The 56,080-nt window shown below is 38.0% G+C and carries 51 protein-coding genes and 2 pseudogenes; 9 read left to right on the forward strand and 44 right to left on the reverse strand.

Translation table 11 applies throughout. The features are described from left to right. Positions 1–54 precede the first annotated feature (54 nt). The 12 genes and pseudogenes from JCM19043_RS10625 to JCM19043_RS10675 form a co-directional block, all read right to left on the reverse strand. Positions 55–570, reverse strand: coding sequence for a hypothetical protein (locus JCM19043_RS10625; protein WP_062322393.1), 516 nt, complete (start codon positions 568–570; stop codon positions 55–57). 287 nt (positions 571–857) lie between these two features. Continuing rightward, a protein-coding gene (gene prfB / locus JCM19043_RS10630; RefSeq protein WP_143103176.1) for a peptide chain release factor 2 occupies positions 858–1,959 on the reverse strand; the annotation gives its coding sequence in 2 pieces (ribosomal slippage) (positions 858–1,886 and positions 1,888–1,959; 1,101 coding nt in all). A gap of 68 nt (positions 1,960–2,027) precedes the next feature. After that, positions 2,028–3,449 (reverse strand): SEC-C metal-binding domain-containing protein, encoded by a 1,422-nt coding sequence (locus tag JCM19043_RS18890; protein ID WP_369813850.1) that lies wholly within the window; start codon positions 3,447–3,449, stop codon positions 2,028–2,030. Next, positions 3,450–4,565: pseudogene (locus JCM19043_RS18895) on the reverse strand (DEAD/DEAH box helicase); the annotation flags it as partial. A 112-nt stretch (positions 4,566–4,677) separates the two neighbouring features. Next, complete coding sequence (arcC, locus tag JCM19043_RS10640) at positions 4,678–5,637, reverse strand: carbamate kinase (RefSeq protein ID WP_062322398.1); 960 nt, start codon at positions 5,635–5,637, stop codon at positions 4,678–4,680. Further along, positions 5,634–7,061 (reverse strand): DUF1116 domain-containing protein, encoded by a 1,428-nt coding sequence (locus tag JCM19043_RS10645; RefSeq protein ID WP_062322400.1) that lies wholly within the window; start codon positions 7,059–7,061, stop codon positions 5,634–5,636. The genes arcC and JCM19043_RS10645 overlap by 4 nt, the downstream gene beginning before the upstream one ends. Next, a complete protein-coding gene (gene fdrA, locus JCM19043_RS10650) occupies positions 7,062–8,615 on the reverse strand; it encodes an acyl-CoA synthetase FdrA (protein ID WP_062322401.1) in 1,554 nt (517 codons plus the stop codon). After that, complete coding sequence (locus JCM19043_RS10655; protein ID WP_062322402.1) at positions 8,575–9,513, reverse strand: DUF2877 domain-containing protein; 939 nt, start codon at positions 9,511–9,513, stop codon at positions 8,575–8,577. The genes fdrA and JCM19043_RS10655 overlap by 41 nt, the downstream gene beginning before the upstream one ends. 30 nt (positions 9,514–9,543) lie before the next feature. Next, positions 9,544–11,067 (reverse strand): hypothetical protein, encoded by a 1,524-nt coding sequence (locus JCM19043_RS10660; RefSeq protein ID WP_062322403.1) that lies wholly within the window; start codon positions 11,065–11,067, stop codon positions 9,544–9,546. Positions 11,068–11,079: 12 nt separating this feature from the next. Further along, a complete protein-coding gene (locus JCM19043_RS10665; RefSeq protein WP_062322404.1) occupies positions 11,080–11,742 on the reverse strand; it encodes a cysteine hydrolase family protein in 663 nt (220 codons plus the stop codon). Positions 11,743–11,830: 88 nt separating this feature from the next. Then, positions 11,831–13,357 (reverse strand): hypothetical protein, encoded by a 1,527-nt coding sequence (locus tag JCM19043_RS10670; RefSeq protein ID WP_062322405.1) that lies wholly within the window; start codon positions 13,355–13,357, stop codon positions 11,831–11,833. Between the two features lie 369 nt (positions 13,358–13,726). Further along, positions 13,727–15,346 carry a PucR family transcriptional regulator gene (locus tag JCM19043_RS10675; RefSeq protein WP_062322406.1) on the reverse strand — a complete coding sequence of 540 codons (1,620 nt, stop codon included), beginning with the start codon at positions 15,344–15,346 and terminating at the stop codon, positions 13,727–13,729. Positions 15,347–15,457: 111 nt separating this feature from the next. Between JCM19043_RS10675 and upp the strand changes: the two genes are divergently transcribed. Beyond that, entirely contained in the window at positions 15,458–16,090 is a 633-nt protein-coding gene (gene upp, locus JCM19043_RS10680) for a uracil phosphoribosyltransferase (protein ID WP_062322408.1), read from the forward strand. A gap of 198 nt (positions 16,091–16,288) precedes the next feature. Here the strand turns inward: upp and JCM19043_RS10685 are convergent, their stop codons facing one another. The 11 genes from JCM19043_RS10685 to JCM19043_RS10735 form a co-directional block, all read right to left on the reverse strand. After that, the gene (locus JCM19043_RS10685) at positions 16,289–16,798 is read right to left on the reverse strand and encodes a hypothetical protein (protein ID WP_062322410.1); all 510 of its coding nucleotides are present in this window, start codon (positions 16,796–16,798) and stop codon (positions 16,289–16,291) included. Positions 16,799–16,868: 70 nt separating this feature from the next. Next, a complete protein-coding gene (yicI, locus tag JCM19043_RS10690) occupies positions 16,869–19,085 on the reverse strand; it encodes an alpha-xylosidase (RefSeq protein ID WP_062322412.1) in 2,217 nt (738 codons plus the stop codon). Positions 19,086–19,275: 190 nt separating this feature from the next. After that, the gene (locus JCM19043_RS10695) at positions 19,276–20,964 is read right to left on the reverse strand and encodes an ABC transporter substrate-binding protein (protein WP_062322414.1); all 1,689 of its coding nucleotides are present in this window, start codon (positions 20,962–20,964) and stop codon (positions 19,276–19,278) included. Between the two features lie 78 nt (positions 20,965–21,042). Continuing rightward, positions 21,043–21,927, reverse strand: coding sequence for a carbohydrate ABC transporter permease (locus JCM19043_RS10700; RefSeq protein WP_062322416.1), 885 nt, complete (start codon positions 21,925–21,927; stop codon positions 21,043–21,045). 31 nt (positions 21,928–21,958) lie between these two features. Beyond that, complete coding sequence (locus tag JCM19043_RS10705; RefSeq protein ID WP_062322418.1) at positions 21,959–22,945, reverse strand: sugar ABC transporter permease; 987 nt, start codon at positions 22,943–22,945, stop codon at positions 21,959–21,961. Positions 22,946–23,208: 263 nt separating this feature from the next. Then, on the reverse strand, positions 23,209–24,579 hold the full coding sequence (locus JCM19043_RS10710) for a DUF4340 domain-containing protein (RefSeq protein ID WP_062322421.1): 1,371 nt from the start codon (positions 24,577–24,579) through the stop codon (positions 23,209–23,211). 227 nt (positions 24,580–24,806) lie between these two features. Further along, positions 24,807–25,262: a DUF624 domain-containing protein gene (locus JCM19043_RS10715; protein WP_231631510.1), complete on the reverse strand. Its 456-nt coding sequence runs from the start codon at positions 25,260–25,262 to the stop codon at positions 24,807–24,809. Positions 25,263–25,266: 4 nt separating this feature from the next. Continuing rightward, positions 25,267–26,778: a response regulator transcription factor gene (locus tag JCM19043_RS10720; protein ID WP_062322423.1), complete on the reverse strand. Its 1,512-nt coding sequence runs from the start codon at positions 26,776–26,778 to the stop codon at positions 25,267–25,269. A 25-nt stretch (positions 26,779–26,803) separates the two neighbouring features. Next, a complete protein-coding gene (locus tag JCM19043_RS10725; RefSeq protein ID WP_062322425.1) occupies positions 26,804–28,579 on the reverse strand; it encodes a sensor histidine kinase in 1,776 nt (591 codons plus the stop codon). 18 nt (positions 28,580–28,597) lie between these two features. Then, positions 28,598–30,865, reverse strand: a complete 2,268-nt coding sequence (locus JCM19043_RS10730) for a glycoside hydrolase N-terminal domain-containing protein (protein ID WP_062322427.1) — start codon at positions 30,863–30,865, stop codon at positions 28,598–28,600. After that, positions 30,862–33,645, reverse strand: coding sequence for a glycoside hydrolase family 3 protein (locus JCM19043_RS10735; RefSeq protein WP_062322429.1), 2,784 nt, complete (start codon positions 33,643–33,645; stop codon positions 30,862–30,864). The genes JCM19043_RS10730 and JCM19043_RS10735 overlap by 4 nt, the downstream gene beginning before the upstream one ends. 205 nt (positions 33,646–33,850) lie before the next feature. Here JCM19043_RS10735 and JCM19043_RS18900 point away from each other — a divergent pair, with 205 nt between their 5' ends. Then, complete coding sequence (locus JCM19043_RS18900) at positions 33,851–34,333, forward strand: ROK family protein (protein ID WP_369813848.1); 483 nt, start codon at positions 33,851–33,853, stop codon at positions 34,331–34,333. A gap of 41 nt (positions 34,334–34,374) precedes the next feature. Beyond that, positions 34,375–35,031, forward strand: a complete 657-nt coding sequence (locus JCM19043_RS18905; RefSeq protein ID WP_369813849.1) for an ROK family protein — start codon at positions 34,375–34,377, stop codon at positions 35,029–35,031. A 118-nt stretch (positions 35,032–35,149) separates the two neighbouring features. Here the strand turns inward: JCM19043_RS18905 and hpf are convergent, their stop codons facing one another. The 13 genes and pseudogenes from hpf to JCM19043_RS10800 form a co-directional block, all read right to left on the reverse strand. Then, positions 35,150–35,710: a ribosome hibernation-promoting factor, HPF/YfiA family gene (gene hpf / locus JCM19043_RS10745; RefSeq protein WP_062322431.1), complete on the reverse strand. Its 561-nt coding sequence runs from the start codon at positions 35,708–35,710 to the stop codon at positions 35,150–35,152. A 217-nt stretch (positions 35,711–35,927) separates the two neighbouring features. Continuing rightward, positions 35,928–36,281, reverse strand: a complete 354-nt coding sequence (locus JCM19043_RS10750) for a flagellar protein FliT (protein ID WP_062322433.1) — start codon at positions 36,279–36,281, stop codon at positions 35,928–35,930. Continuing rightward, complete coding sequence (gene fliS / locus JCM19043_RS10755; RefSeq protein WP_307725279.1) at positions 36,281–36,673, reverse strand: flagellar export chaperone FliS; 393 nt, start codon at positions 36,671–36,673, stop codon at positions 36,281–36,283. The genes JCM19043_RS10750 and fliS overlap by 1 nt, the downstream gene beginning before the upstream one ends. Positions 36,674–36,712: 39 nt before the next feature. Next, positions 36,713–38,254, reverse strand: a complete 1,542-nt coding sequence (locus JCM19043_RS10760; protein WP_062322437.1) for a flagellar hook-associated protein 2 — start codon at positions 38,252–38,254, stop codon at positions 36,713–36,715. Between the two features lie 14 nt (positions 38,255–38,268). Next, positions 38,269–38,580 (reverse strand): annotated as a pseudogene (gene flaG, locus JCM19043_RS10765) (flagellar protein FlaG); the annotation flags it as partial. 256 nt (positions 38,581–38,836) lie between these two features. After that, complete coding sequence (locus tag JCM19043_RS10770; protein WP_062322441.1) at positions 38,837–39,517, reverse strand: ABC transporter ATP-binding protein; 681 nt, start codon at positions 39,515–39,517, stop codon at positions 38,837–38,839. Beyond that, complete coding sequence (locus JCM19043_RS10775) at positions 39,517–40,611, reverse strand: ABC transporter permease (RefSeq protein WP_062322443.1); 1,095 nt, start codon at positions 40,609–40,611, stop codon at positions 39,517–39,519. The genes JCM19043_RS10770 and JCM19043_RS10775 overlap by 1 nt, the downstream gene beginning before the upstream one ends. Positions 40,612–40,786: 175 nt before the next feature. Next, positions 40,787–41,701 (reverse strand): GGDEF domain-containing protein, encoded by a 915-nt coding sequence (locus JCM19043_RS10780; RefSeq protein WP_062322445.1) that lies wholly within the window; start codon positions 41,699–41,701, stop codon positions 40,787–40,789. 68 nt (positions 41,702–41,769) lie between these two features. Next, the gene (locus JCM19043_RS10785; protein ID WP_062322447.1) at positions 41,770–42,438 is read right to left on the reverse strand and encodes a B12-binding domain-containing protein; all 669 of its coding nucleotides are present in this window, start codon (positions 42,436–42,438) and stop codon (positions 41,770–41,772) included. A 247-nt stretch (positions 42,439–42,685) separates the two neighbouring features. After that, complete coding sequence (locus JCM19043_RS10790) at positions 42,686–43,351, reverse strand: zinc metallopeptidase (RefSeq protein ID WP_231631511.1); 666 nt, start codon at positions 43,349–43,351, stop codon at positions 42,686–42,688. 17 nt (positions 43,352–43,368) lie between these two features. Then, on the reverse strand, positions 43,369–43,521 hold the full coding sequence (locus tag JCM19043_RS16510) for a hypothetical protein (RefSeq protein WP_156321399.1): 153 nt from the start codon (positions 43,519–43,521) through the stop codon (positions 43,369–43,371). Positions 43,522–43,545: 24 nt separating this feature from the next. Continuing rightward, complete coding sequence (locus JCM19043_RS10795; RefSeq protein ID WP_062322451.1) at positions 43,546–44,910, reverse strand: cell wall metabolism sensor histidine kinase WalK; 1,365 nt, start codon at positions 44,908–44,910, stop codon at positions 43,546–43,548. Then, positions 44,907–45,581 carry a response regulator transcription factor gene (locus JCM19043_RS10800; protein WP_062322453.1) on the reverse strand — a complete coding sequence of 225 codons (675 nt, stop codon included), beginning with the start codon at positions 45,579–45,581 and terminating at the stop codon, positions 44,907–44,909. The genes JCM19043_RS10795 and JCM19043_RS10800 overlap by 4 nt, the downstream gene beginning before the upstream one ends. A 239-nt stretch (positions 45,582–45,820) precedes the next feature. Here JCM19043_RS10800 and JCM19043_RS10805 point away from each other — a divergent pair, with 239 nt between their 5' ends. Further along, entirely contained in the window at positions 45,821–46,063 is a 243-nt protein-coding gene (locus JCM19043_RS10805; protein ID WP_062322455.1) for a hypothetical protein, read from the forward strand. 103 nt (positions 46,064–46,166) lie between these two features. On the opposite strand, the gene JCM19043_RS10810 is transcribed toward JCM19043_RS10805, so the two are convergent. From JCM19043_RS10810 to JCM19043_RS10820, 3 genes are all read right to left on the reverse strand, one after another. Next, positions 46,167–46,817, reverse strand: a complete 651-nt coding sequence (locus tag JCM19043_RS10810; protein ID WP_062322457.1) for an SDR family oxidoreductase — start codon at positions 46,815–46,817, stop codon at positions 46,167–46,169. 82 nt (positions 46,818–46,899) lie between these two features. Continuing rightward, positions 46,900–47,730, reverse strand: coding sequence for an acyltransferase domain-containing protein (locus JCM19043_RS10815; protein ID WP_062322459.1), 831 nt, complete (start codon positions 47,728–47,730; stop codon positions 46,900–46,902). 242 nt (positions 47,731–47,972) lie between these two features. Next, complete coding sequence (locus tag JCM19043_RS10820; protein ID WP_062322461.1) at positions 47,973–48,848, reverse strand: radical SAM/SPASM domain-containing protein; 876 nt, start codon at positions 48,846–48,848, stop codon at positions 47,973–47,975. Positions 48,849–49,080: 232 nt separating this feature from the next. On the opposite strand from JCM19043_RS10820, the gene JCM19043_RS10825 reads away from it, so the two are divergent. After that, on the forward strand, positions 49,081–49,893 hold the full coding sequence (locus JCM19043_RS10825; RefSeq protein WP_062322463.1) for a Cof-type HAD-IIB family hydrolase: 813 nt from the start codon (positions 49,081–49,083) through the stop codon (positions 49,891–49,893). A 92-nt stretch (positions 49,894–49,985) separates the two neighbouring features. On the opposite strand, the gene JCM19043_RS17710 is transcribed toward JCM19043_RS10825, so the two are convergent. Beyond that, positions 49,986–50,342: an ECF transporter S component gene (locus JCM19043_RS17710; RefSeq protein WP_231631512.1), complete on the reverse strand. Its 357-nt coding sequence runs from the start codon at positions 50,340–50,342 to the stop codon at positions 49,986–49,988. Next, a complete protein-coding gene (locus tag JCM19043_RS17715; RefSeq protein WP_231631513.1) occupies positions 50,279–50,620 on the reverse strand; it encodes an ECF transporter S component in 342 nt (113 codons plus the stop codon). The genes JCM19043_RS17710 and JCM19043_RS17715 overlap by 64 nt, the downstream gene beginning before the upstream one ends. 225 nt (positions 50,621–50,845) lie before the next feature. On the opposite strand from JCM19043_RS17715, the gene JCM19043_RS10835 reads away from it, so the two are divergent. Next, entirely contained in the window at positions 50,846–51,031 is a 186-nt protein-coding gene (locus JCM19043_RS10835; protein ID WP_062322466.1) for a hypothetical protein, read from the forward strand. A 12-nt stretch (positions 51,032–51,043) separates the two neighbouring features. Then, positions 51,044–51,298: a spore coat protein gene (locus JCM19043_RS10840; protein ID WP_089854863.1), complete on the forward strand. Its 255-nt coding sequence runs from the start codon at positions 51,044–51,046 to the stop codon at positions 51,296–51,298. Between the two features lie 81 nt (positions 51,299–51,379). On the opposite strand, the gene JCM19043_RS10845 is transcribed toward JCM19043_RS10840, so the two are convergent. From JCM19043_RS10845 to JCM19043_RS10855, 3 genes are all read right to left on the reverse strand, one after another. Next, positions 51,380–52,057 carry a class I SAM-dependent methyltransferase gene (locus tag JCM19043_RS10845; RefSeq protein ID WP_143103174.1) on the reverse strand — a complete coding sequence of 226 codons (678 nt, stop codon included), beginning with the start codon at positions 52,055–52,057 and terminating at the stop codon, positions 51,380–51,382. Positions 52,058–52,267: 210 nt separating this feature from the next. Next, positions 52,268–52,858, reverse strand: coding sequence for a hypothetical protein (locus JCM19043_RS10850; RefSeq protein ID WP_062322467.1), 591 nt, complete (start codon positions 52,856–52,858; stop codon positions 52,268–52,270). A 48-nt stretch (positions 52,859–52,906) separates the two neighbouring features. Then, complete coding sequence (locus tag JCM19043_RS10855) at positions 52,907–53,956, reverse strand: tetratricopeptide repeat protein (RefSeq protein WP_231631514.1); 1,050 nt, start codon at positions 53,954–53,956, stop codon at positions 52,907–52,909. A 313-nt stretch (positions 53,957–54,269) separates the two neighbouring features. Between JCM19043_RS10855 and JCM19043_RS10860 the strand changes: the two genes are divergently transcribed. Together JCM19043_RS10860 and JCM19043_RS10865 are read left to right on the forward strand one after the other, a co-directional pair. Then, on the forward strand, positions 54,270–54,929 hold the full coding sequence (locus JCM19043_RS10860; RefSeq protein ID WP_062322471.1) for a cupin domain-containing protein: 660 nt from the start codon (positions 54,270–54,272) through the stop codon (positions 54,927–54,929). Between the two features lie 460 nt (positions 54,930–55,389). Beyond that, positions 55,390–56,079, forward strand: coding sequence for a restriction endonuclease (locus JCM19043_RS10865; protein ID WP_062322473.1), 690 nt, complete (start codon positions 55,390–55,392; stop codon positions 56,077–56,079). Position 56,080: the final 1 nt, after the last annotated feature.

The following is a 56,080-nucleotide window of genomic DNA, read 5'->3' on the forward strand; positions in this document are numbered from 1 at the left end:
GTGGCCTCGCATTTAACTGAACATCTCTGTTGTCTATTTTTTGGACTTTATTTTTTAATTAAAATACTTCCAAGCTTGATTTGTCGCTTCTTCTACAATGGTGTTAAATGCCTCTGGAGTAAGATTCGGGTCCTCTTGGTTATGTTCTTCTGAATACATGGCTTGTTTTACATCCGTTAACATCTCTTTTACCCGCCTAACATACGCTACTTCCCCGTAATCTTCTACACTTGTATAAGAGGCTATCGCAGCAAAATCACCATTTGGAAAGTTTGTATCATCAACAGCAAATTCAACAAAATCTAATAGTGTCGTCATATTATTTAAACTGACTTCTAAATTAATGAATAGGCGTTCAATATACTCATCATCCGCCGTATCATTTTCTATAATGAGTGAAGTGATATGTAGACTCTTATCTACTTCCACATAGAAACGATTTAATAAACTTCGAAATGCTTGTGTCTCTTGTTGTTTCTCTTGATACAACAACACACTTGTCCCGATCAGACACATAACCAACACAACAATAACCCAAATAACACCCTTATTCTTCATCTGTTTTCGCATAAGCCTCTCCTTTTTTATCAGTATGTACAGTGTTAATACAGATTCTCTATCTCTACCCTAACATATTTACAAAAAAGTATAAGGTCATTGTTATATTTCCGATAACTATCCAGCTAAGGCATCACTTCATATGTCTTTAAGGACATTTAATCGTCCACAACCCATGACAGGAGTAACGATAGTCTCAACGACTCCCTAAAAAACCCCCTTAAAGTGTATAAATCTTTCACTCTAAGGGGGTTACTTCTTCTAAGATATGACTGTGCTTCTTTCCTTTTTAAATCAAATTATCTCATTTGTTGACGCAAGTATCCATCAATAAATGGATCGATATCTCCATCCATCACACCTTGGACATTACCAACTTCAATGTTCGTCCGGTGATCTTTAATCATCGTGTACGGCTGGAAGATATAAGACCTGATTTGACTACCCCAACCGATTTCTTTTTGTTCTCCGCGAAGGGCATCGACTTCTGCTTGTTGCTTTTCAATTTCTAATTGATAGAGCTTAGCCTTTAACATTTTCATCGCTTGTTCACGATTTTTAATTTGCGACCGCTCTGATTGACACGTCACAATTGAATTTGTCGGTAAGTGCGTAATTCGGACCGCTGAATCCGTCGTATTGACGTGCTGCCCACCAGCACCTGAGGCACGGTACGTATCAATTTTTAAATCTTCAGTCTTAATATCAATATCGACATCATCTGATAGTTCAGGCATCACATCACAAGATACAAACGACGTGTGACGTCTGTTTTGTGAATCAAAGGGTGAGATTCTCACCAAACGGTGGACACCTTTCTCTGCTTTTAAATAACCGTACGCATTGTGTCCTTTAATCAGTAAGGTCACACTTTTAATGCCAGCCTCATCACCCGGTAAATAATCAAGCGTCTCGACTTTGAAGCCTTTTTTCTCGGCCCAACGGGTGTACATCCTAAGAAGCATACTGCCCCAGTCTTGTGATTCTGTTCCACCAGCACCCGGATGCAGTTCTAATATCGCATTATTTTTATCATATGGCTCACTTAACAACATCAGTAATTCAAAGGCATTTAAGTCCTCTTGTAGCTGAGCTAACTCTTCCTCGAGCTCACTCTGCAGATCTTCATCCGCCTCTTCTTTTACGAGTTCATAGCTAACGTCTAAGTTTTCTAACGTTTCTACGTGCGCATCAAAGCGATTGACAACATCTTTATAACTATTCACTTCATCGATCACTTTTTGCGCATTTTTTTGATCATCCCAAAAATCAGGTGCCGTCATTTCATGTTCTAACTCTGCAATTTTGGTCCGCTTTTCATCTAAGTCAAAGAGACCCCCTAAAATCCGCTAAGCGGTTTGTCATCTTTTCTAACTCTTGTTTAATTTCTACTAGTTCCATTACCTTTCACCTCATCTATTCTTTACAATCGAATGGACATCCCCTTAGTACAAGGATGTCCATTCCTTTTATTTACCATGACAATGTTTGTATTTCTTTCCGCTACCGCATGGACATGGGTCATTACGACCGATGCTATCAGATTTCACGAATGGTTGTTTTTTCTTCTGTTTTTTCCCGTCATCACCTGAGACAGCTGTGGCATTTTTCGCCACTTCTTGACGTTGTAAGTTCTCACGTACTTGTGCCTTCATCACATAGCGTGACACGTCTTCATTGATAGACTGAACCATGGCTTCAAACATATTAAAACCTTCCATCCGGTATTCATTCAGTGGATTGTTTTGTGCATAAGCACGTAAGTGAATCCCTTGACGAAGTTGATCCATTTGGTCAATGTGGTCCATCCATTTCGTATCGACAACACGTAAGAGAATAACTTTCTCAAACTCACGCATCCGTTCTTCACCCATGTCTTGTTCCTTCACCTCATACTTCTCTTTTACTTTATCCATAATCAGTGAGACAAGTGCTTCTGGGGACTTATCTGATAGATCCTGACGGGTGAGATACTCTGACTCCACTAGATTCGCATGAATATATTCGGTTAGTCCGTCAAGTTCCCATTTCGCATTATCTTCATCTTGGGTATGGAGTTCTACTTGATTTTGGACAACTGTGTCAATCATATTCAACACAATCTCTTTTAAGTTTTCTGAATCAATGACATCATAGCGTTGTTGATAAATAATTTCACGTTGTTCACGTAACACATCGTCATAACTTAAGACATTCTTACGCGCATCAAAGTTATTACCTTCCACGCGTTTTTGTGCCGATTCAACGGCTTTTGAGACCATTTTACTTTCAATTGGTTGGGCATCGTCCATCTTAAAACGATCCATCACAGCTTTCATATTATCAGAACCAAAACGACGCATTAAATCGTCTTCCATCGATAAATAAAACTGGGTCACACCTGGGTCACCTTGACGTCCAGAACGACCACGCAACTGATTATCAATCCGACGTGATTCGTGACGTTCGGTACCAATAACCGCTAAACCTCCAAGGTCTTTCACACCTTCACCAAGTTTGATATCAGTCCCACGTCCCGCCATGTTTGTCGCAATGGTGACGGCTTTTTGTTGTCCGGCATTTTCAATGATTTCAGCTTCTCGGTAGTGATTTTTCGCATTTAACACGTTATGTGGCACCCCGCGTTTTTTAAGTAACGCTGAAATCACTTCTGATGTTTCAACCGCAACTGTACCGACAAGGACTGGCTGTCCTTCTTCATGACGCGCTTTAATGTCGTCAATCACTGCCTTGAATTTCCCATCCATTGTTTTAAAGATAAGGTCTGGACGGTCATCACGAATGATTGGTTTGTTTGTCGGAATAGCCACAACATCCATATTATAAATGTTACGGAACTCTTCCTCTTCTGTTTTTGCGGTACCCGTCATCCCTGATAATTTATTATACATTCTAAAGAAGTTTTGGAACGTGATAGAAGCTAGCGTCATCGATTCATTCTGAATCTGCAAGCCTTCTTTTGCCTCAATCGCTTGGTGTAAACCATCACTGTAGCGACGTCCTTTCATGAGACGTCCTGTAAATTGGTCAACAATCACAACTTGTCCTTCTTCAATCACATAATCCGTATCACGATGCATCGACGCATGTGCTTTAAGTGCTTGATTAATATGATGCGTTAAAGTGACATGTTTTAAATCAAATAAGTTATCAATATTAAAGAAGCTTTCTGCCTTTGTGATTCCTTCTTCTGTTAACTGAACACCTTTTGTTTTTTCATCATAGCTAAAGTCGTGTTCCCTCTTTAACCCTCTGACAAAGCTATTCGCTTGTTGATAAAGTGACGCTGACTTACGGGCGCTTCCAGAAATGATTAATGCGTTCTCGCTCATCAATTAAAATGGAATCGACTCATCAATAATCGCAAAGTTTAATGGTCGTTGAACCATCTGTTCTTTATAAAGCACCATATTATCACGTAAATAGTCAAAACCAAATTCATTATTTGTACCATACGTAATATCCGCTTCATAAGCTTTTCGTTTTTCTTCTTTTGATAGCCCACTCACATTTAAGCCAACGGATAAGCCAAGGAATTCAAACAACTGCCCCATCTCTTTCGCATCACGATCAGCTAAGTATTCGTTTACGGTAATGATATGGACACCATCACCAGAAAGCGCGTTTAAATACGCCGGTAATGTTGAAGCCAGGGTTTTACCCTCACCTGTTTTCATTTCGGCAATATTACCGCCATGGAGGACAATCGCTCCCATTAACTGTACGGGGAATGGACGCATATTTAACACACGTTTCGAAGCTTCTCTTACAACCGCATAAGCTTCAACCATAACGTCGTCTAACGTTTCACCGTTTTCCACACGTTGTTTTAATTCCATTGTTTTATTTTTAAAATCACTATCTGATAAACTTTCAAAGTCTTTCTCTAACGCCTCAATTTGTTCCACTGTTGGTCGCAGTTCTTTTAATTGGCGTTCATTACCATCAAAAATCTTTTTTAGTATTCCACGCATAAATGTACGCTCCTCTAATAGATACTGACGCATTGTTTCGTAAACGTCTACATTTTATAATAACACTTGGGGTTTTTAATGACAAGAAACAACCTTATGAAACGATGAAAACACGATATATCCGAAGATACATCGTGTTGTCATTTTAGTTCGTTAACATACTTTCTCTGTCTTTATAAATAACTGTCCCCGTTTTACCTTCCACAGCTTCTTTTGCGCGTTCGAGCGATGAAATAATCGCTTTTCTTTCTTTTTTAGATTCGACAAATTTAATCGCCGCTTCTACCTTAGGTAGCATGCTTCCTTTAGGGAATTGACCTTGTTCAATATATTCTTTTGCTTCTTTCACTGACATCGAATCAAGAGCCGTCTGGTTTGGCTTACCAAAGTTGATCGCCACTTGATCAACACCTGTTAGGATAAAGAAGAAATCAACATCTAGAACTTCCGCTAAACATTCACTTGCTAAGTCTTTATCAATAACAGCTTCAACACCGGTGAGCTTATGTTTCCCCTCTTGAATAACAGGAATACCGCCACCACCTGCGCCGATCACAATATGACCGTTATCAATGAGATCTTTCATGATGTCTTTTTCAACGATATCAATGGGCGCAGGAGATGGAATCACTTTACGATAGCCACGACCAGAATCCTCGATGTAAGTGTCACCTGTTTCCTTCATCAATTGGTCCGCTTCTTCTTTTGAATAAAAAGGCCCAATCGGTTTGGTTGGTGATGTAAAGGCTGGATCATTTTTATCAACGAGTACTTGGCTCACAATGGAGGCAACAGAACGTTCAATGCCTCGTGTTGCTAGTTCTTCTCGGAGGGCGTTTTGTAAGTGGTATCCAATATACCCTTGACTCATCGCGCCCGATTCGGCGAACGGCATTAATTTATCTAACCCTTTTTCTTCAGCGTATTTACCAAAAGCTAAGTGAATCGCACCGACTTGAGGACCATTTCCATGTGAGAGAATCACCTGATGTCCTTGTTCAATCATATCGACGATGGGTTTGGCTGCTTGATGTGTCAGTTTTCGTTGTTCTTCTGGATTTTCCCCTAAAGCATTACCGCCAAGCGCAATTAAAATTTTGCTCATGATGCTCCCTCCTCGTATGTTTCTTTAAATCGTAGTAAGGCTTGTTCAAAACAAGCTTTTGGTGGATGCACAATACCTGCACCTACTTGACCAACACCGGCTTCTTTATGAGCCATACCTGTATTGATGACTGGTAAGATGTTTGTTTCAATCACTTTTCTAATATCAATACCATACGCACCACCTCTAAAGTTAAGCGTTGGAATGGAATAATTGGTGTTCTCACCAACGGTGATTTCATACATTTGTTCACTATACGCAATGGCATCTTCAACGTCACCACCAACAAATTGAACAATCGCTGGTGAACCACCCATCGCAAAACCGCCGATACCCATCGTTTCAGTGATGGTACTGTCGCCTAAATCTGGTGCCGCATCGTCTTCTGTGTAACCAGGGAAGAAGAGTCCTTTCACGAAGTTCGCTGGTGCCGTGAACCATTCTTTTTCTCCTAATCCACTTACCCGAATACCAAACTCTACACCATTACGTGCCATTGTCGTAACGACAGTCGAGTAAGGGATACCATGTGCCGCATCCAAGGCTGATTTACTTGCTGGCATCGACAAGTTCAAGAAATAATGTTCATTATTTTTAATGAATCCAACGACATCACGTAACTCAGCTTGAGTAAGGTCAGTCTGTAAGAAATAATCAATGATCTCACGATAGAAGAGACTTGTTGACGCTTTATTACGGTTGTGACACTCATCACCCATGTGCAACGCTTGTGAAGTAATTGATTTTAAATCAATACCATCTGATAAAGCGATGGCTTTTTTAAGCGCCGGTGCGAACGTTGTTTCAATCCACTTTAAGCGGTCAAGTACTTCTTTAGAGTTTGCTCCAAATCTGAGCACTTTACCTAAACCTTCGTTCACCGTACAATAAGCGCGGTTACCATGGGTACGGTTTTCAATGACGTGAACAGGCATTGATGGCGAAATAATACCCGCCATTGGACCAACGGCTTGATGTTCATTCGCTGGACCAAACTCAATCTCACCACGTTCGATGAGCGCTGTTGCTTCGGACTCATCTTTAGCTAATCCTTCATACATCAGCGCACCGATAATAGCACCTTTTACAGGTCCACACATCTTATCCCAAGTAATAGGCGGTCCAGAATGAAGAATCTTTTTCTCATGCATACCTGGAATGACATTTTTCGCTTGATCAATATCAATTAAGAACGGATGTGCATCTTTGATTCGCTTAATCGCTTCTTCGTTTGCTGCTTGTACTAAATCGCTATCGATGAACTGATCAAGCGCCTCAATCAATTGAATGTTTCCACCTGCTGGAGGTCGCCAATCATATTGAACAGCTTCCGTTTGTTGTAAATCTAAATCTTTTTTAAATGTCGATGTTCCAATGTTAATTACTTTTAATGGTTGTGAAAATAATCCTTGAATGTTACCCATTTATTTAACCTCCTTCTTCGTAATCATCGCCGCTAATTGACTCATTTCTTCGTTTGAAGATGCCACATACACACCGAGTGCGCTTAAGCGATCGACTTGATTGTCGTAACCTTGCTTATCATTCTTTGTCGCACACATGTAACTAATAACCGTGACGTGACGGCCTTCTTGCTTTAATTCAGTTAATGTTTCTTTTAATACGTCAATCGATTCACCCACTGGGTCTTCATGCGCGCCGTAACCTAGTTCAAAATCAAGGAGTAAGACAGCTGTCTCTTTATTTAATAATTCTTCTCTTATCCGTTCATTTCTTAATGACGGTTCAATCATTGGGTGTGGTTTACCCTTCGTGAAATCATCATCACCCATATCAAGTAGTGTATGACCCGCGCTCACATGAATATCTTCCAGTTTTTCTTCTGGTTTTTTCGCGACGTTACTTTTCACTTCTAAGCCTTCACTTCGAAGAATTGAGAGTGCTTCTGAAGTCAGTGTCCCGCCACAGAATAATCCGCGGATATATTGTTGAGATGAGCTAAGTTGAGCTTGCTCATTTTCTGTGAATAATGTTAAGGCATTACTCATTTCCTTATCGATCGTGACAGATGAATCAAGAGCTAATACAGCTTGTCTTGCCGTCTCAATTAACGTACTTGCAAACGCTGCACCTGAAGCTTCAACGGCATCCTTGTCACCATCTAAAAATCCAACAATAACCGGTTTGTTTACTTTTTTAACTTCAGCTAATATTTTATCTTGTACTTCTTTTGCTGGTGGTTTTGATATGAGGGCAATGACTTTCGTTTGTTCATCTTCATTTAAAGCACGCAAGCCCTCAAGCATCATAATCCCACCGATATCTTTGTGTAAGTCACGTCCACCTGTTCCAATCGCTTGACTCACGCCGTAACCAAGACGGTCAATTTGTACAGCTACTTCTTGTAATCCTGTACCAGAAGCCGCGACTAAACCAATGCTTCCTTCGCGAACGTTATTCGCAAAACATAAACCCGTTTGATTCAACATCGCTGTTCCACAGTCTGGCCCCATCACAAGTAAACCTTTGTCTCGACCGAGTTCTTTTAATGCGCGTTCATCTTCAATCGTGACATTATCACTAAACATCATGACATGAAGACCTTTATTTAAAGCTAATCGTGCCTCTCTGGCAGCATATTCACCCGGCACAGAAATAATCGCTAAATTGGCATCTGGTAAATGATCAAGTGCCTGAGACAGTGTTTCAGCTGTTTTTTCTTGACCGGATTTTTTACCCGCTTTTTTCTTATTCAATGCGTCATCAATAAATTGAATCGTATCCGTTAAAGCCTCTTCACTCTCTGCCTTAACAGCAATAATTAAATCATTCTCCGTTGCTTCTTTTGCTTCATCAGTTAACAACCCAATATTATCTAATAACTCTATATTCATTGCCGTTGCCATTGAGACAACCGCTTCGTTTACGCCTTCTTTACTTAAAACTTTTCCAGATAACGACATAAGCGTTACTGAATCATGATAAGCATTCTTCTCTATGATCACTTTCGATACCATCACTAATTCCTCCTTGAATATATTTTCTATGAATGTGCTCCAACCCAACAAGAACACCGACAAGCATGTCTGTCCCTGAGGTTGAACCAATGTGTAAAAATGTTTCTAAATCTTTTAACGTCATGTCAGGGCCTTTTTCAATCACTGTTTTTAATGCCTCGTTTGTCTGACCGTAAATCATTTGCTTTAACATGTGATAACTCACCGACGTTGTTCGTTCTTTGATGTACTGAAGTAAGTCATCTTTGTATTCTAAAACGAGTCGCCACTCGGAGGTATGATAGTAGTGAAAGACACTAAACAACCCAAGTAAAAAGTCGTCTCCTGACGGGGTAAGACCAATACCTAAACCAACAAATTGTTTCATCACTTCAAGAGTTGGCCACTGTTTAAACATCATTAACCGGTCTTTCAACGCATCTTGATGTAGTGATAAAGTATCGGATGGCTGATTGTTTATAGCTACTTGATAACTACCTAATATACCTTGATCGTGACCTTTTCGAATTAAAAACTTTTTCAATTGTTTGATCATTTGTTCTGTGACCTGGACACTGTCTGGATAACGAATAAAGCGACCGCTCCATAGTTCAGCGTGGTGAAAATCAATCACGACATCTTCAATCATCAACGTATTATAACCGATTAAATAGACATTTCCACTCGGATTGATGTGTTTAACGCATGCGTTAAACACATCATCCTCAGAGATTTTTATCATATCGGGCGTTTGCACAACCTGTGACTTCGCTATTGTGACTAAACGGTCGGCTTGTATTAATTGAATATTAATCACTTGTTGATACACACCAACAACTTGACCAATCACTTGGCCCATATTCTGTCCGAGCAAATAACGCTTAAGTCCCCAATCTATTTGTTTTCCGGTTAATTTCACAAAGCACCCCTTCTCTCAGTCATTGTGTTATTATTCGTGTTTTTCATCTGGATGTTTATAGTAATTTAAGAACAGTAAACCAGCGGCCATTGCAACATAACCTAGAGCGGCTTCACTACCCGTACCGAAACCAAAAGCACCTGCGTGAATAAATCCAAAGAATGATAAGACAGCTGTAATTAAACTATATATTGCGGCCACTTTGAATTTCTTTTCAATCAAGAAAATAACAATAGTAATCAACATCATGGAAACTAAGATATCTGAAGCACCGAGTGTTGACCAACCTTCATAATAAACACCATTATCTCTTAATACATCAAAACCAATCTCACTCGCGCTTAAACCGGCAGCTGTTAAGGTGTTATTAACTTGTAAGATCACGTAACTTGCAATGAAAGGCATTAAACCTAAAATCATGGCTGGTACGTGTTTAGGATCAGCTGTTGTATAAGCTTGTGTACCGATAGTCATGGCGATATACACTAAAATAGGTAAGAGAGCAACCAGTGGAATGATGGACATCACAAGTGGCATCAATCCTACAAATGCCATTAACATAATACCGACACCTGTTGCCATTGAGTAACCTACACGTGCACCGGCTTTCTTCCAACCAGGGTGCCCGATGTAAATAATCGTTGGATAAGGACTACCTAAAAACGAACCTAAAATAGATAATAAACCTGGTACAAGCAGTGACTGAGTGGTTGGGTATTTATCCCCTTCAACTTCTGCACTTTCAATATTATCTAAACTCTCTAAGAAGTCATAAATTGCCAGCGGAATAGCTGCTGCAAGGAATGGTGAAAGGTAAGCAAATCCTTCAATCAAGTTACCAATCGCGATTGATGGGAAGGCAATTCTAAAACCGCTTGCTGCTTCTTGTACAGCAGATAACTCCATGTAACCTGTTGCCCAAGCCAGTACCATCCCAATAATAATGGCTAGTAAACCAGCTGGAATATTACCAGGAAGTTTTTTATGGGCAATCCAACCACCAAGTACGATCACTAATGTGAGCAATCCAATGTAAGGTGTTGAGAAAATCTCTCCCATTGGGTTCATTGCAATAAACGTTAAGGCAATACCAGCAAGTGAACCAAGTAACGCAGAACGTGGGATATATTTTTGAATGAACGGTCCAACAAAGGCACCGAGTGTCATGATAATCCCTTGTACTAAGTTCCAAGCAATCCCTGTTGACCAAGCAATCACCCAATCATTTGTTGCCGCATAGACCGGTAAAATAACACCAAAGGCGACAATGAAATAATGGGGAACACTAAGACCATACGGCATCGCCGTCATATCTTCTTTTCCAGTCTCAAGCGATTTTCTTCTTGCTTGAATCGCAAAGATAATACCACCAAGACCAATCGCTACAGCTGTACCTGGTACGATTTTTCCGTAAAGGATATCACTTGGCATATTAATCGCCGCTAGTAAACCAATCGCCGCTAAAAAGTTTGTTAATACGTTACTAAATAAACCGAAAAATCCGTTTGTATCGCCTTTGACAAACCAAGGCGTTCCTTTTGTTTGTTTACTCATTTTTCTCCACTCCTATCCTAATACGCGTAAGACATTTTCAGTTGGTGCTGTCCAACCAAAAATACCACCTTGTTGATTGATCATACGAATAGAATCTTCATGATCTTTTGGATCAAAAGCGGCACACGCATCTTCTAACATTAAACACTCAAAGCCACGGTCATTTGCTTCACGAATCGTTGTTTGAACACAAACATGTGTTGTGACACCTGCGACAATAAGTGATTCAATCCCTTTATTCTTTAAAATACTATCTAAATCTGTTTGATAAAAGGCACCCTTACCTGGTTTGTCTAGCACGACTTCGCCTGACTTCGGTTGTAATTCATCCACAATATCATGACCATATTCGCCACGGACAAGGATGCGTCCCATTGGACCAACTTCACCAATGTTACCGCCACGTCGTTGTTTACTTGGTGGAACATCTGATAAATCTGGACGATGACCTTCGCGAGTATGAATGATAAACATGTCTTTTTCGCGCGCTTTTTCTAACATTTTTTGTACGGTAGGAATAATCACATTTGTTTTTGATACGTCGTTACCCAATTGCTCACCAAATCCACCTGGATAAAGGAAATCACGCTGCATATCAATGATTACGAGTGCTGTCTTGTCTGGATCAAAAGTAAATTCATACGGTTTTGCTTCTACTGCTAATTTGTTTGTCATAATAAAACCCTCCATTAAATATATTGTGTCATTTTTAGTGAGAACAGATGACTATCGTTTGTTCATTAATGCTTTTTTTCGTTGTTATTTAGTTATTTAAATTGCTAATGGATGACTTTTCGCTTCTAACTCCCATCACCAATAACAAGGCAGCAACAGCTAAATAACTGAGAAACATAGGGAAACCTACATGGATCCCAACTGTGTCATAGTGGATGACTCCGAAATAGGACAACACACCTGATAGAACGCTTACAACACTTGCCTTTTTAAACTGTTGGTCAATAATAAAGACGAGAATGGTTGACCAGACCATGCCAATAATAATGGCGCCACTTCCTAAAGTGACTAAGCCACTATAATGAAGTCCTGTTTGTTCAATGACTTCATAACCAATTTCTTCAGCACTTGTCCCAATACTTGCGAGTGTATCCCCAATTAAGTTTTTAGCCCAATCCGCTAACCACGGGATCAGTGCTAAAATAATCGCAGGGGCATATTTTCTATCCACTTGTTGAAAAGCTTGCGCACCGATAATTAAACCGATGTAAATAAGAATAGGTAAGATGGCTTCTAATGGGATAATAGTAAGTAATAATGAGATAAGTCCTAACCATGAAATAACTAAAATAGTGATACCAGTAGCAAGGGTGTAACCAATTCTTGCCCCAGCTTCTTTCCAACCCGGATGTCCAATGAACACCGCTGTTGGGAAAGGACTACCAAACAAACTTGCTAATATACTCGTGGACCCATCAGCAATCATCGTCGTCATTGTGTCATAACGGTCACCTGCTACCTCTGCACTTTCAATATTATCGATGGTTTCAAACATATTATAGATACCTAAAGGAATGGCAGCGACAATAAATGGTGCCGCTTCATTAAATCCACTAATAATACGACTGATTGAAAAAGTAGGTAAACCAATATCAATGGTGTTTAGCGCTTCAATAAAAGATGAAACATCCATGACACCTGTCATCCAACCGATAGCCGTTCCAATGACAATCGCCACAAGACCGACAGGCACATGTTTTGGAAAGGACACTTTACCAAACCATCCTAGTAGAATAATAGTGAATGAAACGAGACCAATGTATGGTAAATCAAAAGATTGCATGGCGGGCGACATCGCAATAAACGTAATGGAAGCACCGGCAAGTGAACCAAGCATCGCTGCACGAGGGACAGCTGCTTTAATTTTCGGACCAATTAATGATCCTACCAGTTCAATCGCTCCTTCAATAAATCCCCAACTCAATCCAGCAAACCAAGCAATATAAGGATCATTTGTTGTGCGGTAGACAGGACCCATAATCAGGAACACGATCAGGAACATATGAGGGACACTCGTACCTGATGGTAAAGCCGTCACCGTATTACGTTGTTCTTTTTTGGCTAAGCGATAAGCCATCACACTATAGATGACACTGCTCGCAAAAATAGATAACCCAACAGCTGGTAAGATTGCTCCAAAAATCATGGATGTTGGAAAACCGACACCGATCAGCAAACCTGCCATGACAAGCATATTCGTTAAGTTATTCGTAAATAAACCAAAAAAGCCATCGATGTCTGAGCGTTGCCATAACTTAACTTTTAACTCAGACATGTTCTTCCCCCCTTCTGTTATGTAGCACGAATTCGTCTTACAAATTGATTATAGCAACCACGTTTCAATAAAACATTGTAGAAAAACGCTAAATGTAATCGCTTTATTTCGTCACTCTTTGATAGTTTTATTCGTAAAACTCTTGGAATGGATTAAAATAAGCCATAAATAAACAACGTTCATTCTTATAAAAAATGAACGTTGTTTATCTGCAACTCTTATTAAATATTCCTGCCTACACTGCAGCTCTTGTCATCCAGTAATGAGAGAATATGGTACCACTATCTACCTTCCGCTTAACATCACCCAGGATAAAGTCGAAGAAGTCTTCACCTGTAAAACGATACAAAAACCATTAAAAACGTCTGATTATAGATGTAAATAACGATACATTTGACAAGCGACAGCCACTTCAATCATCTTATCCCCATCATTTAAATCTACCCCTAAGTCCTTTAACTTCTGGATTCGGTAGCGTAATGAATTATAATGAATAAACATCTCATCTGATGTTTTTTGTACGTTACCATTATTTTTAATTAAGGCAGACAACGTATGCATTAAATCCATATCCTTTTTATTATCATATTGAATGATATCACCAATATACTCTTCAATAAATGCTTGCATCTTCTCTTCATCTTTCATTAATGGGAATAATTTAAATAAGCCCAGTGATTGATAAAACTTGATATAGGGCGCTTTATTTTGATGTTTATAAATATCATGAACAAGACGTGCATGTTGATAACCCGACTTAATGTCTTGCAGTCGCTCGATCGGTTCAGAAATACTCACTGAAAAAGCCCCTAGAGGGGTTAAGTTTTTTACAATTAACTCCGCCAGCGTTCTTAGTTTTTCCTGTAACCGCGTCTCAAAAGCTAAACTAATAAACACAACCAGCTCCTCTTCAAAATAAGCAACCTTGCCATTCGACAAAGGAATATCAAACACATGACTGACCGCTTGTTCGATTTTTTCAGAGTCCAATACTTTCGTATACGACGAGATTCTCTTTTCCGTGTTCTGTTCCATTGAACGAATGACTAAAATAACATTAGGAAAATGCAAGTGCCATTTAAACACTTTAGCCTTATCAATAATCTCTGATTGAGATTGATAACGGGCATTTAAAATATCACGTAAGAAACTGTCTAGATAATTACGTTCTTTTTGTTGAATCGCGGCCTTTGTTTGCATCAAGTAGGCAAGCAGAATAATGGCTTGTTCCACAATAATGCTTAACGTCTCTTGGCTACTCGTCTCATTCTTTAACACCATTAAGTAACCAAACAGTTTTTTACCTGCCATAATCGGTTCAAATAACACATCATCTTTTGTATATGTTTGATTTAAACATTCCACGATGACCTGCTGTCTCATATCTTCTTCATTCATTAAATAATAAAGACCTTTTTCACTCATGACTACTGCCTCAAGCTCTATACTTGTGGCTTCGATTTGTAAGTGTGCGTCTAAAATAATAATCGGAGCTTCTGAGAGTTCGGATAACGCCTCAACAAACTGTGTCATATCGGAACCTTCTAATAAAAAGTGATGCAGACGGCTAGCGATCGTTTCGCGAAACTCTAATAAGGTTGTCTTTTTATCTAGTAGTTCAGTGAGAATATAATTCGTTAAGGTCGATAAATTAGCATCACTCGGTAAGATGAGAATCGGGAATTGATGTTTTTCTGCTTGTTCAATCATATAATCAGGCACTTCGGGTAAATAGCGCCCTAGCTTAATGGCCACGCCAGCCAGGTTTTGTTCACTCAACCGCACAATAAATTCATGCAACGCGTCTTCATCATCATAAATCGGAAATAATGTCGTAAAAAGCAATCCTTGCTCATCCACATAAGGATATATATCAGGCACTTCCATAACATTGACGCTTTTAATTTCATGAGACAAGCCCCCGCGTCCTGCGATGACCGTCACATCTTTAAATGGTGTCATCTCTAATAGTCGTTCAATTGATAACATATTTATCATCCTTTGCCTAATTTTTATTAAATTATTGTCTAGTTTTGACCTTGTTTTGCGAATAGACCTTCTGTAACATAAACACCCGAATACACAAGGAGGTTATTATTTATGGAAAAACATGTCCATGTCTTTCATCATCCACTTATTCAACATAAGCTCGGCATTATTCGTGAAGAAAGTACAGGTCCTAAAGAATTTAGAGAACTTGTTAATGAAATAGCTAAATTGATGGCTTACGAAATTACCCTTGATTTACCATTAACGGATGTCACCGTTCAAACGCCTGTCGCAAAGACAACTGTCAAGCGATTGAGCGGTAAAAAATTAGGTATTGTGCCTATTATGCGCGCCGGCTTAGGCATGGTTGATGGGATTTTATCATTAATTCCTGTCGCAAAAGTAGGACATATTGGTCTTTACCGTGACCCAGAGACATTAGAAGCCATCGAGTACTATGCCAAGCTTCCAGAAGATGCTGGCGAACGAGAACTGATTGTAGTAGATCCTATGCTAGCAACAGGTGGCTCTGCTTCTGCAGCCTTAACCGCTATTAAAAAACGCGGAGCTAAAAACATTAAATTCCTCTGTTTAATTTCTGTTAAAGAAGGCATCGATCGCATTCATCAAGACCATCCTGACGTTCCGATTTATACCGGTGCGATTGACCCAGGTCTAAATGAAAAGAGCTATATCGATCCTGGCTTTGGCGATGCAGGCGATCGACTATTCGGTACGAAGTAATTTTGTGATTCATTCAAATGTCCAACCATTATAACGCTTCCACAAAGAAATAACCAGAGAAAAAACACCTGTATACCATCAGTAAAATTGATGTTTTACAGGTGTTTTTCCTATATGATCCTTATTTTAGTAATTGTTCGATTTTCTTAACATGTCTTGCCGTCGCTGGGATAAAGACGTACAGCTGATCACTCTTCTCTAACGATTGAAGTCTGATAACGTACTGGCCCGGATGCCATACCAATCATTTTCTAGTATCAGTTGGTCTTGTTGATCTATCTGAATAGTTGTCGTATCAATCATATCGTCAATCGGCGCTAACACCTCTTCTAACATCATTAATTCCGCCATCGTTTGATCAATCACAAATAAATCAATTTGTCCGACCGCAAGACTAGTAGATAATCTTTCAATAGATTGCATCCCATTTTCCGGAATCTTACCATTTTCATGATAAATATGATCCACATACACATCAAATGTTTCATGGGAAAAAGCTTCCTCTATCTCTTCAATTCCTGCTAGAGAAGTACGGCTTAATATCGTGACCACGACAGGTTCTTCGTCCTTACTCATGAAGCCATCAACCATTAACCAGATAAATAGTAAAAAACAAAGACTGCCGATGATGATGCCTTTATAATATTCCCACACATAATCTACTTTTTCTTTTGTCGTCATCCCTTGAAATGCTTCTTTAAGCTTCACCTGCATCCCCTCCGCACAAACAGATGTAACCAGGCCGCTTGGCCTGGTACTCATCTATATATTCTTCCTTTTACTTTTCATCATTGACGACTTCGACGTGATAATTTACTTCTTGGTCTACATGAGTCTCAATCTTATCTTTGTGACTAACCGTAAAAGTGGCACCTAAGTGACCCTCTGTTGTGTAAACAGGTAAGACAACGTCTGTTCCTTTATCTAAATGATAGACTTTTAGCGTTAAGTCTTCAAGATAATCATAAACAGGTTTTACATCATAGTGTCCGATTGGTAACACCGTATTTTCTCTCACGAATAGTGGGAGACTCATAAAGTCGTAAGTCTCTTTCACCCACGTGCCACCGTCCTTTACTTCACCTGATAACAGGTGCGTCCATTTACCTTTTGGTAAGTAGTAAGACGCTTGTCCCACTTTATTAAAGATTGGCGCCACTAGGATACTCTCACCTAACATATATTGTCGATCAAGTGTATCACAAATCGGATCTTCTGGAAATTCAACATGCATTGAACGCATAACCGGAATACCTGTTTGACTATTTTCAACCGCTAAGCGATACAGATAAGGCATTAGTGTGTTTTTAAGCTTGGTAAACTCGCGAGCGACATCCACTGCCTCGTCATCAAAGTTCCAAGGCACACGATAAGAAGCACTGCCATGGAACCGGCTATGACTCGATAATAACCCAAATTGCGTCCATCGTTTAAATACATCTGGCGAGGCAGTACTTTCAAATCCACCAATGTCATGACTCCAATAACCAAAGCCAGATGTAGTAAGTGATAAGCCACCTCTGAGACTTTCAGCCATTGCTTCATACGTTGAATCACAGTCTCCACCCCAGTGAACCGGGAATTGTTGACCTCCCGCAGTTGCTGACCGGGCAAAGACAACAGCATCCTGTTCACCTTTTGTTTCTTTTAATAAATCAAAAACGACTTGATTATATAGATAACTATAGTAATTATGCATCTTCATCGGATCTGAGCCATCAAAGTAGACGACATCCGTTGGAATTCGCTCACCAAAATCGGTCTTGAATGAGTCAACCCCCATATCCACTAACTGTCGTAAATGGTCTTGATACCATTTCACCGCCTTTGGATTGGTAAAGTCCACAATCCCCATGCCCGCTTGCCAGCGGTCCCATTGCCACGTATCACCGTTTGACTTTTTAATCAAGTATCCTTGTTCATGTGCTTCTTTAAATAAGGGAGATTTTTGAGCAATATACGGATTAATCCAGACACAAATTTCTAAGCCTTTATCTTTTAAACGCTTCAGCATCGCTTCAGGGTCAGGGAAGTTTTTCTTATCCCAAATAAAGTTCGTCCATTCAAAGCCTTCCATCCAGAAACAATCAAAATGGAAAACACTTAAAGGGATCCCTCGCTCGGCCATCCCATCAACGAAGTGGGTGACCGTCTCTTCATTATAATCAGTCGTAAATGATGTCGATAACCATAAACCAAACGACCATGCTGGTGGTAAAGCAGGACGGCCTGTTAGTGCGGTGTAACGATTAATCACTTGTTTAGGGGTTGGGCCATAAATAAAGTAATAATCTAATTTCTCACCTGGAACACTCCACTGTGTGCGTGAGACGAGCTCTGATCCCAATTCAAAACTTACTTTTTCAGGATGATTCACAAACACACCATAGCCTTTATTGGATAAGAAGAAGGGGATGTTTTTATAAGATTGCTCAGAACTTGTCCCACCATCTTCATTCCAGATATCAACTGACTGACCATTCTTAACAAACGGTGTGAAGCGTTCACCTAATCCATATAAATACTCACCAACACCTAAAGTCAATTGGCCACGCATATATGTGTGATCATCTGGACCAGTAATCCATGCGAGTGATTTTTGATCTGCTTCAGCAATCTTTCCAACGGCATCAGCAAAAATCATCCGAAAATCTTCCTTATCAATCGATAAGTTCAACTCACCAGAAGACAACGTAATGGTTTTTTCTTGGTCATCAATCTCTATTTTTTTTAATTCTTCATGAAGATGAAAGTTTGGATATTTCGGTTTTTCCCCTTGATAATGCCACGTTTCTACATGAATCACATTTTCCATCGGTGACGATAAGGTAATAGTTAACAGTGGACCATCGAGTGTGTCTCCACGATGATTAATATATTTACACGGTGCATACAATGTCACCGCTTCTTCTTCTACTTTTGTATCATATACGATCCTTGGAAAATGTATCTCATAACCTTCTTTTACTAACCAGTTTCCATCAGTAAATTTCATTTTTTGTTCTCTCCTTCACTTGATGCTTAATTCCCTTTGCCTTTTTTTGCGAAAGGTATGTATGTCAATGATTCTTCAATATAATGCGCTCCATATGTATAGAATAAGATGAGCCTAATCCGATTGGGACTAGGCCATCTTAAATTATTTGTTCATTTTATATACGCTTAGAAGCTAATCCAAAAACGACTTAATTCGTTCCCCATAACTCACGGACACTTTGAGTCAATTCTGTCATTTCTTGATTTAACTGTTCAACACCCGCATCTTCTAATTCTTGTAGCATATTATCCCAAAGGCCATCAAATTCAGCTGGGTCAGCTAATATGGCTTCGGTAATCCGTTGTTCTGTAATATCATCCGCACGTTGTTGGATGATTTGTAAATCAGAACCTGACGGAATAGAGAAGTTTGCGGCGGCACCGTGATTAGAAATCTCTAATTCATCTTGAGCTGGGAACCAGTCAATCCACAATTCCATACCATACGCGGCTAACGCGTCTTTTTCTGGTGCGAGTTGGCCTTCAATGACCTGTTCTTTATTGTCACGAGTAATGGATTGGCCATTTGAATCTACTGCCGCAGTTCCCCATTGTGGGAATGGATAGATATAATAGCCAACACCTGATTCTTTAGAGTAATTAGCATCTGTTTCAAGTTTTTCTCGAACCTCATCAAACATGACGCGTTCGCCGTCAACAACTTCATAGTGTTCACCTTCAACACCCCAGTTGACAAGGATTTGTGCTTCTTCTGATGCCATCCAATCTAAGAAATCAAAAGCTTCCTCTTGATGTTCTGAAGTCGAAGAAATCGCAATACCCCATCCACCAGCAAAACCATAATCTTTTAATGCTTGATGTGTTTTTGATTCATCTAATACAACTGGAAGTGGTGCGAAAGTACGGTTTTCCATGCCATCTTGAATAAGGGCACTACGCGCATCACCAATATTCCAATCTTGGTCAGCCACTGACAGCACGCGACCGGTAGATAATTTTGAAATATACGTCTCTTGTGTTTGGGTAAATGATTCTGGGTCAAGTAATCCTTTAGCATTCATACCATTTAACCATTTGAAATACGTTCTAAATTCATCTAACACGAACTTATATGTTGCTTCCCCTGTATCATTATCAATGACCCATTGGCCATCATCTGGGAATCCACCCGCAAATCCAGCTGGATTTCCGACAGTAATTAACCAGCGCCAATCAGATCCTTGAAGTGATAAAGGTATCGTTGACTGACCATTAATTTCTGGATACATGTCATGGTATTCCGAAAGTGCTGCTTCAAAGTCTTCTAATGTATCAATTTCAGGATAGCCTAATTCACGTAATACTTCTAATTGAATTTGGAATGTTCCTGATGTTTCTAATGGTTGATTTTCAACACCGTACGTTCCTACTTGATAAATACTTGGGTCATCAACGGAGTTACGTAAACGGTCAATTTGATCACCATAAAGGGCTTTTAAATTGTCACCACGCTCTTCAATCATGTCATCTAACTTAATAACACCACCAGCATCGATTAACTTACCTAAATCACCTTTAGCAAAGATTAAGTCAGGATATTCTCCACCGGCAATCATTAAAGGAATGGCTTCATCATTACCACCAACCGGATAATCCATCTCTAAATAGACACCTGTTGCCTCAGTGATTTTTTTAGCCACTGGATCGTCAAATGTCTTTTCAGCGCCATCTGAACTGAAAAATGTCAAGGTGACCGGTTCATCTGAACCATTATCTTCGGAACTATTATCGGTATTATCGTTATCACTACCGCCATCTGATGAGTCATCACCACAGGCAGCAAGTGTTAACAATCCTACCAACATCAACATAAATAAAACGGATAAATGCTTTTTCATTTCTTTAACCCTCCATTTGTTTAAATATTTATATTAATTTTCATTAATACCAACATCATTCACACATTTTAATAACGATTAAGATTTAACTGCCCCTAAAGTCAAACCGGTAACGAAGTATCGTTGTAAAAATGGATATACCATCAAAATTGGAACAGTGGCAATAATCGTAATCGCCATTTGAATTGATTGGGGATTCGTTCTACCTGCAACGTATTCAGCATTACCTGAGGTAATATCGCCACCTGACATTTGGGTGTTGTCAAGTATTTTCATTAATTCAAATTGCAGTGTTGTAAGATTCTCATTTGCTCGAGCATACAAATACGTATCAAACCAGTTGTTCCATTGACCAACGGCTAAAAATAACGACACGGTCGCGATGACCGGTAACGATAAAGGAATAATAATCTTCCAAAAAATCGTAAAGTCATGAGCCCCGTCCATTTTTGCCGATTCTGTTAACGCTATTGGAATCCCGTCCATAAAGGACCTGATGACGATGACGTTAAAGGCATTGAGTAACATCGGTAAAATATACACTAAGAAATTGTTCATTAAACCGAGTTCTCTTATCAGTAAGAATTCAGGAATTAATCCACCACTAACAAACATCGTAATGACTAAGATAAAACTAACCGGACCATTAAAAACAAAATCGCGTCGACTCAATGTGTAGGCAAGCATCGTACTTGCAAGTATGCCGGTTGCCGTACCGACAACCGTACGTAAAACAGACATACCAAATGCTCCTAGCAACCGATCATTACCATTAAAAATATATTCATAATTCGCCCACGTGAATTGTCGCGGGAAAATGTGCAAGCCACCTCGAGCTGTATCAGTCGCATCATTAAATGAAATAGCTAAGATATTAAGAAACGGATATAGCGTCACGACAACGACAACCAGCATAAAAATAAGCAATACCATGTCGAATGCGGTAAATTTTTTCTTTTTCATTTTTGCTCCTCCTCACATGTATACGGTCTCATTAGAAGACACGTCCTTCACCGATTTTCTTGGCAAATCCGTTCGCAATTAAGATTAAAATCACACTAACAACAGATTTGAAAATACCAATCGCTGTACCGAAGGAGTAGCGGAACATACCGATACCATAATTTAATGCATACAAATCGATCACAATAGCTTTATCCATCACGATATTATTCCCCAGTAGCATCTGTTTCTCAAAGCCAATATTGATCAAGTTTCCAATACTTAAAATAAGTAAGACAATGATAACAGAACGAATACTTGGTAACGTGATATGCCACATCTGACGCAAGCGAGAAGCCCCGTCCACTTTGGCTGCTTCATAAAGTTGTGGATCAATACCCGCCATAGCCGCAAAGTAAATAATCGCATTCCAACCGGTCGATTTCCACACTTCAGCTGAAGTGACAATGCCCCAGAACATCCCCGGTTTAGCCATGAAATTTATCGGATCATCTAAAATTCCAATTGAGGTTAGTAAACCATTGATTGGTCCTTCAATCGATAACATCGTCGTGACAATATTAGCAACGATGACCCATGACACAAAGTGAGGTAAATAGGAAATCGTTTGTGTTAATTTCTTGAATTTCAAGAAACGCATTTCATTTAATAATAAAGCAAAGGTAATCGCAGCTAGTGTGGTAAAAACCAGTCCTAACACACCCATCCCGATCGTATTTTCTAATGCCCTGAAGAATGTCGGTTCATTGAATAAATCTCTAAAATGTTTAAGCCCTACCCACTCATTTCCGAAAAATCCGTTTTGTGGTTTATAGTCTTGAAAGGCCATTAGCCAACCAACAACTGGAATATAACGAAAAATTATTAACCAAAGAACAAAAGGTAATGACATCGCAATCAACATTTTCTGCGACATCATTCGTTTAAAAAATGATTGTCTGTTTGATGCGACCGTTAATTTTCTTGCGTTTTTTGAAGCTGTCCCTCCTACGGTAACCGTTGTCGTATGTTTACTCATTTTTCTCTCTCCCTTACATTTAAGGTCTCGATAACTCCCTACGAATTAACTACTTATAGTGTATTAGAAATCGCTTACAACGAAAACCTAATGAATAAGTGTTAAAATCCAGTCAAAAATAGTGATGACTTCAAACGGCCTAACAAACAAGAGATAAAAACAAGTAAAAACGAGAGTACGTCGTCTCTCGTTTTCATTCATTGACTATTATTTAACTCTTCATCATGTGAACACTTATCAAGTGTAGCGCCTCATTTCTACCATTATTCATTCGAATGTATGACGCTAACCATAGCGTTGACTACTTCGTTCACTTGACTCTTTTCAATAATAAAATCATTGACACCGTCGACAAATGCCGCATAGTGTGTGGCATCATATTCACTAAAAACGACCACGACTTCTTTTATACCGTCTTCGGTATTGATTTTATATGTTAAACTTATGTCTCTTGTTGGCATCACCTCAACATTGCTTCGCTCTGTCCCTTGTAAGCCGGCAAGTGCGGTGTATTGTTTTCTAACCATGCTTGCGTCTAATGCCGCATCATTTGCGGTAAAGACGGTCGTTTTATCATCACCTTTACCTTCTGTTTCGACATGTAAGGCGTGCACGCTATCTTTTGTTGTGATCATTAATTCATCTAATGTGTCGAGTGCGATGACTTTAATGAAGCCATCATGAAACGCTTCTGACGGGGTACTAAAGACACGAACCACCTCATTTGCTAAGGTAAAGACTTGATCATCATTCTTAAACGTAGCATAATACGTGTTTTGCGAGGCTGGCTTACCGATTATCATCACCTTTTCACTGTCAGCAGATGTAAAAGCGATCGTGAAAGCACTCTCTGTTAAACCCGTTATCTCATCCGCTTTGTCTACCATGACAAGTTCTTCAAACGATAAGCTACTTAACGTTTGAACGAAAGTTTCCGTGACAGAATAAGAGGTGAATTGCGGATAATTGAAAGGCTGCTTGAGGAACCATCCTGTAATGTTTGCGAGTGACTCCGCTTCTGTAAAAGGATTTTCTCTCGTCAACTCAATCACTTCTGTTTCATTGTCAATGGTGACAGTGTCAATGGTTGATAATTCACTTAACAACGATCGATCTAAAAATGCTTCCGCATAGAACGGGAACTGCTCCACAAGGTCTCGATTCACTAAATAAATATCGCCTGTTTGATCATCGCTAACATAATAAGCGGTCTGTGCCATATTTAGTTCACCAATCGCTAACTTTTTCTCTTTTTCATCTTGTTTGATTTTCAAAGTAATCAGTGGAAAATCTAATCCGACATCTTTACGGTTAACGTTGGCTCGTTCACCTTCCCATAAACTTAAACGTTGGAGACTTTCCGTTACAATTGCTTGATCTGTCTCTTCCGCACGTCCAGCCACCGTCCAACTTCCCTCTGTTTTTTCTAGCACAAAACCTTGCTCTGTAAGAAAATTAATCGCGGTTATAGTCGTTGGTTCTTTAATAAAGCTATAGCTTTCCGTTTCTTCTGGCGTTTTTTCTGCCGGTTGATCTTGAATCGCTAAGTCTTTTTCTTTAGTCAGTTGAATAAAGAAGAGTATTGCAATAGCAATGATGATGACTACGATAAGTATAAGTCCTTTCTTTTTCATGCTTTATTTCTCCTTTCCCTGATCCTTTTGAAAACTATCTTGTAAGATTATAAACGGCTGTTTTAAATTATACATCATAAAGAAGGCAATGAAGCTCATTAAAAACAAACTTAAAATACCTGGCATGTAGTAAAAGATAATCCCAAAAGATATCAATGTTGTCGCATTAAGAACGGTCACTTTAAAAAATCGAAACACCGCATAAGTAGAGACAACAAACAAACTTTTCAGCCTGATTCAAATCGAGTTAAAATAGGAAAACCATACATCGCTATCACGATCACACCAACCATTAAGATGAGAAAGACCATCGATAAAAATGGCGCAAACAGATTAGCATAATAGAGATCGACAATTAAAATAAGTAACAGTGTTGATATAATCAGCCAGTAACTCATAGCCGTTTTAAAATTCACCCTAAAGTAGTGCCAAAAGGTTTTTGTTGGGGCGATAATTTTATCTTCAATCAACTTATCCATTGTTTTCAATAACCCCGCAAAAGCTGGACCGAATAGTAAAAGCGACACATAATATAAGAAAATATTTTTTATAGTAAATTCTGAAAAATAATAGACGAAGATAAATGGACTAATAAGCACCATAAAATAGACATTGGTGATAAAGAAACAATAGACATAGTTTGCTATCTGATAAATAAGCCGGTCCATGATATTTTGATTCATGATGTCAATCCCTTTCTAAAGATAACTGATATTCTTTCGGACTTTTGCCAACATGCTTTTTAAACTTTTTATAAAAATAATCCATATTGTTAAAGCCGACAGCTTCTGATACTTGATAGATTTTAATGGTTCGATTTGTTAGGAGTTGTTTAGCTTTTTCTATACGGAATCGTTCCAAATAGACATGAAAGTAGTCTCCTGTATATTTTTTAAATTTCTTACCGAGGTAAGAACTATTGTAACTAAACATTTCAGCCAGCACTTTTAAACTCAAATCCTTGGCGTAATAGTGATGGACATACGCGACCACTTTCTCCATATCATCATCAGCATTAAATTGAAAGCCGGTCATCTGGTTAGACATCGCCCATATTTCTTCTATCAACTCATCTAACAAATCAAATAAATGATCCGCATCGACGATAATTTCATACCATTCATTTTTTGATGTCATGGTTACTTCAGGATACTGTTCTTTAACTTTATCAGTGAGGTGTAAAACAAACTCAAACATCCGCTGTTCTACACGATCTTTCGTCACGCTGTTTGTTTGAAAGTAGTGAATAAAATCTTCTTTGACACTTGAAAGAATCACTTTATCTTTAAATTCTAACGCATGAATAACCCGTTGAATAAAGGCGTGTATATTCAGTGGTTGCTCTTGTTCATGATTACTTTTAAGAACGTGCTTGGTCGTGTATACAACTTGTGATGGAAGGACATAAATGACTTGCTCTGCGTCTTGAATCGTTTGAACTTCGGAAGACAGTTTGTGGATATCATCAACCGGTTCAGATAAAATCGCGTAAGCCTGTTCATCAATTAGTTTTTTAATTAAGACGACCGCTTGTTTAAAATCATCTTTCGTATCGTCTGTGGCACTTGGAAAAACTAAGTAACTGAGATAATCCTTAAATATCACAAAAGACTTCGTAATTTTATGTTCTTCAAATAAAGTTTTCAAGCGCCGCCGACTTAATGCTTTACGAAAGAAAATAGCGCCGATTAAAAATGGTCCTGGTATCGTCTTTAATTCACTATGACCTAACCAATCATTCGTTCGGCCATCAATAACGGCTCGCCACGCTTCATGAATGGATTGTTCTTTGAATTGAGAAATTTGTGAATGGATTTGTTCCTCTTGTTTAATATTTTCTTTCATCTCTAACAAACAGTCGACTAATTCATCTTCATCAATGGGCTTGAGTAGATACGCATCGACACCTAACTTAATTGATTCTTTGGCATAATCAAAATTCGAATAACCTGATAAAATGATAAATCGACCGTCATATCCTGCTGCTTTTGCTTCCGTTACTAATTCAAGCCCGGTCATTCCAGGCATCTTAATATCGACAAAGACGACATCTGGGCGGTGTTTAATAATGGCCTTTAGGCCTTCTCTCGCATGGCCATAATCCCCTTCAACTGAAAAACCAAGAGCTTCCCAGTCAATCACATGACGCATGCCCTCTCGAATAATCGGTTCGTCGTCGATAAACATGACTTTATACATCTTAACTACCTCCCCAAACCTTACGTTAATCTCTTTTTGGCAACCGTAACGTCATTGTTGTGCCTACGTTTTTAGTGCTCTCAATCGTCAATCCATAATCTTGACCATAATACAGCATCATCCGTTGATGAACATTTCGAATCCCAATTCGTCGACCATTTAAATGGTCTGTCACGGTTAAGCCCTGCCTTACCTCTAATAGCCGTTTCGTTGTCATTCCCACACCGTTATCAGTGACAGCGATGATGATATCGTCTTCTTGTTCTCTAACTGTAAGTGTCAGATGTCCACGTTGTTCTTTTGGTTCAAGTCCATGAACGATCGCATTTTCTACAATGGGTTGGATCAACAATGGGAATACTTTATAATCATCTAACCCCGGGTCGACTGCTATCGTGTAACTAAAATGATCGCCAAAGCGCATCGCTTGAATCTCTAAATAATTTTCTATTAAATTCAGTTCATCCTTCAGCGCTACAGGACGATCGGTTCTTTCCAATGCTTGACGCATCATTTTACTTAACTTTTTGATTAACGTGGCGACATCTGGATCTTTATTTACGAGGGCTTTCATCCGAATCATCTCTAATGTGTTATATAAGAAATGCGGGTTAATCTGACTAGACAACATCTTAAACTCAGATTCTTTCTGTTGACGGTACCAACGTTCTTCTTTTATTTTATGGATATACACTTCATCAATGAGTTTTTGTAGACTTTGCGATGTCTCATAAAGCTCATCATACGCCTCGCCTATTTCATCTGTTCCGACCATCTTTGGTTCAATGTTAAATTGACCACGAGCGACACGTCCCATTGCACTTTTCAATGTGTTAATTCTCGTGTTAAATGTCCGAATGAACACTCTAAAGCCAATCAAGGAGACAATAAGTACACCGATAATAATCAGATAACCTTGCAAGAAAATTTGATTTGGTTGGGCCATTAACATCTCTAACGGGATGATTGAAGCCAGTTGTAAATCGTTTTGGAGTGACTTTTCAGGCTTTAGACGGCGAACATTTATCTTTACATCTTCTCCTTCATACATATCATCAAATAACAACGTTTGATCTAATTCTTCGTCAGTGAAACCGGACAGAAACGTTGGTTTCATAAATTGTTTTTCTGAATCACTCGCATACACAATCGTATCATTATCTAAAATGATATACGTGTCATGAATCTCGCTATTAATCATCCGTCTTAATTTATCCATTGACACATAGATATTGACCACGCCTAAGTATTGATTTTCTGTCCCATACACGGCTCGGGTTAAGGTAAGATATCGCTCTTTTGTCCAGTGTTCTTCTTTAATGAGCCAACTGATCCGTCCTTGTTTTTCTTTGGCTTCTTGATACCAATCGGTTTGTTCAATTGCCTCATCAACGGAAATAAAGTATGAGTTTGAAATCATGGAACGTTCCATAAAGAATTGAATATTCTCAATCTCCTCGTAAAATTCTAAAAAATTATCAAAAACCGGATAGTTTGCATAGGCTTGATATACTTCAAAGTTAGAATCGTACGTCTCTGTTAAAAGCGATTCAATCCCTTTATCCAAATAAACAAGATCTGATGCTTGTGTCACACGATTGATCGCATTTTCGAGTTGTAATTCTACTTTTTCTAAGTTTGCCTCTGCTTCAAAAATGGCATTGTTCACAACAACGTCTCTGACACTAATATTTAAATAAAGGCCAACTAAAATAAGAGGGAAAGCTGTGGCAATTAAATAACCCCCCATGAGTTTTTTACTGATTTTCAGATTGAGTAACAGCTCTTTTAGCCTTCTCATCCGTTGACCTCCTTTCCTTTACAACTCAATTTCGATAATGACTGGTTGGTCTTTGTTTAATTCAGCAACATAACCATTAGCTAAATGGTTATGTATCTTTGCCTTTGGATATAGCGGTAATTTAAATTGTACCGCTTGTCTCACTCGACTTACAAGCGATAATTTGACGCGTTTTTCTATTAAATCCCACTTTAAGTTTAACACTTCCATCATATCTGGTAGCTGTAAGCCTTGGATTTCACCCGCTTCAATATCTGTCGGTAAGGCTTGTAATAGATAGAGCGTGTGATGATGATAATCAGCCAACATTTCATGAATCACTTGCGGGAAAGCACCATTTCCATCAACATTAAATACTTCCCGGTTGTTATAGTGACTCATCATTAATGACGGATAAAAACAATCATGATTAATTAACATCATAAAAATATCCTTAATCATATCTGGCAAATGAAATTGCGTTGCTAGAAGCGCGCTATGCATTCTTCCATGTGTCGATGTCGTATCACCCTCATCACTATCTAACCAGGCTTCTCTTCTTTTATCAAAGGCTATTCGCGCGGCTTTAAAAAGTTCGGGTGCCGTTTCTTCGGTAAACTCACGGCTTTGAAAAATGGGATAAAGATGAGAAAAATGACGATGATTATAGTTTTCTTCCTTTTCATTTGGTAACCATTCTTTTAAAGCACCCGCTTCATTGATCCGATAAGCTGGTAGTTTTTCTTTCATATGTGTGAGAGTTTCTATTTTTTTCTCATCGACATCTAACACGTGATAACTCGCAATTAAATTCGTCAATACTTCTTTTAATACCGCAATATCTTGCGTGGCATTATCCGCACAACCATTTTCAGCAGAGTAAGACGGACTAAAGCGATAGGTGCCGTCTGGGTCCTCTATGAGAAAATCTTGGAAAAATAAGACGACTTCTTCTAAATACGGAACACATCTATGTTTAAGAAACTGGGTATCCTGTGTATACCGGTAGTATTGATAATACCAGTGACCTAACCAACCAGCACCTGCGGTATAAAATAAGAGTGGCCAGTCTTTATTCCAATGAATGTGATGACCATGTGAACTCGCGTGGATGGATGAAAAAATCCCGCGACAACCATAGTATCTTCGAGCATTTTCTCTAAAGTCCGGTAGTAACGAATCAATTAAGTCAAAGAACCCAAACAAACCTTCTTCAAAATGTCCCGATAATGCTTGAGCAATCGATAGTTGGACATTCGTATCAAACGTATAATCACCACTCCATGCCGGTGAAAATGTTCCGCTCCAAATCCCTTGAAGATTGGGTGTCACTTGACCAGAAGAAGCGATATACATATAGCGACTGGCATCATATATTTTTTCAAGCAGCGTAAGGGGTAATGTTTGTTTATTTTGCGCATCAACCATTAAAGCCGTGAAACTGTCATCTATTTTCTTATCTTTCTTCAATGTTAATTGTACGCGGTCAAATAACTCTTGATGGATGGCACGATGTCGACTCAATAACCAGTGGTAATCGGTAATCTTTTCACATAATGGCGGTGACATTAGTGTTGGTTCAATTCTAAATAGAAACACGATTTCTTTCGTATCGGAGATACGCATATGGTTACCCTTTGTTGCAACTTTTCCACCGTGTGTCTCGAACTGTCCATTCACTGTATAACCACCCTCTTTAAAGGTGTAGTTATAGTGCCATTTAAACTGATTATTTTGGAAGAAGAAGGCACCAGAGAGTTCTTCTTTGTCATAGATTGTTGGTATCATCGTCACATCAAGCAAACCATCTAAATTTCTTACTCTATATACGATAAGATCGTCTCGACGTGAAACAAAGGATTGGGTGACGATTCTTTCTTCTCGATGTTCATAGGTTACGGTTGCTTCACCTGTTTGATAATTTAACTGACGTCGATAGGCCTTTGGTTCTTCCTCGTGATGAAAATCAAAGGAACATTCAAAACTTGGCACGTAAGGGTTTGACATCGTTAACCCTTGATACCCTCGTCTGAGTGCCTCTTTTTCGTAACGTTCAATCGCTTGGTCATAGCCAAATAATTGAATATCCAAACGCAGCTGTCCAAATAAATCAGACAAGTCAGGTACCGGTTGTTGGTTTTTCGTTGGTAAAAACAGTTGACCATGATTGCCAATGACGGTATCTCTTTCCGGGTCACCAAACACAATCATCCCCATCTTACCATTACCTAAGACAAGGCCTTCCTCCCAGTTGTTGGCTGGTTGGTCATGCCAAATACCTTTCGTTGGTTTTTCTATAAAAGTCATAAACGTCTTCCTCCTTCTTCAATTTTCCATTTTATGAGTGTCACTGGTAGATCAGTAGTCATCGTTAAGGTCGCATCGACTATATCCATTGATCCTTGATAGTACAGGATTGTATAGCCTTCTAATCGTTGACTGTCTATAAGTGTTAGAGAATGGCTATTAAGTTGAACATCAAGCTGATGCTCTACATGATTGTGTATCGTTAAGGCTAACGTATCTTTAGGTCCCATTGACACACCACCATAATGAAAGGCACCTGAAGAATCAACCTTCACGACGGTCTGTTCTAACTCGTCACGGTCTAAATGTAACAGATCGCCACTAGCTAATTGGTAGTCATCAAACGTTTCTGCGAAGTACACGTGATTTTTTTGTCTTTCAGCTAACTTTTGACCTGGCAACGTCAATGGGCTCGAGCGGTAAAAAATATCTCTCGAAGAAAATCCCAATGCGACTTGAATCGTATCTGAAATAAGTCGCATCTCTCGACAACGTGGATCAAATTGATGAAAGGCTTCTTCATTTATTTCAAATGAGACAACACGCTGCTCAAATGGTTCAAGCATGATTTTCTCAAAACCAATGAGCTGTTTTTTCGGTCGTTGTTGTTGTGATTTTATTGTACGGGCATAAACTTGGCACACATCCGTCACCGCCAAATCATGAGGATTGCTGAAAGTCACATCAATCTCTAGACCACTTGTTAACAGGCCAGCTGCTTTCACTTTCACATCTTCAACTGTCAATGAGTGATAAGTTAAACCGTGACCAAACGGGTATAAGACGGCATCTTGAAAATATAAATACGTTCGATTATTTCTAATTATGTCATAATTCGTAAGAGATGGTAAGTCTGTTTCGGATTGATACCACGTCATAGATAATTTTCCTGTAGGAGAAACATCCCCTGCGATCACCTTAGCTATGCTCTCACCGAGTACTTCTGAGCCATGTGCAGAATAAAGAATCGCTTGTGGTCGGTGATTTTTAAAAGTAAACGCATAGGGATAACTGGCGATAATCATTAAAATGACCTGTTTATTTTGCCTTAAAACAGCTTCTATTAATTGTTGTTGGTGCTCAGGTAAAGCGAGTGTCCGCCGGTCTTCTGTTTCTCGACCATTAATCATCGGATGATTCCCTACACAAAGCACCACCGTTTCTACTTCTCGGGCCATTTGCTCGACTTCTTTTACACCTGAAATGACAATTTCAAGGTGACAACTCCCTAGATTATCACTTGATTCAATTAGGTGATGTTGTGCGACGTCGAGTGGTTTGTGATGACGTGAAGTTAATACCCTTGAGCCATTCTTTTCGTTTATAACGAGCTTCTCATTCACAAACCAACTAAAAACTTCATCGGCCGTTAGCTCAAAACGTTGAGCCTCGGTGTTAAGGGTTAAGTATTTCTTCATGACTGGTTCATATAATACATGAACATCTTCCCCGAAATTTTCATCAATAAATCTTGTGGCGTCACTTTTATCAACAATGGTCACTTTTCTACTATCTATAAATTTTATATAACCGGTCCCAGACGCTATCACGACTGTATCAAACCCATCAGCCATGTGTACTTGACTTTCTTTAAAGCGGGAGTTTATCCCGTCTAGCGGTGTGACTGGTGAGTCAATCACACCGGTATACCAATCTCTCATCACCTGATTAGCCATTGGGCCGGCGACAAGGAGAGAGGCCGGTTGTTTTCTAAGGGGTAAATAGTCTTGATTTTCTAATAATACGATTGATTCATCCGTGACTTGGCGTAATAATGAACGATGTTTTTCACGCGCTTCCTTAACCGATACGTAAGAATTATAAGGATCAATCTGATTGAGTTGACCAAGCAGCATTCTAATACGTAGCGTGCGACGGACAGCTGAAGATATATCAAATCGATTAATTAAACCTTCCGCTAAGGCTTCTCTTGCGGCCGTTTCAACTAGAGTTTTATCATCTACAAAACAGTCAATGCCCTTTTTCAGACTATCAGCAAGGGCTTCCTTGTACGTGTCATAATAGTGATAGTCTGTCACATTAAGCGTTAATGCCCCACCATCGCTGACAATATAGCCGTCCATTTGATATTGTTGTCTTACTATTTGGTTAATATCAGCGTGTTGCATTGCGGGTATACCGTTGATACCATTATAAGCTGTCATCATGGACGTTGCTTTAGCCCTTGTGAAAGCGGCTTTAAATGGTTGTAGATAATATTCATATTTATTTCGTAAATCAACACTGTTTGACGTTGACTCTCTTTTTTCTTCGTTATTATTTGCATAGAAGTGTTTCGGCGCGGCGGCCATTTGAAGACAAGCGGGATCTTCTCCCTGCATGCCTTCGATGATCGCCACTCCTAATGTTGCCGTTAGTAATGGATCTTCGCCGTATCCTTCTTCCGTTCTTCCCCAACGCGGATCGCGCTCTAAGTCAATCGTTGGTGTCCAAAGCGTTAATCCGGTTGATTTATTTTTAACGTGATAAAAACTACGTGCTTCGATTCCTATCGCATTTCCAACGCGTTTAATGAGCGCTGGATGCCATGTTTGGGACAATCCAATGGGTTGGGGGAAAACAGTAAAAGCTAAGCCCTCACGGTCAACAATGCCATGAGCCGCCTCACCACCAATGTGATATTCAGGGATATTCAAGCGTGTAATGGGACTTTGATGAGTGGAGAGTAGTGAAATTAATTCTTCACATGTCAAAGACGCCATCAAATCATCAAGTCTTTTTTCAATCACTAATGAGCGATTGTTCAAAGTTTCAGGCATAAGAATGCCTCCTTTATCATGATTTGACAACGGTTACATTTTAGGAGGAATATAAAGTTATTCGTAGGTTAATTGTAGGTACTTCAAATTATACCAACCATCTTTTTGTTTGTCTATATGTTGGACAAAGTTAATGCACCAAATAACCTTATATGGTACAGTTAAGAAAGAATAAATTTTTCAAAATAGAGAGTGAGTGTCTAATATGAGTCGAACGTGGAATCAATATATTGTCAAACAAGAAAATAAAGCGTTAGTATTAAAAACGATCATTGAACATACGCCTATTTCACGCGCAAAGGTAGCTCAAGTAACAGGCTTAAATAAGGGGACGGTCTCATCCTTAGTAAGTGAATTAATTGATGAGCATTTTGTCATGGAGTCAGGTCCTGGTGAATCAAGTGGTGGACGGCGTCCAGTCATGTTGTTATTTAATCAGGCAGCTGGATATACAATCGCCTTAGATTTGGGTGTCGGTTATATCGATGCTGCACTTACCGATTTGAATGGTGAGATTATGGTAAAAAAACATGCTAAAATGCATGAACGTCAATTTGATACAGTGTTTGAGCACATTGTATCAACCATTCATACACTGATGAAAGAAATGAAAAAAAGTCCGTACGGACTTGTCGGTATTGGCATGGGTGTACCAGGCGTCGTTAATCATGAGGCGAGATCCTTTTAGCACCGAATTTAAATTGGAAAAATATTCAGTTAAAACAAGCATTGAATGATGTTTTTGATGTTCCCGTCATTGTTGAGAACGAAGCAAATGCAGCCGCTTACGGTGAGATGCGCTTCGGCTTTAAAACACCACCAAAACATATGCTGTATTTAAGTGTAGGGATGGGGATTGGTATGGGTATGGTGCTTGATCAAAAACTTTATACCGGTTTGAACGGTTTCGCCGGTGAAATGGGGCACATTACTATTGTTAAAGACGGGATAAATTGTCGTTGTGGCAATGCTGGTTGTTTTGAGCGCTACGCCTCAGAACAAGCTCTATTAGAACAAGCGATTAAGCGAGGACTTGTCACCGGAAATGAAGAAGCCTCTGTGGATTTACTGATTCAAAAAGCTACTGAGAATAATGAAGCCGTTATTGCTTTATTTAAAGAGATAGGTGAGTATATCGCGATTGGTATTACGACGATGATTAATTTATTTAATCCTGAACAAATCTTAATTGGTAATCAATTGAGCAAGCTCCAACCATGGATTAAAGAAGATATTCAAGCATACGTCTATTCTCATGCGATTGGGTTTCATTCTAAAAAAGTGACCGTTGACTTTACTTCACCGAATCACTTATCAACAATTAAAGGCATGGCTTCTTTTACCATTGAAAACTTCTTGCTTTCTATCAAACAAACGGAAGAGTAATGATAGGTGGCATATTCTTTGTCAATACCATTTGACAAAGAATCAATATAAGAATCAAAAAAGAGACAGTCAACAATAGACCGTCTCTTTCGTTTATATACGTTTTAATTTAACTGTTTTAATTTGGTTCAATTAAGCCGTAGCGACCATCGTGACGACGATACACAACGTTTGTGTCTCCTGATTCAGCGTTAGTGAATACGTAGAAACTGTGTCCTAACATATCCATTTGTAAAACAGCTTCTTCAGAATCCATTGGTTTAAGATCAAATCGCTTCGTACGAACGATTTCAACGCCTTCTTCATCATCATACTCTTCAAGTTCACTTGCTAACAAATCTTTTTCCATCTCAGCAAAGATATGTTTAGGTGCACCTTTAGCACGCGTTTTTCTGTTGATTTTAGTTTTGTATTTACGGATTTGACGCTCTAACTTATCTACAACTAAATCAATCGCCGCATATAAGTCGGTGTTCTTTTCCTCTGCTCTTAGTAACAGGTTTGGCATTGGAATGGTAACCTCAATCTCTTGTTCGTCATTATAGACACTTAAATTGACATTCACATCTGATGTTGGAGGTGTTTCGAAATAGCGTTCTAATTTACTAATCTTTTTCTCGATGTAAGTTTTTATTGCGCCAGTCACCTCAATATTTTCTCCTCGAATGTTGTATTTCATGTAAGTGTCCTCCTTTCTATATCTATACTTCATAAATACCCCTGTCCAAAATTTTATAAACATGAAATGTAAAAGTTTTTTAAAGTTTTTAAAATACTTTCAGAAACCCTTATATCTCTTCACTTTCATGACATTACATTTTTATCCATAATTAACCGAATAAAAAACCTTGTCCAATTTATAACTAGACAAGGCTTAAATTATCAAATATTTCCAACTATTTTTTCTTATCCCAATAGGTACCATCAACCGTAGCCACATTTTGATAAGGGTTTAAATATTGTTGATTAGATGTTTTTTGTTTCTTAGCTTGACGCATGTCATTTTTAATCGACTGAAACACATGATTTAGCACCTCTTGCATCTCTTTATCATGATTTAAAATGCGTAATAGCTGCTGTTTTTCTTTATCTAAATAAGGACTTGATAATTGATCTATAAGTAACTGACGCTCATCTAAATGCTTATTTACAAGGTGAATTAAATCTTCTTTATTCTTCTTCTTGGACTGCTCTTCTAACTTTTCTTTAAACGTCTTAGTGAATTGTTCAAGTTCATCTAATCTCGACATTATGCTTTTGCACCTTGTGAGTACTGCATCGTTTTAGCTTGTTTCATAACTTCTTTCCAAGTATTTCTGAACTCTTCCACTAAAGCATAAGCCTCCATTAATATCTCAGGATCATTTTTAATATTCGCATCAATTAAACGACGATTAATAAACTCGTATAGTGGTAAGATATCTTTTGCGATTGGCGCATTATGATCAAGTGTAATAATCAACTCGCTAATAATATCTTGTGCCCGTTGAATATAGTTGTTTTTCGCAGGAATATCTTTTTCTTCCATCGCTTTTTTCGCCTGCTTCATAAACTTTAAACACCCGTTATATAACATGAGCGTTAATTCTTGTGGTGTTGCGGTATTTACCGCGTTTGTTTTGTAGGCTTGATGTTGCTGCATCATATAATTATGACATCCTCTCTATTTAAAACCTTTAACTTACTGTTGTCCACCCGACATTTGTGAGTACAAGAAGTTTGATTGCTCATTCATTTTTTGAATGGCTTTTTCCATCGCGGTAAACTGACTCCAGTAACGATCTTCTACTTGAACAAGACGACGATTGAAGTTATCAATTCGTGTGTTCATATTTTGTAACTCACGACCAAGGGCATATTGTTGAATCTGGCTCGTCGAGCGACCAGCTTTATCATTGATTCGATTCGCTGTTTGGTCAATCGCATCATTTAACTTATTAAAGATTCCACGATCAGCTCCATCACTACTATTTGTAAAGAGTTGATCGACTGACGTTGGATCATCTCTTAGGGCCGCTCGTAATTTATCTTCATCAATCTCTAATTTACCACCGTCCATATAATTACGGGTTGTGCTAATACCAATAGATGATAAGTGTTTAAAGCTACCTTCAGAGTCAACAGACCCTGTCCACGCTTGGCGCATACTTGATAACCCATCCATTAAAATCCGATCACTTTTTAGTAAACCACTACGTGCTTTTTCTTCCCATAACTCAATCTCACGCTCACTCATTGATTCCATTTCTTCAGCAGTCAGTGGGTCGTAATCTTTGTAACGTTCTTCACGTGTCTTACTAGTGATTTCATCCACTAAAGAATTATATTGATCAACAAACTTAACAATATTATCAAACGCCGTATCTGTATCATCACTAATATTCACATAAGCTGGCGTATCATTAGTGACATTGTTAAAGGTAAAGGTAATGCCATTCAATGTCGTTTGGTTCGTTTTAGATGTTAATTCAACACCGTTGTATTTGAAGGTGGCGTCGGTGCCTCCTTGTTCACCAGCGTATGCCGGATCAGTATTACTGGATCGCATATCAAATAATTGTGCCATAAATGAAGTATCTTCAAACTGTATTTCGGCACCTTCTTGATGATTCCCGGCCTCTACACTCTCTAAAATTATCTTATCTTGGCCCACATCATAAAATGCACGTACACCGTTGTCATCATTCGTGATTTTTGTTAATAGACTTTCGAGTGTCGTGTCATCTGTTACTTTGTATTCGAAATTTTCTTCTTGCTTAGCGGTTTTAAAACTAATGACTGGATCTTCACCATTTTCGATAAAAGCTGCTAGAGCTGAATTACCAAATTCCCCATCGGCGATTTGTGATTTAATCGTCGCAAAAGCATCAATCTCTTTACCTTCAGCTGATAAAGTATTTTGACTGACATTAATTGCTGATGTCGCGAGTTCTGTTACTTCCATTTTATAGCTACCATTAGATGCACTCGATGCTGCCGTTGCCGTTACCGCATTATTTGATGTTGATGTTTGTTTTGACATTAACGAACTAGATAAACGCATCTTTAATAATGCATCATCTAATTCTTTAAGTTTTACGTTAAAATCCCGATAAGAATCTCGTGTCCACTCAAGACGTGTTTTATCTGCTTCTACACGGTTAAGTGGTATCCGCTCTGCACTCATTAAATCTTTGACCATTTGGTCTATATCCATACCTGATGCGAATCCTGAAATACGCATAAAATCACCTTCTCTTATATTTTTTCATCGACAAGAAAACCCATAAACTCTGCCATTTGCGCGTACATATCAAGCATTTTTTCTGGTGGAATTTCTCGTACAAGTTCTTTTGTTTCTCTATCAACTAATTTGACGTAATAGCGATCTAATTTATCATGTAATTCAAACTGAATCGTTGTGTTTGAAGGTTCTAAGAACTTATTCATACCTTCAACCATGCTTTCCATTTCAGCTCTTTCTAAAGGTTTCTGTTCTTTATGTTTTGTCTGTTTAGCTGTCTCTTGATGTGTACTTGTCTCAATCACAAATGATTGTTCAACATGACGTGTTTGATGATTTTCGTTAGGTTGAACAGTATGTGGATGATTCGATTGTAATCAACTGACTTCCATTGATATGTCAACTCCTTTTTATTAGCTGTCATACATATGTATGCAGATTTTTCTATACATCCTTAACTCATTTAACTACACGAACGCTTCTCTTCCATTATATCGACAATCGTTTGGAAATCTTAAATAACTCATAATAACAAAATGATACGAAAAGAAAAGATGAGAGCATAGCCCTCATCCGTTTGTCTTACTTATCTTCAATTAGGTGATGGTCTTTCATGCGAAAGACCCGGTCACAGTAGGTGAGTAAACTTTCATCGTGTGTCACCATAATCGCTGCTTTACTTTTTGCTTTTACTTCTTGTTTAATAAGTGAAACAATTTCATGACTACGGGATTCATCAAGACTCGCTGTTGGTTCATCCGCAAGGATGAGAGCCGGATCATTCATAAAGGCTCTTGCGACGGCTACCCGCTGTTTTTCTCCACCAGATAATTGATGGGGATAATGTTTGCGCCTTTTTTCTAACCCTACATCCGTAAGGAGTGCTTTTGCGCGCGCTTTTCGTTGTTTTTTATCCATTTTATTTAACTTTGCGACTAAGTCTAATTGATCTTCAGCATGAAGATATGGTAATAGTTCCGCTGTCTGAAAGATAAATCCGATATCATTCAGTCTGACATCACTTCTTTGGCCTTCATCTAAGTTTTTAACGGTTTTACCGTTTATCAATACATCCCCATCATCCGTTGTAAGGAGTGCCCCAATAATCGAAAGGAGTGTACTTTTACCAGAACCTGAAGGACCGACAATCGCTACAAATTCACCTTTCTTAATGGAGAAATCAATATTTTGTAATACATCGATATACGTCTCACCATCTTTAAAGCGTTTATTAATCTGTTTAACTTCTAATGGTAATGTCATTATTCAGCTCCTCCCATCGCTTGTTGCGGATCAACTTTTACAATCCGACGGCTAGATAATAGTGCTCCCAATATTGAAACTAAAAACATTGATAAGCTGTATAAAGAAATAGTCGTGATATTAAAATCAAACGGCATGCCTTCTGGTAGTATAAACGTTACCCCATACGTAAATAACACAGCTAATGCTAAACTAAACAGAGACAGAATAACAACTTGCATCAACGTTGAACCAATCAGGAACTGATTCTTTGCTCCAATCGCTTTTAAGATACCAAACTGTTTTAACTTCTGAATAGTAATGATGTAGAAAAAAGCGGCTAAAACAAAGACAGATATGACAATCAGGAAGAAAATCATCATATTTAATGACATCTGTTCTGAAGAGTGTCCAGGCACCGCATCAATAACCTCTGTCTTATCTACCCAGACACCTTCTGATAATACGTTGTCAATCGAAGCTTTAAGAGCATCGTTATCTTCAAATATAACGACAGTATTGGCCACCCGATTAGGGCTGATTTCTTCCGCGTAAAATGCCGCTTCTGAAACATAGACAACAGGTGTATGACGATACGTCTGATCTTCCGTAAAACCAACAACGGTAAAGGTTAGATCTGTTTCTTCATCATAAAGTGTATCGTTTAATTCCACACCATCTGCTTGCATGGTTTGGTCAACAATGATCGTCAAGTCTTCATCATTCGTTAATGCTTCTCCCTCTATCACCCCTGGGTAAAGTTTTGAGTTTGTATCTACCGGAATCATCGTAGCTCCTAGCTTCTCATCTTCTTTACCATCATGAACGAAACGAACTGGATGTGTAATAAGTGGTTGCCAACCTTCTTCAGTTGGCACCTCTTCCAGTAAGTCTTCAATAAGAAAGCCTGACTGATCTAATTCATTTTCACTGTCTGCACTCACATAAAACTCTGTTCCTTCTGACTCTACTAACATGGCGATGTTTTGGTCAGATAACCCTCTAGCTAATCCACTTACAACTAAAACGAGTGAGGCAATTAAAAATAAGATTAACGCAATTAAACCGTACTTAACTTTAGAAAAGCGCATATCTTTAATGGCTAAATGAAACATGTTGTGTCCCCCTCTAATATTGATATTTGTGCTTTATTGAACAATGATCCAATAAGAGTATTTTAACCTTTCGGTTTAAAAAACGCAATTAATCACTATCGGTTCTCAATCTTAAAAAAATCCCCGCAATAGCAAAAAACAATTATCTACACTATTTAAGATAGATGATTGCTTTTTATCTATAACTGTCTCGATTCTTTTTGACTTCCCTTTTATGTTGATACATTCTCATATCCGCTTCACGTAACATGCGGTCTACCATAACTTTATTTGCTAAATCGTCTTTTATGTCACTTTCAATACGCACCATACCATATGAGAGTGTGACGATATCTGTTTGTTGCTTGAACGCTTGATTGATTTTTTCTAAGTTGTGACGAATGTCAGTCTCACTTTTATCTAGTGACACAACGACAAACTCATCCCCGCCAAAGCGAAATCCCTTATGACAATGCTCTTTTATCATATCCGCAAAACTTATTAAGAGTGTATCCCCAGCCTTATGTCCAAATTCATCATTGATTCGTTTAAAATCATTGAAATCCACCATAATAAGTGTCACAACTTTCCAGGCTACCTCTTGTACTAACTTTTCAAGGTATTCATAAAAATACTGACGATTATACAGTTTCGTTAACGGATCTGTAATACTCGCTATTTTTAATTCGTTCACTTTAATCTTTAATTCCATTTCTAAGCTAAGTTTTTCTTCAAATAAACGTGTCAATTCTGAATTAGCATCTAACATGTTTTCAACCATCTTACCGTATTGATCAGGGTAAGGGACAAAAATCAACCAATATCCTCGTTCTGTCTTTACATATTTCAAAAAATAAGCGACTGCCTCTTCTTGTTTAGCTAACTTCATATAAATATCAGTCGTCCCTATTGATTTATCTTCCATTAAAATGTTAATTAGTCGCTTTTTCGAATAACTGTCTACGCTTTCAAAGATCGTTGTCTGATTAAGCGTAACTTTAATGTCTTTTCCGAATAAGTGTAAAATCTCACCGTTTGTATTCACAAGAACACCCGTCACACCTACATCACTTATGGCTTCTAAAAAGCCATCTTGCACTCGTTCTACCATTAGCTACACCACCTAATATCCGCATATTTATATTTTGAATGTCTATTTATCAACATTTTTCAAATAAGTTACGATGTCTTCTTTTTCACAAAACTTTTCCCTTCTTCTAACCAACCACTTAAATCTTTAATTGTTTTAAAGTAATAATCATAGAAAACATGCCTAAGTAACGTTTCATCTCGATGAAACGCGTATCCCCCGACGATAATCACTGGACGTGTTAACGGATCTAATCTTTTTAACGTCTCACTTAATTCTACTGCTTTATCAATATGTTCTGACATCGTAACTGAATAAGCAACAACGTCAACACCAAGTGTTTCAATTCGTTCAATAATATCGCTATTAGGCACATTCGGGCCAAAATCGAATGTTTGAATTTGATACACATTAAACAGATTTTTTATCATTTGAATGCCTAAATAATGCGTATTCGATTCAATAGAAAATACAACCGCCTTTTTTCCTTCAAGTGTAAAAGTCTTGATTGACTCTGCACTGATTTGTGTTAAAACGAACTGAGTAATCGCTGTTGCTGCATGCTCTTGTGCAATGGAAATATCATTCGTTTCCCACAAGTCACCAATACTGTACATCGCATCCGCAATGACCGTATACACATCAATTAATGAGTATTGATTATTTAACGCTGCTTTGATGACGTCATAAGCTTCTCGTGTATGGCCATTCAGTAGAGCGTCAGTATAATTTTCTTTTACCGCTTGTATTGTGGGCATTTTCTTCACCTTCTTCTCTAAACACTCTTTCTATTATCTCTTATGTACCTAGGGTTTTTAATCATCATAGTAAAAGTGTCGTATTATTTAAAACTATTCCCTTTTAGCTCATCGATAAAACGATAGCACTATGTAAGTATAGAATATACGAATCACAACTATGACTTCAGTCATGGAAAATGTAATTAAAACAGTAAAACACTCCAGAAGATCAATCTTGCATCATCTGGAGTGTTCTAAAAATCATTTAATCATCTCTACCTGCAAAAATCATGACGAATTTAAGTAATTGTAAAACAGCAATGGCGGCTGAAGCGACATAGGTTAATGCTGCCGCATTAAGCACCTTACCAACCCCTACTTTTTCTTGCGGAGAGACGAAGTTTAATTCCTCTAACTCAACTTTCGCACGGTGAGACGCATCATACTCTACGGGTAACGTCACCAGTTGAAACAACACCGCAGCTGAGAATAAGCCGATACCAACACCAATCAGCGGCTCAAAAGTAAAGAAACCAAGTATCAATAACCATGGTGCCATTCTAGATCCGATATTTGCCGCTGGAAATAGGGCTGAACGAAACTTCAACATACTATAGCTTTCCGCATGCTGGATCGCATGACCAACCTCGTGCGCCGCAATGGATAATGAAGAAACGGAAGCACCGCTATAAACAGGACCAGATAATCTGACTGTTTTTGAGCGGGGATCATAATGGTCTGATAAGTCACCACGATTTGACCGTTCAATTGTCACATCGTATAAGCCGTGCTTATCTAAAATGGCTCGCGCCACTTGAACACCTGTTAATTGAGCCGATGCCTGAACACGGCTATATTTATGAAAGTTTCCTTTTACTTTTGACTGTGCCCACATCGCAATACCAAAAGCGATGAAAATTAAAAAGTCCATTGGATGGAAGAAAAACATTAGTTGTCACGTCCCTTTGTTGTTTTATTGTAAGTTACAATGTCAGCTTTTACGCCTAATTTTTTTAATTGATGCATCAACCGCTCTAACTTTGATGGTTGTAATGTAAAGCCTCTTATCAAGTGAGTCTGTTGAATTGTATCGTCACACATTCCTCATTCATCCTCTCTTTGTTTCTAAAGATAGTATACCGATTGAATGTGAACTGAATATGAACTCATTAATATTTTTTTAATCTCACAAAAAAAAGTTGTGCCTTGATTTTGATCACTCACGACTTGGACATCACCGCCATGTAAGTGAATGATTTTTTTGACAATGGCTAGACCAAGTCCACTACCCGCATTTTTTTCTGTTCTGGCATCATCAACTTTGTAAAAGCGATCAAAAATATAGGGTAGCTTATCTTTTGGAATGCCGCATCCGGTATCATGGATGCGAATCACGCGACGATCATGTTCTAAATAATAGTTAATATCGATTGAGCCACCAGGATCAGTAAACTTAATCGCATTCGTTATTAAATTAATCCAGACTAACTCCATAAGATCTTCATCTAATTCCAAACTCAACGGTTCTAAATCAACATGGACCGATAAATCTTTTTCTTGCCATAACGGAGCTGTCGTAAGGACAATGGACCGAATCTGTTCATCCAGTCGATACGTTTGTTTGTTTAACGTAAAATGGTCATCATCCAGACGTTGGAGTTTTAACAAATGTGTCGACAAACGTGAGAGACGATCCGCTTCTTGATAAATAATCGCTAAATATTTCGCCTCATCCTCCGGATCAATCACGCCATCTTGAATTGCCTTTGTATAGCCTTTAATCGAGGTGAGTGGTGACTGGATTTCATGAGATACGTTGGAAACAAACACTTTTCTTGATTCATCTGTTGATTTAAGTGTCTGAATCATGTCGTCAAACGAATGCATCAATTGACCAATTTCATCTTCTCTTTCTGTCTTTAAGTCAACATCAAAGTTTCCACGTGTCACTTCTTTTGCAGCGACGGTTAACTTTTTAATACTATTCACAAAGTAGCGTGAGGCAAATAAGATAAAGACACTTCCGATAACTAATACAAACAACAGCGTTCGAATCATCACTTGGCGCCGATTCGCTAAATCATCAGATAAATCAATATCAACCTTCAACACTTCTTTCGCTTCACGATCAAACATTAAATACATCGCTTGCGTTAAATTTTTGGTGTCCTTTATTAAGTAATTATCGTTTTCTTGTTGAGTGAGCAATTGATTCATTTCTCGTTCGGTTAATTCATTTGATAAATCAGTTATTTTTAGCAAGGTGGCATCTATTCCTAAGTCTGTTAAAATCGGCATGATTTTTTCTTTTTCCTCATCACCGGCTAATTTATAGACATGAATAATACCTTGCCTCACTTCAATTAATTCTTCATAGTATTCATCAGCGTCTCCAGCAATTCTTGTTGTAATATAGTATGACAGAATTAAACTACCTAATACACCGATAAGAAAAGTTAAGACGAACTTCCAATAGAGATGTTCTCTCATGGTGCTTCAACCTTTAATTGATAACCAAGCCCTCTAACTGTCACAATCTCAAATGCATGAAGGTTATGCATTTTCTCTCTTAAGCGTTTAATATGAACATCCACGGTTCGTTCATCACCTTCATAATCATATCCCCAGACTTTATCAAGTAATTGTTGTCGCGTTAAAATTCGTCCTTTCTCTTCTGCCAAAGTAAAAAGCAACGCCATTTCTTTTTTCTTTAGCTGAATAACAGCCTGTTCTGTCGTGACGGTCAATTGTTCTAAATCTAGCGTCGTCTTGTTAATCTCTAGCTTTTTATCATGCAGGACATGATGTCTTTTGAGTAAAGCTTTCACCCGTAAGACAAGTTCAATTGGGTCAAACGGTTTCACTAAATAATCATCTGTCCCCGCTTCAAAACCTATCACTTTATCATCTGACTCACCTTTGGCCGTCACTAATAAAATAGGTAGGTCACTGAATATACGTATTGATTCAACGAGTTCTATTCCATTCACTCGAGGCATCATCACATCAATGACCGCAAGGTCAATCCGATTCTTTTCAAGTTGGTCGAGTGCCTCTTCACCATCACACGCTTCAACCACAACAAAATTTTCTTTTTCTAAATATAATCGAATCAATTGTCTAATATGACGATCATCATCGGCCACAAGAATCGTTATCATGCTAAAAATTCCTTCCTTCACTTTCAAAATCGTATCATTGACTTGTTTGTATACTTTTTTAGTGTTGCACATAACCTAGTATAGCGGATACTCTTTCAACCTGTCACTTAAAAACAATCACTCATCTTTCATCGCAAAAATGAATGAATGTCATACAAAGAAAGTATGACTGAGACACTAAACATCCGCACTTGTTTGTGCTACACTAATAACGACTAAAAATTAAGGGGGCATTTCTTTTGGGAACTGACTTGGCACCGAAGGGAAAATCTTGTCGAATAGTAACAACAAAAGTATTGGAAGATGATATTGCGATTGCTTGTCTTGATCATGATAAAGGCTTTATCTATTTTAATCTTTCTGAGATTGACAACCAACCTCAAAACATTAAAAACTATGTCACGCCGCTGATTGACCAAATCAAAGCCGGTGACTTTGAAACACCACTTGTCGATATGAATGATGAAGAAGTTTGTTGCTAGGAAACGTAACTTTCATATAAACAGATAAAAGCATGCGCCTGTAAATGGCACATGCTTTTATCTGTTTATTTTAATGCAAATACATAGCATTTAAACAGCTTTATTAAACGCTTTTTAATGCTTCTTTGATTGGTGTCTTTCCACCAATCACTTGAAACTCTCGTCCGATTAAATGATCGTTTTGAACCGTTTCAACAAGAATGGTCGCGATGTCTTCTCTCGGTACTTCACCGGCATCTACTGTTTCTTTTATATGAACTTCTCCGGTTCCTTGATCATTTGTCAGTCGACCTGGATGAACAATTGTATAATCTAATCCACTTCTTCGTAGCCAATCATCCGCAAAGTGTTTTGCTACCACGTAAGGTTTGAATCCTTCAGGTGCTGACTGAATCGCGTCACGTGTCGTGTCAAAGGAGCTGACCATCACGTAACGCTTGACCCCTGCTTGTTTTGCGGCTTCGATTGTCTTAACTGCCCCGTCTAAATCAATGGTCATCGTTTTATCTGCTCCGGTATTAGGACCAGAACCCGCCGCAAAAATGACCGCATCAATATCTTGATAGACGCGTTTAATACTTGGAATATCGTCTTCTAAATCAACACAAACGGCATCAATACCTCGTTGTAATAATGCTTTTTGTTGGTCTTCTTTTCTCACCATCGCTCTGACAGAGACACCTGGTGCGTCGTGTAAGTGATCAACAACGTGCTGACCAACTTGTCCGTTTGCTCCTACTACTAATACTTTCATCGAATCATCCTTTCTAAAAATATTACATTTTTTTAAATAGTTATAATAGTTTAAGGTGCATTTTTTACTGATAGATAAAAAATTATAAAATATCTTTAATGGAAGAAATATGCCCTTTAGCGATACCGAATTTTTCACCTAATAATAAATGTTGCTTTAAATTTCTTTGGAGTGATGTGTCTTCAGGTAAAGATTCTTTGTTCCCTTTATAACCTGGATATATCCAATCCATATACCAAGTTTCGTCATAACGAATGTCATCAACAGTGAAAAGGTTCTGAAAGAAGACGAGATTACTCTCTTTATTAATTAAATTAGCGATTTCCGGCATTAACATCCACGTATTACAGGTGAGGGGAGTGTTCTTCCACTCAGGGAAATAGTCTTGCTGGAATTCTATGAATTCACGTAATGACGTGATGATAGCGTTAGGATTTAGATTAGCGTCAGAAGGTATATGGATAGCGATTTCTTTTTCTTCACCTTCAATAAACTCATATTCTAAAGAACCTATGCGGAATTCTTTAAGTGCTATTTGTCTTGGAAACCACCACGCCCAAATGAACTTATAAGTATTAAAAGTCTCATAATGTTCATGAAGAAAGCGAGTACAAAACTTCATCGTAGCTATAAATATATCTAGTGGAATGAATCGGTTGATATATTCATAATATGAATAGGCCCTTACGATATACAATAATTCCCACAGAACACCAATGCCATCGTTATCATTTACAAGTAACTTTTCGAGGTCAGAAATCCCCTCATCCCATGTCTTCGGATTTAGAATCTTATTTCTAATCGACAGAGGAATGGTTATATCTCTTCTCTCTTTATAATCTAGCAACAAATTTGCTACCTCATTAGGTAACTCCATAAGTTGATATAACTCATACTCTGTCATTTCTCTCATGTATAATGATTTTAAAAGTCATAATCATACTTCCTTTCTTTTGATATGTAATCGCCATTCATATGCACAAGTATTTTGTTTTTAAATACAAGACCAGTACATTTTATAAAACTAAAACTTACCATTCTATTTAAAAAAGAAGTAAATTTACACGTCTCAGAGTCATATTATAATTTTATCTTTCTCCCTAAAGTCATCCCCTAATATGTACTATTACCTTTATCGAAAGGATTAAAACATCCTTACCCGAAGCGTTTACGATACCCACACTTACGGCATAGCTCTTCAACGGCTTCGCGCCTTGAGAAACCATCAATAATATTTGTGCTACGCTCATTTGTGATAATGTCCCCAAATGACGTGTCATCTACATTACCTAAGTTAATCACGCCTTCTCCATCTAAACAACAAGGAATCACGGTCCCGTCTGTTAAAATACCGACTTGATTACGTAAACCGTGACAAAAACCAACCCCATCATCTTCCTCTTCGTCAAGTGATGGCCAAGTAAATTGATAGTCTTGATTTAAATAAACCCCTTCTGCGAGTTTAACCCCCTGTGTCGGCGATAACCGGTCAATTAAAGGCTCAGTCACGTTAAATGTCTCTTCAAGGCGACGGAGAATATTGGCGTTAGACTGGCGGATTGCCTCTGTTTCTTCATCTTTTTTTAAGTTCCAAAGCCGAAACGAGACAATGGTCTCACTTGTTTCTTTTAACGTTTTCACAAACGTTAAAATATCCTCTAAATACTTGTCACCATCAATCTTAAATGGTTGACCTTCAAAGCTATGGAGGGAAAAGTTAAGCTGTCTGAGTGCCGGCTGATCAAACAAATGTTGTTGTTTCTTTTTAATCAATGTGCCATTAGTCGTTATATTGACTTTAAAACCGAACTGATGACTGAGTTGTAATAACTCATGTAGTTTGGAATGTAGTAAGGGTTCACCTTTCACATGGAAATTCAAATAGTCCGTGTAGGGTCTTATTTCTTCTAATCGTTGTTTAAATATATCTGGGGTAATAAACGCTTTTGGACGTAATGTTTCAGGACAAAACGTACACGCTAAATTACACACACTGGTAATTTCTAAGTAAAACTTTTTAAACCGTGGCAATGACATCATCCTATTCTTTTATATGTTCGTTATTATCTGTTTTATAATACCTGTCTATCTAACATGTTGGTTCCTATCCATTATAAGCGATTTAGCTTAATGGTACACGTTCATTTTGTGAACAATTGGGCTCTAATCTGTTGATAGACTCTACCATTCATGATGAGTTTCTAGTAGAATGAAACTTATCAACGATAAAGGGGGATGCCGCTTATTTAGGGCGAATAACACAATGACTTATAAAATGATTGTATTAGATTTAGATGACACCTTACTAAGAGATGACCACACGATTTCACCACGAACAAAAGAGATGCTATTTAAATCGCAAGATGCTGGCGTTAAAGTCGTGCTTGCGTCTGGACGACCGACTTATGCGATGCGTGCGTTAGGTGATGAGTTACGTCTGGCTGATTACGGTAGTTACTTATTATCATTTAACGGGGGACGGATCACAAACTGTCAAACGAATGAAGATACCTTCTCTAGTACGTTAACTTTAGACGATGTACGTTTCTTAAAAGACTTAAGTGACAAAGAACACGTCTTTATTCATACGTATGTTGGTGACAACATTATTACGGACAAAAATAATAAATATACAACAATCGAAGCTGACATTACGGGTCTACCGATCACGGAAGTCGATGATTTTGTAAAATCTGTACCAGAACCTCCGGTAAAAGTATTGATGGTGGAAGACCCAGAAATATTAAAACCGTTAGAAAAGAAATTGCAGCAAGAACTATCTGAGCGTTTCAGTGTGCTTCGTTCAAAACCTTATTTCTTAGAATTCACAGAAAAAGGTGTCACAAAAGGCACAACGCTTGATCACTTAATTAAACAATTAGGGATCAAGCGGGAAGAAGTGATTGCGATTGGGGATAGTTATAACGACCAATCCATGATTGAATTTGCCGGTCTTGGTGTGGCGATGGGGAATGCACCTGACGACATTAAAGCGATCAGTGACTACGTGACGACTTCCAATATGGAAGACGGTGTTGCTCACGTTGTCGAAAAGTTCATTTTTGATGAAGATTAAAAATTCCCATAACCTTTAAAAATATACTAAAGTGCCACTTAACTCTTAAATCGTTCAATGAGTTAAGTGGCACTTTTTTATTCCAGGTTTATTCATTTTGATTTCGATTGGTCTGAAATTTTAAGTAATGGTGGTACGACCGTCATCACAATAAATGCCGCAACAATCGCCTCTCCAATACCATTGGACAAAAAGACAGTAAAGACAGCGACAATGACCCCACTGACAGATGAGACATCAATCGCTTGTGCATACGCATCATAAAAGACAACCGCAATCGCGCCCATGACTAGAAAGGTGTGAATAATCGTTGTGACAAGTCCTGTTAAAAATAGGCTTGTTTTTTCTTTTATTTTCTTTAGTGTAATGAGCCTATTAAAGCCTTTCACAAAGAAGTACGGAAGGATGCCAATAATGACCCGTGGCAAAATCGCCACCACGAGCGCCATGAAACTCCCCCGATCGTTCCTAGCACCGGAATAGCTGGTGAGAAGGCAAATGATAGAAGTGTCGGTGCCAGCGTGTTATTAATGACACTTGTTGTCCCGAATGCTAGACCTAAAAATGCGCCAATCTTAGGTCCAAGGATAATAGAACCAATGATGACCGGAATATGGATCAAGGTCGCTTTAATCACACCTAAATGAATAAAACCAATCGGTGTAAAGGCAAAAAGTAAAATAATAGATAGAAAAATAGCGGTTAATGTAAATTGTTTAATGTTCATGTTGTTCACCTCTTTATAAAAACTCGTTGTCCCTTTAGATTTGACAGTTGTCTTGACTAGAGACGTCCTTTACTTATTTTAATGGAATTTGAAAATTAATCAACTCTTTATTGAAACAAAATCTTCATATTTGATCATTCCGAACTTTTCCTTTTTCTTATCTTATATTCCATGTATGTTTTTTTAAAATTAGCTCACATTAAACAGCAGAAAGGAGGCGTTATGATGACACAATTAACAACGCTAGAGGTTGAACATTTACGACACTTGATAGGTGGGCACGGAATGATTGTAAAAAAATTGAACAGTTATGCGGAAAGTTGCAGTGATCCCACACTAAAAACGTTATTAGAAAATGATGCAAATGCCGCAAGTCAAGCACAGCAAACACTACTCTCATTTTTAGGATAGGAGGAAAAAAACATGTTGCAAGATAAAGAAATCGTCAATGATTATTTATCAGGGATTAATGCCAGTCTTACTGGTTATGCGACTGTCATCACAGAAACAAATCACCCTGACTTAAGACAAACCATTATTGAGTTAAGAAATCAAGATGAGGTAAGACAGCGTCATCTGTATGAGTATGCGTTAGAACATCAATTTTATACCCCTGCAGCTCCAGCACCAGGTGATATTATCCAATCAACGAAAAGCGAACTAACATCACAAGGTTGATTCGAATGAATAAATGCCTCAGAAGAGTAAAAAACTCTTCCTGAGGCGTTTAAATATATATTATTTAGTTTTTCTAAAAATCTATACCTTCTTTCTTTTTAAAATTAAATGGCTGAAGAATGCTATGTCTTGATACTCTCTAACCTCTGAAACTTTCAACTCCATCTCAATCATTTTTCTTTGCCATTCTAAATCCTTTTGTATCTCTTGATTTTGTTGTAAATCCCAAAAAGTTCTAAGTCCCATCTTTTTATCAATCTTTAAATGATTACACCATTTTTCTATATCTGTATCGTCATAGTAATGAATTAGATCCGCACTTTCTGTCTTTCCATTCTCACCTTTTAAAAGCTTTTCTGCATGCTCAAAATCATTTAGTAAAACTACCATTTGCATTACTCTTCCAGGTACATTATGCTTTATGATTGATATAAAACCATCACTTTTTAATAACCTTGAAAATTCCTTAATGATATCTTTTCTTTCACGAGCATATTCAAAGACATTATGACAAATAATAACGTCGAAGAATTGATTTTCAAATTGTTTTAGACTTTTAATATCACCACAAATTTGAGTATAGGCGTTATCACAATACCTATTATTAATAGTTTCTTCACATGGCTCAATAGCTACAACATCATTATGTATTGCTAAATGATTGGCAGTAATGCCAAGCCCACTTCCGAAGTCTAATATTTTTTTCCCTTTTATATCACCTAACTGTACCCATGTGATTTTTTTGCTAACCGTTCCCAAGGTTGTAACTCAAATAAATCCACACTTTCACCTATCCTTCATTTTATTTTAATTGTTTAATATTTAGTTGACATGATGATGTTATCATATTAGCTTCATAGTCCAATATGTCTAAATCACAACATCACCATGAACCCTTAATTTTCGCTATCTATTAACATTTATCTATTAATTTTTCAAAAAAATTAATAGGCAAGATGTCTGTTCTAATTAATATAAGCCATTTAGAAATAATGTGTCGTCTTCAAAAATATCTAGAAAACTAATCTGTCCATCACCCGTCACATGGGCCCGGCCTGTTACTTTGCCTTGTTGGTCATCACCGTCATCTACATGAACGGTAAAATGATAATCACCTTCTGCTTCTTGTTTTTCAATCGTGATATTACTGATGTTTAAGTCAATGTCATTATAATAGGCAAAGACTGGATAGGAGAGTAAATATCTTACTATATATTCATCATAATAGCTATCGGTTAGAAGCATGCGATAATGCCCATCTAAATATTGATTAAGCGGTGTATCATTTGTTAAATCAATGTTTCCATTATCATTAATCATAATGTGACTATCAGGTGATTCTAACGCTTGAATCAGCGCCTCCTCAGCTGTTGAAAACTGGATAGTGAGTAATTCTCTTAAAGCTCTTTCACGGCCATCCGCTTTATCTACATCTAATAATCTCAGCATAATATAGCCACCTAGTATTATAAAAATGGCAATGATTGAAAGTAATACGGTCTGTGACGTCGTTCTCTTGGTTGATTGATTTTCTTGTGAGTCTTTGTTTAAAACTGTCATCACTAAGTCTCCTCTCTCAAATTAATACTTGAAACGGTCACTGAGTTATTACGACAATTTTTCTATCGCTGTTAGTCGCTCTTTTGCCTGTCGATCTCCTTTTAGTGCAGCGAGGCGATACCAATACTTAGCCTTTTTTAAATTGACTGGTGTCCCAATCCCATTTTCATAACAATGTCCTAAATTATATTCACCATATGAATCACCACGATCGGCCGCCATTTGATACCAGGCAAGTGCATCCGTACTCTTACCCAACTCAATTGCTTCATGGCCTAATCTATTCGCCGCAAAGTCATCACCGTGACGCGCCGATTCAATAAACCATGCTCTTGATACAACAGGATCTATCGCTGTACCGACGCCATTCTCATACATATAACCTAGTGTATACATCGCTTCTGGTACGCTTTTATCAGCGGCTTGTTTAAAAATCATAAGCGCCTTTTCTTCATCTTTCTCTACGTACTCACCCCGTAAGTACATATCAGCATAATTATTTAAGGCATCACCATGTCCTAATTCAGCCGCTCTCTTATAGTTAAGAAATGTTTGTTCAAGATCATGTTGCACAACTTGACCGACAAAATACTCATTTCCTAGCCAGTAATAAGCATCAGCATTGCCAAGCTCAGCTGCATGTTTAAACCAGTCAAATGCCCATTGATCACGGTCAATCGATTTATAAAAATGAGCGAGGGCTACTTGTGCATCCGCATGACCATTTACTGCTTGTTGGTACAAGGCTATCGCCTCTTCTTCTTGATTATCACTTAAAAAAAGATCGACTGATCCATTTGTTGGGTTTAACATTTCTAAAAGGACGATAGTCAAATCACGAACAAGTATCTCGGTATATTGTTTTTCAAATGTCTCAACGCTCATCAATTGTGTATACAAAACATAAATATCATACGCCAGCTCTTCTCGGGAAGTCAAACAGGTTGTTAAAATAGCTTGCATATCTTTAATAAAATGATCGCTTACAGTTAAAGATTCAAGTAGCTCTGCCGCCTTTGTGTAACCCTTTTTTAGTAGTGTTTGTTGTAAGTCCATAAATAACACCTTTCTTATCGAAATGTAATTAAAGTATCGCATAATTCATGAGTAAATAGAAGTGAATTTAACGACATGCTCTATTACTTGTTTAATTAAATCCACAATATTCATATTTCAAATGCGCAAAATATTATCATATGCATATGATAATTTAGAAACGTTAATGAAATGATGAAAGGATTGAGAACATGTCTTATTTCCCTTATACGTACGGACAGTCTTATCACCCCCCTATAACGCTTATGCAGGCACACATTCATATGAAAGAACATCTGTTTATCCGAGGTATCCATATCCCGTAACAGACAACACTGGTCATTATAATAGCTATTTAATTGATGGTTATAGAAATATGAGATTAACGGATTATGGACCAAATCCATTCGTGATAGATATCAATCAAGCGACCAGACAAAATCAAACATTTCGGACCACTTTATGGACTGGTGAGCACCTTCAAGTAACGTTGATGAGTATCGGTGTTGGTGAGGATATTGGTTTAGAAATGCATCCAAATGTTGATCAGTTTTTACGAGTGGAACAAGGATTTGGAGTAGTTGAGATGGGTAGCAGTAAAAATACGATGGACTTTAGGAGAACGATTCAAGACGATTCTGCCATTATTATACCTGCCGGCACTTGGCATAATATTATCAATATAGGTAATAGTCCTCTAAGATTATATTCAATTTATGCGCCACCTAATCACCCATTTAATACGGTTCACCCAACAAAGCAAGATGCAATGGAGAAAGAGCACCATCACAGCCACCACAATGGTACAATATTCGGCAAAACACCCGATGAATGGATCATGCACACGCAGTTTTTAGTAGAAGAAGGATTAGAGGATTATAAAAAAGGTGTAAACATGACCCACATACTTCAAGAATTTATCCTAATGGGCGTTCTTGTTGGAAAAGGATTTTCTCCTGAAAAAGCTTATGAAATGGTGGAAGAATGGGAGCGAACAGGGGAATCGAAACTGCTTCAACAAAGTAAACAAATGTAGTTAGAGCTCCGAGAAATGATTAAGTTTAAAACTTATAGTAGCTTCTTATGCCAGTCATTCATACTAATTAGCTAACCCCATGAATGATTACCTTAGTTACGTAAATTATTTTAATTAAATCCTATCATCACACAAATATCTGATTTTACAAATAGAATAACTTTAATTCCATTATGATAACAATATTTTATCAATATCTTCTCTAATCACTATAAAAAAGAAATATAGTTCATTCTCTGTATAATACTTACAAATTAATGAGGTATATGCTAAACTATGAATATCAAATACAAAGACATGATTGTTAATTTAACGAATGTAGTGATGATAGAAAATCATACGACATTAGCAAGAAGTAGTCTAGATTAAGTAATAATACCGTTAACCTCTCTCATTTTGAGAGGTTAACTAAAGTACACGATAATTATGTAAATTACAATCAAACACAAAGGAGTAGAAAATGACAAAGAAACAAGTTAGAGATCTTAAAAGCATACTGACATTTATATTTATTACTATTGGTTTTTTTCTTTATGAACCGTTAAAAGACACTATTGATCCGGCTATTTATATCTTCGGAGGGTTATTGCTTGCGGTATTTCTAGGGCATGGTATCGGTTCACTTATTCCTGTAAAGAAATCAAAGCGTAAAACAAAAAAAAAAGCCACAACCTCTAAGACGGTGAGTAAAAAATCAACAAAGAACACTCCTAAAAAGAATCACAATCAATTAAGAGCTAAAAAAGAAATATTAACTCTTCCGTTTGAGAAGCTAACATGGCGTGAATTTGAAAGACTCTGCTATTACTACTTTGAAGCTAAAGGTCAAAAACCTGAAGAAACAAAAGAAGGAGCTGACGGTGGTATTGATTTAATAATATGGAGCGAGAAAGATCAAGCGAGAGAAGCAGTCCAAATTAAAAAGTATACTAAACAGCAAGTAGACGTTAAAATCATTAGAGAATTGAATACAGCAAAGAAAAATCACAACTGTATACTTGCACGACTTATTACAACATCAGACATCACAACTGCAGCAATGCGTGAAGCCGGAGACAATAGAATTACTACAAACGATAAATATTGGGTAGAGAACAAGTTACTAACATGGCGTGATCAAGAAGCGAAACGTTTAAAGCATATAAAATAAC

The organism is Halolactibacillus sp. JCM 19043, from assembly GCF_001310395.1.
Classification (GTDB): Bacteria; Bacillota; Bacilli; order Bacillales; family Amphibacillaceae; genus Halolactibacillus; species Halolactibacillus miurensis.

Excerpts from the sequence above, each read along its gene's own strand:
- JCM19043_RS10625 (WP_062322393.1), bottom strand. The coding sequence starts at position 570 with ATGCGAAAACAGATGAAGAATAAGGGTGTTATTTGGGTTATTGTTGTG.
- JCM19043_RS18890 (WP_369813850.1), bottom strand. The coding sequence starts at position 3,449 with ATGTATAATAAATTATCAGGGATGACGGGTACCGCAAAAACAGAAGAG.
- arcC (WP_062322398.1), bottom strand. The coding sequence starts at position 5,637 with ATGAGCAAAATTTTAATTGCGCTTGGCGGTAATGCTTTAGGGGAAAAT.
- JCM19043_RS10645 (WP_062322400.1), bottom strand. The coding sequence starts at position 7,061 with ATGGGTAACATTCAAGGATTATTTTCACAACCATTAAAAGTAATTAAC.
- fdrA (WP_062322401.1), bottom strand. The coding sequence starts at position 8,615 with ATGGTATCGAAAGTGATCATAGAGAAGAATGCTTATCATGATTCAGTA.
- JCM19043_RS10660 (WP_062322403.1), bottom strand. The coding sequence starts at position 11,067 with ATGAGTAAACAAACAAAAGGAACGCCTTGGTTTGTCAAAGGCGATACA.
- JCM19043_RS10665 (WP_062322404.1), bottom strand. The coding sequence starts at position 11,742 with ATGACAAACAAATTAGCAGTAGAAGCAAAACCGTATGAATTTACTTTT.
- JCM19043_RS10670 (WP_062322405.1), bottom strand. The coding sequence starts at position 13,357 with ATGTCTGAGTTAAAAGTTAAGTTATGGCAACGCTCAGACATCGATGGC.
- JCM19043_RS10675 (WP_062322406.1), bottom strand. The coding sequence starts at position 15,346 with ATGTTATCAATTGAACGACTATTAGAGATGACACCATTTAAAGATGTG.
- upp (WP_062322408.1), top strand. The coding sequence starts at position 15,458 with ATGGAAAAACATGTCCATGTCTTTCATCATCCACTTATTCAACATAAG.
- yicI (WP_062322412.1), bottom strand. The coding sequence starts at position 19,085 with ATGAAATTTACTGATGGAAACTGGTTAGTAAAAGAAGGTTATGAGATA.
- JCM19043_RS10695 (WP_062322414.1), bottom strand. The coding sequence starts at position 20,964 with ATGAAAAAGCATTTATCCGTTTTATTTATGTTGATGTTGGTAGGATTG.
- JCM19043_RS10700 (WP_062322416.1), bottom strand. The coding sequence starts at position 21,927 with ATGAAAAAGAAAAAATTTACCGCATTCGACATGGTATTGCTTATTTTT.
- JCM19043_RS10705 (WP_062322418.1), bottom strand. The coding sequence starts at position 22,945 with ATGAGTAAACATACGACAACGGTTACCGTAGGAGGGACAGCTTCAAAA.
- JCM19043_RS10710 (WP_062322421.1), bottom strand. The coding sequence starts at position 24,579 with ATGAAAAAGAAAGGACTTATACTTATCGTAGTCATCATCATTGCTATT.
- JCM19043_RS10715 (WP_231631510.1), bottom strand. The coding sequence starts at position 25,262 with ATGAATCAAAATATCATGGACCGGCTTATTTATCAGATAGCAAACTAT.
- JCM19043_RS10720 (WP_062322423.1), bottom strand. The coding sequence starts at position 26,778 with ATGTATAAAGTCATGTTTATCGACGACGAACCGATTATTCGAGAGGGC.
- JCM19043_RS10725 (WP_062322425.1), bottom strand. The coding sequence starts at position 28,579 with ATGAGAAGGCTAAAAGAGCTGTTACTCAATCTGAAAATCAGTAAAAAA.
- JCM19043_RS10730 (WP_062322427.1), bottom strand. The coding sequence starts at position 30,865 with ATGACTTTTATAGAAAAACCAACGAAAGGTATTTGGCATGACCAACCA.
- JCM19043_RS10735 (WP_062322429.1), bottom strand. The coding sequence starts at position 33,645 with ATGCCTGAAACTTTGAACAATCGCTCATTAGTGATTGAAAAAAGACTT.
- JCM19043_RS18900 (WP_369813848.1), top strand. The coding sequence starts at position 33,851 with ATGAGTCGAACGTGGAATCAATATATTGTCAAACAAGAAAATAAAGCG.
- hpf (WP_062322431.1), bottom strand. The coding sequence starts at position 35,710 with ATGAAATACAACATTCGAGGAGAAAATATTGAGGTGACTGGCGCAATA.
- JCM19043_RS10750 (WP_062322433.1), bottom strand. The coding sequence starts at position 36,281 with ATGTCGAGATTAGATGAACTTGAACAATTCACTAAGACGTTTAAAGAA.
- fliS (WP_307725279.1), bottom strand. The coding sequence starts at position 36,673 with ATGCAGCAACATCAAGCCTACAAAACAAACGCGGTAAATACCGCAACA.
- JCM19043_RS10760 (WP_062322437.1), bottom strand. The coding sequence starts at position 38,254 with ATGCGTATTTCAGGATTCGCATCAGGTATGGATATAGACCAAATGGTC.
- JCM19043_RS10770 (WP_062322441.1), bottom strand. The coding sequence starts at position 39,517 with ATGACATTACCATTAGAAGTTAAACAGATTAATAAACGCTTTAAAGAT.
- JCM19043_RS10775 (WP_062322443.1), bottom strand. The coding sequence starts at position 40,611 with ATGTTTCATTTAGCCATTAAAGATATGCGCTTTTCTAAAGTTAAGTAC.
- JCM19043_RS10780 (WP_062322445.1), bottom strand. The coding sequence starts at position 41,701 with ATGGTAGAACGAGTGCAAGATGGCTTTTTAGAAGCCATAAGTGATGTA.
- JCM19043_RS10785 (WP_062322447.1), bottom strand. The coding sequence starts at position 42,438 with ATGCCCACAATACAAGCGGTAAAAGAAAATTATACTGACGCTCTACTG.
- JCM19043_RS10790 (WP_231631511.1), bottom strand. The coding sequence starts at position 43,351 with ATGGACTTTTTAATTTTCATCGCTTTTGGTATTGCGATGTGGGCACAG.
- JCM19043_RS16510 (WP_156321399.1), bottom strand. The coding sequence starts at position 43,521 with ATGTGTGACGATACAATTCAACAGACTCACTTGATAAGAGGCTTTACA.
- JCM19043_RS10795 (WP_062322451.1), bottom strand. The coding sequence starts at position 44,910 with ATGAGAGAACATCTCTATTGGAAGTTCGTCTTAACTTTTCTTATCGGT.
- JCM19043_RS10800 (WP_062322453.1), bottom strand. The coding sequence starts at position 45,581 with ATGATAACGATTCTTGTGGCCGATGATGATCGTCATATTAGACAATTG.
- JCM19043_RS10810 (WP_062322457.1), bottom strand. The coding sequence starts at position 46,817 with ATGAAAGTATTAGTAGTAGGAGCAAACGGACAAGTTGGTCAGCACGTT.
- JCM19043_RS10815 (WP_062322459.1), bottom strand. The coding sequence starts at position 47,730 with ATGAGAGAAATGACAGAGTATGAGTTATATCAACTTATGGAGTTACCT.
- JCM19043_RS10825 (WP_062322463.1), top strand. The coding sequence starts at position 49,081 with ATGACTTATAAAATGATTGTATTAGATTTAGATGACACCTTACTAAGA.
- JCM19043_RS17710 (WP_231631512.1), bottom strand. The coding sequence starts at position 50,342 with ATGGCGCTCGTGGTGGCGATTTTGCCACGGGTCATTATTGGCATCCTT.
- JCM19043_RS17715 (WP_231631513.1), bottom strand. The coding sequence starts at position 50,620 with ATGAACATTAAACAATTTACATTAACCGCTATTTTTCTATCTATTATT.
- JCM19043_RS10835 (WP_062322466.1), top strand. The coding sequence starts at position 50,846 with ATGACACAATTAACAACGCTAGAGGTTGAACATTTACGACACTTGATA.
- JCM19043_RS10840 (WP_089854863.1), top strand. The coding sequence starts at position 51,044 with ATGTTGCAAGATAAAGAAATCGTCAATGATTATTTATCAGGGATTAAT.
- JCM19043_RS10850 (WP_062322467.1), bottom strand. The coding sequence starts at position 52,858 with ATGACAGTTTTAAACAAAGACTCACAAGAAAATCAATCAACCAAGAGA.
- JCM19043_RS10855 (WP_231631514.1), bottom strand. The coding sequence starts at position 53,956 with ATGCGATACTTTAATTACATTTCGATAAGAAAGGTGTTATTTATGGAC.
- JCM19043_RS10860 (WP_062322471.1), top strand. The coding sequence starts at position 54,270 with ATGAGATTAACGGATTATGGACCAAATCCATTCGTGATAGATATCAAT.
- JCM19043_RS10865 (WP_062322473.1), top strand. The coding sequence starts at position 55,390 with ATGACAAAGAAACAAGTTAGAGATCTTAAAAGCATACTGACATTTATA.